This is a genomic window from Streptomyces sp. NPDC060184, from assembly GCF_042728795.1.
Classification (GTDB): domain Bacteria; phylum Actinomycetota; class Actinomycetes; order Streptomycetales; family Streptomycetaceae; genus Streptomyces.
The window spans coordinates 138,972-184,997 of sequence record NZ_JBHWYX010000009.1 but is presented as its reverse complement, the minus strand read 5'-3'; the positions used below and the strand labels follow the sequence as shown (position 1 = coordinate 184,997).

Here is a 46,026-nt window from a genome sequence, read left to right as displayed (position 1 = left end):
CCGTACGCCTGCTGCGGCTGCCCGTACGCCTGCTGCTGCTCCGGCTCAGACGCAGCCTTCGCGTAGGCGTGTTGAGGAGTCGCGTGGGGCGGGTGGGAAAGCGGCTGGGGGTGGGGGGTGGGGGGGTGGTGGGGGGGGGGTGGGGGGTTTGGTGGGGGGGTTTTTTTTTTTTTTCTAGCCCCGGGGGGCCGGGCGTGGCGGCCCCCCCCCCCACCGCCGTCGTCGGGGCGTACGTGCGGAAACGATTAGCCGTGCTGGTAGGCGACGAGCGAGATGCCCACGTAGTGGGCGGCGAACGCGGCGAGGGTCAGTGAGTGGAAGACCTCGTGGAAGCCGAAGAACCGCGGTGAGGGGTTGGGCCGCTTGAGGCCGTAGATCACGCCGCCCGCGCTGTAGAGGATCCCGCCGACGACGACGAGGACCAGGACGGCGACGCCGCCGGCCCGCATGAAGTCCGGCAGGAAGAAGACGGCCGCCCAGCCCATCGCGATGTAGCAGGGCGTGTAGAGCCAGCGGGGCGCGCCGACCCAGAACACCCGGAAGGCTATCCCCGCCAGCGCCGCCGCCCAGACCGCCCAGAGCAGTGGGCGTCCGGTGGAGTCGGGCAGCAGGAGCAGGGTGAGCGGGGTGTACGTGCCCGCGATGATCAGGAAGATGTTCGCGTGGTCCAGCCGCCGGAGCACCGCCTCGCCGCGAGGTCCCCAGGTGCCGCGGTGGTAGACCGCGCTCACGCCGAAGAGCAGGCAGGCGCTGAGGACGTACACCGCGCAGGCGATCCGTCCCTTGGCGCTGTCCGTGAGCGTGATGAGCGCCAGCCCCGCGACCAGCACCGCGGGGAACATTCCGGCGTGCAGCCAGCCGCGCATCCGCGGCTTGACCGGACTTGCGTCCAGGACGGCGGTTTCGGGTGCGGACGCACCGGCAGCAGTCATGTCCGCATGCTACCTACGCCTCCGTAAGTACCGCCTATGGGTGGTGGTGTTCAGGCTCCCGGGCGGTGGTGGCCGTGTTCCGGAGCGTCCAGGGGCCGCCGGATTCGCCCGGCATTTTCCGGCGTCTTCCGGCGATTCCCGGAGCTTTCGGGTCTACGGGGAGTCCCTTCCGTGGGTGTCGAAGCGGACACGGCGAGTGGTGATGCTCACATGTGAGGCCCCCTGGACAGATGGGCGGATGCGGCGGATGATCAAATGAGTGCGGTCGGCACCGGATGAGCGCCAGGGATGACGCAGTCGAAGCGTCCGGGTCGAAGCCCCCACGGGGCATCAACGAAATCCACCCTCGACAAGGAGCGATCGTGGCGCGCGACATCGCAGCTCCCTCCCCTCTTCCCACCCGGCACCAGGAACTCGTCACCTGGGTCGACGAGATCGCGACCCTCACCCGGCCGGACCGTGTGGTCTGGTGCGACGGCTCCGAAGCCGAGTACGAGCGCCTGTGCGAGGAACTCGTCGCCAAGGGCACCTTCACGAAGCTGGACGCGACGCTGCGCCCGAACTCCTACTACGCCGCCTCCGATCCGAGCGACGTCGCCCGCGTCGAGGACCGCACCTTCATCTGCTCCGCGAAGGAAGCGGACGCGGGCCCGACCAACCACTGGAAGGACCCCGCCGAGATGCGGGAGATCTTCTCCGGTGAACAGGGCGTCTTCCGGGGCTCGATGCGGGGCCGCACCCTCTACGTCGTGCCCTTCTGCATGGGCCCGGTCGGCTCCCCGCTCTCCGCGATCGGCGTGGAGCTCACCGACTCCGCGTACGTCGCCGTCTCCATGCGCACCATGACGCGGATGGGGCAGGAGGTCCTCGACGAACTCGGCACCGACGGCTTCTTCGTGAAGGCGGTGCACACCCTCGGCGCCCCGCTCGCCGAAGGCCAGGCCGACGTGGCGTGGCCGTGCAACGCCACCAAGTACATCTCGCACTTCCCCGAGGACCGCGAGATCTGGTCGTACGGCTCCGGCTACGGCGGCAACGCCCTGCTGGGCAAGAAGTGTTACGCGCTGCGCATCGCCTCCGTCATGGCGCGCGACGAGGGCTGGCTCGCCGAGCACATGCTGATCCTCAAACTCACCCCGCCGCGCGGGGAGTCGAGGTACGTCGCCGCCGCGTTCCCGAGCGCCTGCGGCAAGACCAACCTCGCCATGCTGGAGCCCACCATCTCCGGCTGGAGCGTCGAGACCATCGGTGACGACATCGCCTGGATGCGCTTCGGCGAGGACGGCCGGCTCTACGCGATCAACCCCGAGGCCGGGTTCTTCGGTGTCGCGCCCGGCACCGGCGAACACACCAATGCCAATGCCATGAAGACCATGTGGGGCAACTCCGTCTTCACCAACGTCGCGCTCACCGACGACGGCGACGTCTGGTGGGAGGGGATGACCGAGGAACCCCCGGCGCACCTCACCGACTGGAAGGGCAACGACTGGACCCCCGCGTCCGGCGTCCCCGCCGCCCACCCCAACGCCCGCTTCACCGTCCCGGCCGGCCAGTGCCCGATCATCGCCCCCGAGTGGGAGGACCCGAAGGGCGTGCCGATCTCGGCCATCCTCTTCGGAGGGCGCCGCGCCACGGCCGTACCGCTGGTCACCGAGTCCTTCACCTGGCAGCACGGCGTCTTCCTCGGCGCCAACGTCGCCTCCGAGAAGACCGCCGCCGCCGAGGGCAAGGTCGGCGAGCTGCGCCGCGACCCGTTCGCCATGCTGCCGTTCTGCGGCTACAACATGGGCGACTACATGAACCACTGGATCAAGGTGGGCGCGGACAAGCCGGACCAGTCGAAGCTGCCGAAGATCTACTACGTGAACTGGTTCCGCAAGGACGACGTGGGCCGGTTCGTCTGGCCCGGGTTCGGCGAGAACAGCCGGGTGCTCAAGTGGATCGTGGAGCGGCTGGAGGGCACGGCCGAGGGCGTCGAGTCGCCGATCGGCATCCTGCCGGCCAAGGGTTCGCTCGACACCGACGGACTCGGGCTCTCCGAGGCGGAGTTGGACTTCCTGCTCACCGTCGACAAGGAGGTCTGGCGTGAGGAGGCGGCGCTGGTCCCCGAGCACCTCAGCACCTTCGGCGATCACACGCCGAAGGAACTGTGGGACGAATACCGGGCGCTGGTGCGGCGCCTGGGGTGAAGTCCGATGAGGCCCCTGGAGTGAGCGCGTGAACGGCCCCCGGAATCCACGTGGTTCCGGGGGCCGCGCCGTCCGCGGCTCCGGACGGTCCGCCGGTCGCTCCTGCGGCGCATGACACGCCGGTTTTCAGTAATCCCTTGCGCGTGAGGTGTTCACGATAGTTACCTGTCCCTCGCACGCCTCCGGGAGTCGCCCGGGGCGTCAACACGTGTGTGGGGGAAGTACGTTGAGGAATTCGAGACTCCGCATGGGGGCCGCCGCGGCGGTCGCCGCACTCTCGCTGGGCACCGTCGGCCTGACCGCGCTGGCCGCGCCCGCCGCCCTGGCCGCCGGGACCGGTACGGCCGGGGAGCTGGTCGTCAAGCTGCCGGTCAGCTCGTTCGGCTCGCTGGTCGTCGACTCGGTCCACCAGCGCGTCTACGTCAGCGACGACCGCAGGACCAGCGGTACGGGTTCGGTCCAGGTCTACGACTTCGGCGGCGAGAAGGTCACCACCCTGGTGACGGACGACGTGCCGTCGACCATGGCGCTCAGTTCGGACAGCTCGACGCTGCAGGTCAGCCAGACGACGGGCGTGATCACGTTCGACACCACCACCTACGCCCGCACCGGCCGGGTGTACGGCGCCTACGATGTCTACTGCCCCCGGGAGACCGGCTTCGCGGGCGGCCGGACCTGGTACACCGGGACCAACAACGACAGCGACTGCGACAACCGGACGTACACCGTGTACGGGGCGGCCAACGGCACGTCCACCTCGACCGGCTGGAACGACATCGGCCGGCTCCGGCTCTTCAGCACCCCGCAGACCCCGGACCGGCTGATCATGGCCCAGCCCCGGGGGACCACCGTGACCGACCCGCACCTCGCCGTCTTCGACGCGAGCGGCACCGGCCTCGTCCGCACCGCCGAGCGCCGGTTCGCCGACAGCACCGGCCAGGGCGGGATGGACATGCGGGACGTGGCCGAGTCCGCGGACGGCAGCCTGATCGCCGTCGCGGACGCCCGTACCGGCACCCGGCTGCTGAACGCGGACGACCTCTCCGACGCCTCCACCGCCTACCAGCCGCTCCCCGAGGGCGCCGTGGCCAGCGCGGTCGCCTTCAGCGGCGACGGGAAGTACGTGGCGCGGGGCGCCGCCGCCACCGGCGGTACCGCGGACCTGCTGATCCAGCCCGCCGATCCGGCGGACGCCACGCCCCCGCTGGAGTTCGCCTTCGAGGGCGCGCTCGACGGCAGCAAGGTCGCCCCGCGCGGCCTCGCCTGGTCCGAGGACGGCTCCCGCCTCTTCGCCGTCACCAGCAGCACCACCGGCTACGAGTACTGGCTGCACATCGTCCAGCCGCCCGCCGCCCAGTACGACACCCGCTTCACCGGCACGCTCTCCACGAGCGCGGCCCAGCCCGTGGTCGGCGAACCCCTCGGCATCCGGGGCCGGCTGGAGATCGACGGGCCCGCACCGGCGCAGCCCGTCAAGGTGACGGCCGTACGCCACGACGCGGGCGGCGACCGTACGCTCGCCCCCGCCGAGGTCGACGCGGACGGGACGTTCACCGTGCTGGACGTGCCGTCGGTGGTCGGCCCGGCGACGTACACCGTCTCGTTCACCGGCGACCTGACCCACCGCCCGACCGAGAACATCGCCCTGGAGACCGAGGTGGCGAAGGCCCCGACCTCGATCGCCCTGACCGCCCCGGCGGAGGGCGTCAAGGGGGTGGGACTGCGGATCACCGGCACCCTCACCGGTCAGGGCCGCGCGCTGCCCGCCGGGATCACGCTCTCCGTGGTGCGCACCGACAAGCGGGGGACCGGCACGCTGACGTCGGCGGCCGTCGCGGCGGACGGCACCTTCACCATCGACGACATCCCGGGCGCCAACGGTGAGGTGACGTACCAGGTCGGCTACGCGGGCGACGACGTGCACCTTGCCAGCGGTGCGACGGCGACCGTCCGGGTCCGCAAGCCGGTCTGACCGGGGCGGGTGCGGGGCGGGGGGTGGCCGACCAGCGGGCCGGTCGCCCCCCGCGCCGGCCGGTCACCCTCTCGCGGGTCGGCAGCCCTCCCGCGGGCCGGTCACTTCCCGCGCCGGCCGGTCACTTCCCGCGCGGGTCGGAGCGAGCGCGGCGATCCTGAGATCGCACATAACTTTAGACTGATTCCAAGATAGGATGGTTTTCCAGCAGAACCTGGAGGCCACCCATGTACGAGCCGATCCGCACCCCGTCGGTCCACACACCGGCCGAAACCGCCGGATTCCCGCACCGCAGCCGCGAGGAGGAGCTGGACATCCAGCTCGCCGGACACCTCGCCGCCCTGCTCTCCGTCACCGACGAGCTCGGGCTCGACACGGCCGGAGACCGCATCGCCGAACAGGTGTCCCGGCTGCGCGGCGCGCCCCCGGCCCGGCACGCCGGACTGATCGACGCCCCGCCCGGGGCCCTGCACCGCCGCGCCCACGCCCTCGCGGGCCGGGCGCTCGTGGTGGCCGCGTCCCGCGCCGACACCGCGGCGGCGATCCTCGCGGCGGAACGGATGGACGCGCACGCCGAAGCGCTGTCGACGTCCGCCGGAACCCCGCGCCTGGTCCCGACCGCCTGAGGCGCGGGGCCGCCGCGGGCATCGGCTCCGGCCGCCCCGGCGCCCACGGGCCCAGTGCCCTGTGGCGGCCGGCCGAGCGCTCTGTCACGGCAGAGCCCTCTCGCGAGGGGCGACGCCGGCACGGGCGGTCGGGCGCCCCCTCACGGCCGAGGGCGGCGCTCGTTCACGGCTGGCTGTAACCGTCCAGGAAGTGCGCGATCCGGGTCACCGCGTCCCGGAGGTCTTCCGCCGAGGGCAGCGTGACCACCCGGAAGTGGTCGGGTTCCGGCCAGTTGAACCCGGTGCCGTGCACCACCATGATCTTCTCGGCCCGCAGCAGGTCCAGGACCATCTGCCGGTCGTCCTTGATCTTGTAGACCTTCGGATCGAGCCGGGGGAAGAGGTACAGGGCGCCCTTGGGCTTCACGCAGGTCACCCCGGGGATCTGCGTCAGCAGGTCGTACGCCACGTCCCGCTGCTCCAGGATCCGGCCGCCCGGCAGCACCAGATCGTCGATCGACTGCCGTCCGCCGAGCGCCGTCGCCACCGCGTGCTGGGCCGGCATGTTGGCGCAGAGCCGCATGTTGGCGAGGATCGTCAGCCCCTCGATGTACGAGGAGGCATGCTCCTTCGGCCCGCACACCGCCAGCCACCCGGAGCGGTATCCGGCCACCCGGTAGTTCTTCGACAGGCCGTTGAAGGTGAGGACCAGCAGGTCCGGGGCGATCGCCGCGGTCGGGGTGTGGGTGGCGCCGTCGTAGAGGATGCGGTCGTAGATCTCGTCGGAGCAGACCACCAGGGAGTGGCGGCGCGCGATCTCCGTCAGCCCGCGCAGCATCTCGTCGTCGTAGACGGCGCCGGTCGGGTTGTTGGGGTTGATGATCACGATGGCCTTGGTGCGGTCCGTGATCTTCCGCTCGATGTCGGCGAGGTCCGGCATCCAGTCGGCCTGCTCGTCGCAGCGGTAGTGCACCGCCGTACCGCCCGCCAGCGAGACCGAGGCGGTCCAGAGCGGGTAGTCGGGCGCCGGTACGAGGACCTCGTCCCCGTCGTCCAGCAGCGCCTGCATCGACATCTGGATCAGCTCGGAGACGCCGTTGCCGAGGTAGATGTCCTCGACGTCCAGCGGGATGCCCTTGGTCTGGTAGTGCTGCATCACAGCCCGGCGCGCCGACAGCAGGCCCTTCGCGTCGCCGTACCCGTGCGCCCCCGCGACGTTGCGCAGGATGTCTTCGAGGATCTCGGGCGGGCACTCGAAACCGAACGCCGCCGGGTTGCCCGTGTTCAGCTTGAGGATGCGCTGACCGGCCGCTTCCAGCCGCATCGCCTCCTCCAGCACGGGGCCCCTGATCTCGTAGCAGACGTTGGCGAGCTTCGTGGACTGGATGACCTGCATGTCCGCGAGCTTACGGCGGTGTTTCGCGGCGTGCTCGGGAGCCGCTGCCGGGCGGGGTCGTCGCGGACGGCCCGGCCGGCCGTCGAGGCTTCCATCGCCATGCGGCCGGGCGGGTGAGCCGTGGGAACGCCCGGTCGTGCCGGTGGTGCGGCTTTGAATGCGCGTGTGGTGGAGCCGCGGGTGAGATGCGCCACGCGGGTCCCCGGCTCGCACATGCGTACGTACGCATCGGTGGGGATCGGGCGTGCGTACGAGGTGCGGGTGCGGCGGGTGGTGTGGGTAGCGGTGGCGGCGGGGGTGGTGGGGCGGTGGTGGCGCCGGAGCGGTGGCTCAGATGTTGCTCAACCCGTGCACCGGGGTCGGACGCCCCGGGCAGAGTACGGTCATGGGCCTCCTCGTGAAGAACCACCTCGCCGTCCTCGTCCTCCACGACGCCACCGGCATCCTCGACGCGCTCCGCGAGGAACTGGCGGCTGCGCCTCCCGCCGACCGTCCGGGCCTGGAGCGCGCGCTCGCCCTCGTCGGGTCGTACACCGACCGGCCCGAGGCCGAGCTGCGCGTCCGCTGGGTGCGCGAGCGGCTCACGGCGGTGGGGCACACCGGACCCGCCGACTCCACCGCAGCGATCAGGGCGCTGCGCAGGGCCGAGCCGGGCCTCTCGCTCCTCCAGGCCGTGACCTACGCCAGGGAAGCGGCGGCGGCCGGAGCCTGAACCGGGCACGGTCGCCGTGAGCGCTTCCCGGAGGTTGCGTCCCCGGTGTCCGCGGCGTGGGGCGGGTGTCCCTCGTGGGTCTGGTGTCCCTCGGAGGCCGGGTGTCCCTCGCGGGCCCGCTGGGCCCGTCGAGTGTGTCGGGTGCGGCTGGATTCCGCCCCTTGTGGGGGTGGATCCCGTACGTGAGCATGCTCATGCCAAGGCCGGAAGATCTCCGGTCACGCGTGCGCGGGCCCGCCCAACCCGGCGGGCCCGCGCACCAGGTCACCTGAGGGGACCCCCATGAAAAAGCCTCTCGTCGCCGCACTCCTGAGCGCCCTTCTCCTCGGCACCGGCGTGGCGCCCGCGGTCGCCGCCACCGGCCCCGGGGCGACCGCGTCCGTGGCGTCCGTCGGAAAGTCCGCACCCGCCGCCGGTGCCTCTTCCGCGGTCCGGTCCGTCGCCGGAGTGCAGGCGGTCGGTTTCGCCGGCACCGTGGCGCTGAGCAACTGTTCCGGCTCCGTCGTCCGTACCCCCACCGCCCTGGCCACCGATCCCGCGCTGGTCCTCTCCAACGGCCACTGCCTGGAGACGGGCTTCCCGGCCGCCGGGCAGGTCATCGTGAACCGCGCGTCCACCCGCTCCTTCACGCTGCTCAACGCGTCCGGCACCGGCGTCGGCACCCTGCGCGCCAGCAAGATCGCCTACGGCACGATGACCGACACCGACATCTCGCTCTACCAGCTCACCCGCACCTACGCCCAGATAGAGAGCAGCTACGGCATCAAGGCGCTGGAGCTCTCCGCCACCCACCCCGTCCAGGGCACCGCGATCACGGTCGCGTCCGGCTACTGGAAGCGGACCTACTCCTGCGCCGTCGACGGTTTCGTCTACCGCCTCAAGGAAGGCGCGTGGACCTGGAAGGACTCGGTCCGCTACACCTCCGCCTGCCAGACCATCGGCGGCACCTCGGGCTCCCCGGTGATCGACGACGCGACCGGCAAGGTCGTCGCCGTCAACAACACCGGCAACGAGGACGGCGGACAGTGCACGGAGAACAACCCGTGCGAGGTCGACGCCAACGGCACGGTCACCGTGCGCCAGGGCATCAACTACGCCCAGGAGACCTACGGCATCGTGCCCTGCGTCGGCCCCGGCAGCGTGATCGACCTCACCCGCAGCGGCTGCGCCCTGCCCAAGCCGTAACGCCGCGAGGCCTGTTGACGCTCTCCCGGGCCGCCGTCCGCGCGCGGGCCCGGGGGAGCGTGCCCCGGGTCGGCGCACCCCGGGTCAGCGCGTGGCCGAGCGGACCGAGCGGCCCGCCAGCACCTGGGTCCTGCGGCCGTCCTCGACGACGAACCGGCCGTCGATCAGCACGTGCGGGATGCCCACCGGAAGGGTCCGGGGCGCCTCGAAGGTCGAACCTGCCGCCACCGTCGAAGGATCGAAGAGTACGAGGTCGGCGCGGTACCCGTCGCGGACCAGCCCGCGGTCCGAGAGGCGCAGCCGGGCCGCCGGGCGGGAGGTCAGGTGCGCCACGCACTCCTCCAGGGTGAGGACGCCCAACTCCCTCGCGTAGCGCCCGAGATAGTGCGGGAAGGTGCCGTACGCGCGCGGGTGCGGTTTGTCGCCGCGCAGAATGCCGTCGCTGCCGCCGGTGTGCACCCGGTGGCGCATGATCCGGCGGACGTTCTCCTCGTGCCCCACGTGCTGGAGGATCGTGGAGCCGAGGCGGTCCTCGGTGAGCAGCCGTCGCGCGGTGGCCCACGGCTCCTCGGCCCGCTCCCGCGCCGAGGCGGCGACCGTGCGGCCCACGTACCCGGCGAGCGCGGGGGAGGTGACGCCGGAGATCTCGATGGTGTCCCAGTCGATCGGCACCCCGTGGCAGCCGTCCGATCCGGTGACCTCCAGGTCGTGGCGCATCCGCGCGGCGGTGGCGGGGTCCGCGAGCCGCGCCAGGGTCGCCTCCGGGCCGCCCTCGCTCGCCCAGCTCGGCAGCATCGCCACCAGCGTGGTGCACCCGGGGGTGTACGGGTAGGTGTCCAGCGAGATGTCGGCGCCCTCGTCCAGCGCCCGGTCGAGCAGGTCGAGCAGTTCGGGCGCGCGGCCCTCGTTGACCCCGAAGTTCATGGTGGCGTGGGCGAGATGGAGGGCGCACCCGGCCTTCCGGGTGACCCGCACCATCTCCTCGTACGCCTCCAGCGCACCCGCCCCGTACGAGCGGTGGTGCGGGCACCAGTAGCCGCCGTGGTCCGCCACCACGCGGCAGAGTTCGGTGAGTTCGGCGTCGTCCGCGTACATCCCGGGGGTGTAGGTCAGGCCGGACGACATGCCGACCGCGCCCTCCCGCATGCCCTGGGCGACGAGTTCGCGCATCCGGTCCAGTTCGGCCGCGGTGGCGGGGCGGTCCTCCCAGCCCACCGCGTACATCCGGACCGTGCCCTGGGGGACGAGGTAGGCGGCGTTGACGGCGATGCCCTCGCCGCCGAAGTTCCGGTCGAGCCGGTCGAGGTACTCGCCGACCGTGCGCCAGTCGAAGTCGACGTCGTCGCCGTTGCCGTTCCACCCGGCGATGGTCCGGCGGACCTCGGCGAGCGTGCGGTCGTCCACGGGGGCGTACGACAGGCCGTCCTGGCCCAGGACTTCGAGGGTGACGCCCTGGGCGGCCTTCGCGCTGTGGTCGGGGTCGCGGAGCAGCGCGAGGTCGCTGTGGGCGTGCATGTCGATGAAGCCGGGGGCCAGCGCGAGGCCGTCCGCCTCCAGGGCGCGGCGGGCGGTCGGGCGCCGGCCCGGGGAGCCCTCGGGGTGGATCGCGGCGATCCGCCCGCCGTCGACGGCGACGTCCGCCCGGAAGGACGGACCGCCGCCGCCGTCGATGACGCGCGCGTCGCGGATGACGAGATCCATGGCAGCCCTCCCGGGGCTCTGATGTGCGGGTTCGGACGGTGCTGCGGGCTCGGGGCGATCTCAGAAGTAGGTGCGCAGGTACTCCGCCACCGTGCCGTCCTCCCGCACGACGGGGATGAGCTGCCACTTGTCGAAGGAGGTGCACGGGTGCGAGAGCCCCAGGCCGACCCAGTCGCCCACCTCGAGGCCGGTGCCCGGCTCCGTGGCCAGCCAGCCGTGCTGGTCGGAGAGGCCGGTGACGGTGATCCCGGTCGCGGGCCGCACCGAGCCGTCCCGTGCCGAACGGACCACTTGGGCCTCCGGGAGGTGGAGGTCGTACGCGGCGTCCCGCTTGCCCGCGTTGACGAACGCCTGGCCGTCGGTGGGGCGCGAGACGACCTGCGTCCACAGCCGGAACGCGGGCTGCAACTCTCCCTCTTCCGGTACCCGGTTGAAGGGAGTGAGGTTGCGGTACTGACCGTCGTCGTGCGAGACGTACGCCCCCGAGCGCAGCAACGGGCAGACCGGGCGGCTCAGTTGGGGGATCTCGGCGAACACCTCGGCGACCACGTCGAACCAGGCGCTGCCGCCCGCGCTCACCAGGATCTCCTCGTCCCCGGAGAGTCCGCCGAACCGGCCCGCCTCGTCGAACTCGGCGGTGAGCGCGACGAGTCGGCGCAGCCAGTCGCCGACCCGCCCGGTCGTGGCACCCGGCACCTCGCCCTCGTAACCGGCGACCCCGACCAGCCGCAGCGTGGACACGGCGGCGACCGCCTCCGCGACCGCCGCGCCCTCCGCCTCCGTACGTACGCCGGTGCGGGCGCCCTCGCCCGCGCCCAGCTCCACCACCACGTCCACGGCGCGGCGGGCGCCCGCCGCGCGCAGGGCCTGGTCCATCAGCTCGACCCCGCGCACCGAGTCGACGTAACAGACGAAGGTGAACTCCGGGTCCGCGTCCAGCTCGCGCGCCAGCCAGGTCAGCGCGACCGGGTCCACCACCTCGTTGGCGAGGAAGATCCGCCGGATGCCGTGGTCGCGGTAGACCCGGGCCTGGTGCGGGACGGCTGCGGTGATCCCCCAGGCCCCGTGCCGGAGTTGGCGGGCGAAGAGCTGCGGGGACATCGAGGTCTTGCCGTGCGGCGCGAAGGCCAGCTTGTGCCGCTCGGTGTACGCCTCCAGCAGTGCGAGGTTGGCGTCGAGCGACTCGGCGGAGAGCGTCAGCAGCGGGGTGGTGAACCCGCCGGAGAAGAGGGGCCGGGCCTCGGCGGCGAGGGCGCCCACGGTGAGCCCTTCGGCATCAGGCGGCAGGCCCTTGAACCGGGAGTCGATCCGCTCGTCGGCGAGCGCGGCGGCGTGCCGCTCCGCGACCGCCACCGCGTCCTCGGCCGCTCCGGCCGCCGTGGTGCCCGTCTTCCCGCTTCCGGATGTCGCGTCGGCTGCCATGCGGATCCCCTTTTCCCGGATTCCTTGAGCGTTGCATCCTCTGCAACGCTCATTGCGTATGTCGCTCCAGGCTGTCTAACATCCGAGCCGACGCCGGGTCAACGACGAGCCGGCGACGGCAGCCCCGCTGACAGCCACCAGACATCAGCGACCGGCCGGCCAGTGACCAGCGACCAGTGACCAGCGAGGAGCCCAGGTGCCCGGAACCGGAACGGCCGACCCCGCGCACGCCGGGAGCACCGCCCCCGCGACCACCGTCCCGGCGGAGACCCGGACCACCGGGAGCACCGCCCCCGCGACCACAGCGCCCGCCGACGGCCGTGCCCCCGGCGCCGTCGACGTCGTCTGCCTCGGCGAGTCGATGGTGACCTTCCACCCCGCCGGGCCCGGCCGCCTCGCCGACGTGCCCGCCTTCCTGCGCGGAATCGGCGGCGCCGAGTCCAACGTCGCCTGCGCCCTGGCGGGAGCCGGGCACCGGGCGGCCTGGGTCGGCCGGGTCGGCGACGACGGCTTCGGCGACCACCTCGTCTCCACCATCGCCGGACACGGCGTCGACACCTCCGCCGTGCACCGCGACCCCGACCGCCCCACCGGCGTCTACTTCCGCACCGCCGCGGACCGCGCCGACCCGGACCACGAGGTCGCCTACTACCGGGCCGGGTCCGCCGCCTCCGCGATGTCCCCGGCGAACGCCCCGTACGACGCCCTCTTCGCCGGCCGCGTCCTCCACCTCACCGGCATCACCGCCGCGCTCTCCGCCGACTGCCTCGCCCTGCTGCGCACGCTCACCGCCCAGCGCCCCGGCCGGCCCCTGGTCTCCTTCGACATCAACCACCGCCCTCGCCTCTGGCGCGGACACCCCGCGGGACCCGGGGTCCTGCGCGACCTGGCACGCGGCGCCGACGTGGTGTTCGTCGGCGAGGACGAGGCGGCGGAGGCCTGGGGCGTGCACGGATCCGAGGCCCTGCGCGCCGCCCTCCCGGAACCCGCCGTCCTCGTCGTCAAGCACGGTGCGGACGGTGCGACGGTCCTCGCCCGCCCCGGCTCCACCCCGCCCGGACCGGGGACGGACGAGATCACCAGGGTCCCGGCCCCCCGCGTGGACGTGGTCGCCGCCGTGGGAGCGGGCGACGCCTTCGCCGCCGGCTTCCTCTCCGCGACCCTGCGCGGTCTGCCCGTACGCGACCGGATCCGCCACGGCCACCTGCTGGCCGCCGCCGTCCTCACCGTCCCCGGCGACCTCGCCCACCCCCCGGCCCGCGCCCACGCCGACCGGCTCGCCGCGCTGGACGACGCGGCATGGGGGAGACTGCGACTCGGCCCCGGATGGACCGGACGCACCGGTCCGGGGGCCACCGCAACCGGAAGCCCGGGGACGGGACGCCCGGAAGCGGGATCCACCGCAACCGGATGCCCGGGGACCGGACGCCCGGAAGCGGGATCCACCGAGGCCGGAAGCCCGGGGACGGGACGCCCGGATGCAGGATCCACCGAGGCCGGAAGCCCGGAGACGGGGCGTACGGGCGCAGTGGCGGAAGGAGCCACCGGATGAGCCAGACCGTCGACCGCGCGCTGAGCATCCTGCCGCTGCTCGCCGAGGGCCCTGCCGACCTCGGCCGCGTCGCCGACCGGCTCGGCGTCCACAAGTCCACGGCCCTGCGGCTGCTGCGCACCCTGCGCGAGCACGGGCTCGTCTACCGCCAGGAGGACCAGCGCTACCGTCTCGGCGCCCGTCTCTTCGCGCTCGCCCAGGAGGCCGTCGAGAACCTCGACGTCCGCGAGATCGCCCACCCGCACCTCGTGGAGCTCAACGAGAGCTGCGGACACACCGTCCACCTCGCCGTGTACGAGGAGGGCGAGGTCCTCTACATCGACAAGGTCGACAGCCGCTACCCGGTGCGGATGTACTCGCGCATCGGCAAGACCGTCGCCATGTCCGTCGCCGCCGTCGCCAAACTGCTCCTCGCCGACCTCCCCGAGCCGGAGCGCCGGGCCGTCGCCGAACGGCTCGACTACCCCTCGTACACGCCCCGTTCGACGCCCAACGCGGCGGCCTTCCTCCGTGAACTCGCCACCGTCCGCGAACAGGGCTGGGCCACCGACCTCGGCGGCCACGAGGAGTCCATCAACTGCGTCGGCGCCCCCGTCCGGGGAGCCGACGGCCGGGTGGTCGCCGCGATGTCGGTCTCCGCGCCGAACGTCGTGGTCACCGCCGAGGAACTGCTCGCCCTGCTGCCGCAGTTGCGCCGCACCGCCGACGCCATCAGCCGCGAGTACTCGGGCACGGCCGTGCCCGCCGTGTCCGCCTCACCTGCCGCACTCGATACGAACACCGCACCGTAGAAGGACGATTCATGACCGAGAAGACCGCTCTCACCCCCAGCACCCACACCACCCCGCCCGCGAAGTTCTCGCACGGGGTGAAGAAGGGGAACATCCTCCAGGTGGCCGGCCAGGTCGGCTTCCTCCCCGCCGTGGAGGGCCAGGCCCCGACCCCGGCCGGACCCACCCTGCGCGAGCAGACCCTGCAGACCTTCGCCAACGTCAAGGCGATCCTGGAGGAGGGCGGCGCGAGCTGGGACGACGTGATGATGATGCGCGTCTACCTCACGGACGTGGACCACTTCGCCGAGATGAACGAGATCTACAACGCGTACTTCGAGGAGCAGGGCCTCAAGGCCCCGGCCGCAGCCCGCACCACGGTCTACGTCGGTCTGCCCAAGGGGCTGCTCATCGAGATCGACGCGCTCGCCGTACTCGGCTGACCCCGCGCACCGCGCCGTACTCGCCCGAGCCCGCGTCCCTCGCCGGACCGCCGCCGCTCCCCCGGAACGCCGAAAAGCGCCACCGGGGGAGCGGTGACGCTTTTCGACGGTGTGGCTCCGGCCCTCACCTCACGGCCGGTTGCCGACGGACGTTCCCGTTACGGCAGCGCGTGGACGCTCGCACCGACCGCGCTCGACCAGGCGTTGCCCGCGGTGGCGTCCCAGTTGGTGGACCAGGTCATCGCGCCGCGCAGCGCCGGGTAGGTCTTGGACGGCTTGAACGAACCGCAGTTGGTGCCCTTCGTCAGGCAGTCGAGCGCGGCGCTCACGATCGACGGGGCGATGTAGCCGCTGCCCGCGGCCCGGGACGAGGCGGGAACCCCGAGGCCGACCTGCGAGGCGTCGAGACCGCCCTCCAGCTGGATGCAGGCGAGCGCGGTGAGGAAGTCCACCGAGCCCTGCGAGTACACCTTGCCGTCGCAGCCGAGCATCGAACCGCTGTTGTAGTACTGCATGTTGACGACCGTCAGGATGTCCTTGACGTTGAGCGCCGTCTTGAAGTACTCGCCCGACGTCGACTGCATGTCGATGGTCTGCGGGGCCATCGTGATGACCAGACCCGAGCCCGCCTTGGTGGAGAGCGCGCGCAACGCCTTCGTCATGTAGGTGGAGTTGAGGCCGTTCTCCAGGTCGATGTCGACGCCGTTGAAGCCGTACGTCTGCATCAGGGAGTAGACCGAGTCGGCGAACGCGGTGGCGGAGGCGTCGCTGTTGACCGCGACCGCGCCCTTCTCGCCGCCGACCGAGATGATGACGTTCTTCCCGGCGGCCTGCTTCGCCTTGATGTCGGCCTTGAACTGGTCGACCGTGTAGCCGTTCAGGCCCGCCGAGTCCAGCGTGAAGGAGACCGCGCCCGGGGTGGACGTGGCGTCCGCGAAGGAGACCGCGATGATGTCGTAGGCGGCCGGCACGTCACTGAGCTTCTGGACGGTCGCGCCGTTGTTGAAGTTCTGCCAGTAGCCGGTCACCGCGTGCTTGGGCACCGTGGTCGACGGGGGCGGGTTGGTGGTGCCCGAGGTGGACGTACGGACGCTGAGCGCCGCCGACTTGGCCGACTCGCCCGCCGCGTTGGTCGCGCTGACCGCGAAGGAGTACGCGGTGTCGGCGGAGAGCCCGGAGATGGTCGCCGAGGTCCCGGTCGAGGTGGTGGCCTTCACGCCGTCCTTGTAGACGGTGTAGCCGGTGGCCCCGGAGATGGAGTTCCAGGAGAGCGACACGGAGGACGAGGTCTTGGAGCCCGAGGTGAGACCCGCCGGAGTGGCCGGGACCGTCGGAGCGGGGTCGGTGCCGCCGCCGCCGTCCGGGCCGGTGACCGCGATGTCGTCCGCGTAGTAGGCGGGCTGGCCGTACCAGCCGTGGGTGTAGACGGTGACCGAGGTGGTGGAGGCGCCGGTCGTGAAGCTCGTGGCGAGCTGCGTCCAGCTGGTGGCGCTCGGCGTCCAGGTGGAGACGTCCGTGGTGCCGGTGCCGCTCACGCCGAGGTAGACGTAACTGCCCTGCACCCAGGAGGAGAGCGCGTACGTCGAGTTGGGCTTCACCGCGACGGTCTGGCTGCACTGCGCGTTGTCCAGCCCGGCCGGGGTGGCCTTGAGCGCGGAGCTGCCGCCGTGCACGGGCGAGGAGACGGTGGCTCCACTGCCGCTCGTACAGGTCCAGTTGGTGAGGCCCGACTCGAAGCCCGCGTTCTTGGCCACGTTGACGTCGGCGGCCTCCGCGCTGCTCACCATGCCGGTGAGGGTCAGCGCGCCCGCTGCGACGACGGCCATGGCGGCGCCGAGCGCGGGGCGGGTGTGGGGCCTTCGGTGCCTGCTGCCTGCGGTGCGTTCCACTGCATCCTCCGGGGGAGTCGGGGTGGTGGCGGGGGTGCCGGGGGTCCGTGCGGGTCCGTGCGGGTCCATGCGGTCATGCGGGGGAGTCGCCGCGGGAGGGCGACGAGGGGGGACGGTGGCCACCGCTGGCCGATAAACTGGTCCAGACCAATCAAGTTGTCAAGACCTCTGTTGCCGATTCACTCGTCCTAGCGGTTGTGCGGCAGCCCGGGCGGTGCGTCGTTATGTCCGGTCGGAGCGGATCCGTGCGCTGAGTACGAGGCCCTCCGCACCCCGGTCCGTGCGGTGGCGGCCGGAACCTTTGCGACCGTGTGGACGCGCGTCCCGGTGTCAACGCGGCGCGCCCGCAACCCTGTTGGCCGGGTGCGGCGGATCCGCGCGGCCCGCCGGTCCGGGGCGCACGGAACGCCGCCCGTCGCCCCTGCTGGGAGCGGCGGGACGAACGGCGGGGCCCGGCAGCGGGCCCGGGGACGCCGCCTCGCGGTCCGGCTGTCGGCCGGGCCGCGCCGTGACCCGGATAAAATGGCGTGTGCAAAGAAGGGTTGGCGGTCGTGCCGATGGGCATCATGCGGACGCACGGGGGAGCGGGTGGCGTCAATGAGTTCTCGTACTCATCAATTGCCGTACGGGGGCGCGGCCGACGGCGAGTGAAACGCCAACGGCCGCCCAAGATCAGCGGATTGGTGAATGGCTGGAAAAACGCCGGATAAACCTCCCCGGCGTATCGAATTCAACTACTTTCGCCCCGCGCTGATATGGGACCGACGGTGGTGCCGCCTTCCCGGTATCCGTCGCCATATTGATTCCTGAAGACGGTTTCCCGCCTGGTGGGACGTGACTACAGTGCTGTCGGAGAACCACGGACAGGAGCGATTGCGGTCGGCGGTGCGACGCCGGCCGGAGCCGAACGGGGAACAGCGTGCCGATCGCCATTGCAGTGACCAGCGCTGACCTGGTGCTGCCACCGACAGACCAGCAGACACCGACCGCCGCGCTGCTGCACGCACCGGAGGACCAGGCGCTGGAACTCGCCGTCGGCGACATCCATCTCCTGCTGGAACAGCACGGATACGTGATCGCCGTGTACCCGTCCTCCCTTCCGCCCGCCCACGAGCGACGGCTGTACGCCATCCGCTCGGTGCTGGAGAGCGACCGGATCGCCCTGCTCAAGGTCGATCTGCCGCCGCTCGGAATCGCCGTACTCGTCCGGCAGTTGAGGCAACTATCCATCTGCGACTTCAGCCCCGGCGTGGTCGCCTCCGCCGTCCGGCTGCTGGCCCACTACATCCACGCCGGGGCCCTGCTGAACTCCGTGGCCAAGCTCGACCGCTTTCCGGTCAGCCTCAAGGAGCACGCCAAGTCATGGGTACCCGGAGCCCAGTTCGCCGCACTGGCCGGTGCCGACGCGCGACTGGTGAAAGTGCGCCCCACGATGGAGCCGCTGCCGGGACCGGATTTCGCCACCCATCTGCTGATCGCCAAGGGCCAGGCCCCGCAGGAATGGGTACGGGAGCGACTGGCCGTGGACTGGAAGGTCCAGGCCATTCACGAGGCGGCGCTCCCCGCCGACTCGGTCCGCTGGTGGGGCACCTCGAAACTGGTGGAATTCGCCTCCTACCTCCCGGACATCTCCGTGCTGTACCAGCTGGTGGCCTCGGTACGGCGGGAGAATTGCCACTGGTGCGGCATGGAACTCATCGGAGACCGCTGCGGGTTCTGCTCCTCCCCCCTCACGCAGCCCGAGAGCCGCACCCACGGCACGGTCGTGCTCGCCCGTGAGAGGTAGCGACCCGCCGCCGCGCCCTTGGCCCCTCGCCGGGCACACCGCACCGTACGCACCCCTCCCTGTCCGTCGCCCCACGCATCCGATCCGAACGAGGTTGTCCGGTCCATGAACTCCCGCCAGCGCCGTGGCGTCATACTCCTGCTCCTGTCGGTCCTGTGCGCCTTCGGCGCCTTCGCAGGGGTGCTCTCCGTGATCAGTGACGTCAACTCGAAGGTCGGGCCCGAGGTCACCGCGTACCAGCTCAAGACCAACGTCGCCCCGTACACGGCGCTGAACAGCGGTCAGTTCGAGAAGATCTCGATGCCGGAGCGGTGGCTCTCCGCCAACGCCGTGACCGATCTGCGCGAGGTCCAGGGCAAGATCGCCGTCACCCAGCTCCGCGCAGGTTCCCTGCTGCAGACCGACATGATGGTCGCCAAGCCCGAACTGAGGGCCGGCGAGCAGGAGATCGCCATCATGATCGACGCGGCGACCGGTGTCGCCGGAAAGATCACCCCGGGTGCCACGGTGAACGTCTACGCCACCTTCGCCGGTGAACGCGAGGGCGACCCGGCGCAGTCGAAGGTCATCGTCGCCAACGCCAAGGTGCTCGACGTCGGCAAGCTCACCGCGCTCGAACCCGACCGCAACAGCACCTCCTTCCAGATGACGCAGGCGGTCCCGATCACCTTCGCCCTCAACACGCTGGACACCCAGCGCATCGCGTACGCCGAGTCCTTCGCGGAGCACGTACGGCTGGCGCTCGTCGCCCCCGGCAGCGACGGAACCATTCGTCCGGGCGACCGCACGTACCAGCTCGACAAGGACAAGTGAGGACGGATGACCATCAGAATCCTCCCGGCCGTCGGAGACATCGACGCGGCCAGATCCGTCACCACCCTGCTCAGCCAGCTGCCCGACGCCGAACCGGCCACCCCGGTCGGCGACTCCACCCAGCTCATCGACACCCTCGCCCGGCTGGCGGGCGAAGCCTTCGACGAACTGCCGGAGGTCGTCCTCGTCCACGAACGCATCGGCCCGGTACCCGCCCTGGAGCTGATCAGGGAGGTCTCGCTCCGCTTCCCGGCGGTCGGGGTCGTCCTGATCACCACCGACGCGAGCCCCGCGCTCTTCGCCGCCGCCATGGACTCCGGCGCCCGCGGCATCGTCACGCTGCCCCTCGGCTACGAGGAACTGGTCAACCGCATCCAGGCGGCGGCCCAGTGGTCGTCCGGCGTGCGGCGCCACCTCAGCTCCGGCAACGAGGTCTTCACCGGCCCCGGCGGCATGGTCGTCACCCTCACCGGAGCCAAGGGCGGTGTCGGCTGCACCCTCGCCGCCGTCCAACTCGCCCTGGCCGCACAGGCGTCCGGGCAGACCGTCGCCCTCGTCGACATGGACCTGCAGACCGGCGACATCGCCTCCTACCTGGACGTGCAGTTCCGCAGGTCGATCGTGGACCTCGCCCTTGTCTCCGAGATATCGCCGCGCGTCCTCACCGACGCCGTCTTCTCCCACTCCACCGGCCTCGCCCTGCTGCTCGCACCGGGCGACGGGGAACGGGGCGAGGAGGTCAGCGACCGGTCGGCCCGCCAGATCGTCAGCGCCCTGCGCTCCCGGTACGAGGTCGTCGTCGTGGACGGCGGCAGCCAGATGAACGGCGCCAACGCGGCGGCGGTCGAGATGGCGGACGTGGCCGTGCTGGTGACGACCCCCGACGTCATCGCGGTACGCGGCGCCAAACGCATCGTCCGGATGTGGGACCGGCTGCAGATCCGCAAGGCCGAGGAGACCCTCACCGTCGTCAACCGCTACACCCGGAGCACGGAGATCCAGCCACCACTCATCCAGAAGATCACCGGCACCCGCGTCGCTGGCGTGGCCGTGCCCGCCGGCTTCAAGGAGCTGCAAGGCGTCGTCGATGCCGGGCGGCTCCACGAACTCGACGCCAAGAGCACGGTCAAGCAGGCGCTCTGGGGACTCGCCGGGGAGATCGGGATCGTCAAGCCCCGGCCGGGGGAGAAGAAGAACGGCAAGGTGCGCAACGACCGGGGCTCGATCGGAGGCCCGCGCGGACGGCGCGGCACCGACGCGGGCCGGGGACGGACCGAGGGGACACGTTGAGCGATGACCACCACGCTGACGCACGACACCGACATAGGGAGGAGGCGCCCCGGCGCCTCCTCCCGGAACGGCCGCACCGGCGGGCCCACGGGTGACGGGGGCGGGCGCCGGTTCCGCACCGGCGGGCCCACGGGTGCGGGGGGCGGGCTCCGGTTCCGCACCGGCGGGCCCACGGGTGCGGGGGGCGGGCGCCTGTTCCGTGTCGCGGGCGGGCCCCGGCGCGACCGGGGGCAGACCGCGATCGAGTTCCTGGGCATGACGCCGTTCATCATCCTGATCATGCTCGTGCTCTGGGAGCTCGCCCTCGTCGGCTACACCTTCATGCTCGCCGGGAACGCGGCCGACAAGGGCGCGCGGGCCGGGGCCGGTGCCGAATTCGGTTCGAGCTTCGCCTGCCGGCAGAAGGCCCGCGAGAACCTGCCCGACGCCTGGGAGGGCAACGCCGTGGTCAGGTGCAGCAGTGGCTCCTCCCTCTACCGGACGAAGGTCACGCTCAAGGTTCCCGTCCTGGTGCCCGGCCTCTTCGACCTGAACGTGCGCATCGACGGCGACGCGGCCTCGCCGCAGGAGGGCTGAGCGATGACCACCACCGTCCCCGCCCCGGTCTCCGCCTCCGGTCCCGCTCCGGCGCCCGCCTCCGGTCCCGCCTCGGCGCCCGCTTCCGGTCCCGCTCCGGCGACCGCGCCCGCCGTCGCCGGAGAGAGGCGGCGCGACCGGGGCCAGGTCGCCATCGAGTACCTCGGCTTCCTGCCCCTGCTGCTGCTGGTCGGCATGCTCGCCGTCCAGCTGGGCCTCGCGGCGTACGCGGCCAACCAGGCGGGCACCGCCGCCCGGGTCGCGGCCCGCAGCGCCAGCCAGGACTACCCGCGCGGGAACGCCGAGCAGGACGGCCGCGACGCCATCAGCGACTGGCTCACCGGCGCCGACGAATTCGACATCGACATGTCCGGCGGGGCCGACGAGGTCACCGCCACCGTACGGATCAAGGTCCCGAGCGTGGTCCCCGGCGTCGACTGGTCCTGGGCCCGCCGCAGCGCCACCTTCCCCCGGGGCTGACCGGGCCCACTCACGTACCCCCCCCACCCCGTCTCCCGTACGTCGTCCCCGTCCCCCTACCCCGCCCGCGGCACCGACCGGACAGCCAGAGAGAGAGTCACGCACATGAGCCTGCGGGCACGCATCACCGCTCCCGAGGAGAACGGCGGGGCGCGCGAGGACGGCCACATGGTCGCCCTCTACCGTGCCAAGCTCCTGGAGGAGATCGACCTCGCGGAGATGTCCTCGCTGGCCGCCGCCGACCGGCGGGTCCGGCTGGAGCGCGTACTCGGCCACATCATCAGCCGGGAAGGCCCCGTCCTCTCGACGCTGGAGCGCTCCCAGCTCATCCGCCGCGTCGTGGACGAGGCCCTCGGCCTCGGCATCCTGGAGCCGCTGCTCGAAGACGCGTCCATCACCGAGATCATGGTCAACGGCCCCGACCAGGTCTTCGTCGAACGCAGCGGCAAGGTCGAGCAACTGCCCATGCGCTTCGGTTCGCACGAGCAGCTGATGCAGACCATCGAGCGCATCGTCTCCACCGTCAACCGCCGCGTGGACGAGTCCAACCCGATGGTCGACGCCCGGCTCCCCAGCGGCGAGCGCGTCAACGTGATCATCCCGCCGCTCTCGCTCACCGGCGCGACCCTCACCATCCGCCGCTTCCCCCGCTCCTTCACCCTCCACGAGATGATCGGCTTCGGCTCGCTCGACGAACAGATGCTGGTGCTGCTCGCCGGGTTCGTCCAGGCCAAGCTGAACATCATCGTCTCCGGGGCCACCGGCACCGGGAAGACCACCCTGCTCAACGCGCTCTCCGGACTGATCCCGAACAACGAGCGCATCGTCACCATCGAGGACTCCGCCGAACTCCAGCTCCAGCAGAACCACGTGATCCGGCTGGAGTCCCGCCCCGCCAACGTGGAGGGCAAGGGCCAGATCACCATCCGCGACCTGGTCCGCAACTCCCTGCGCATGCGCCCCGACCGGATCGTGGTCGGTGAGGTCCGAGGCGGGGAGTCGCTCGACATGCTCCAGGCGATGTCCACCGGCCACGACGGCTCGCTCGCCACCGTCCACGCCAACAACGCCGAGGACGCGCTGATGCGCCTCCAGACCCTCGCCTCGATGTCCGAGATCAAGATCCCGTTCGAGGCGCTGCACGACCAGATCAACAGCGCCGTCGACATCATCGTCCAGCTGACCCGGCACGCCGACGGCACCCGCAAGATCACCGAGATCGCCGCCCTCGACTCCCACGGCCGCGACCCGTACCGCATCGTGAGCGTCGCCCGCTTCAACGCGCAGCCGATGGCCGCGGACGGCAGGATCTACGGCCAGTTCCAGTACCTCCCGCTGCCCCGCCGCATCGCCGACCGCCTCTACATGGCCAGCCAGCCCATCCCGCAGGCCTTCGGCGTCGCCCTGCACTCCGACCAACTCGCCACCCGAGAGGCCATGTAGGTATCCCCGCCATGAACTATCTCCCTCTGATCACGGTCGGTGTGACGCTGCTCTGCGGCGTACTCGGCGTCTGGGGCCTGTACGCCTACACCGGCGGCAAGGCGGACCGGGACGCGCTCGTGGAGCGGCTGTCGTACGCCGGGCACGCCGCCAGGAGCAACCGGCACTTCGCCGGCCTGGACCGGCGGCTGCGGACCACCAAGCTCGGCCGGAGGCTCGAACTCAAACTCGGAGCGACGGGGTTGGAGATCACCCCGGGCGAGTTCGTCGTGTACGCGATCGCCGCGATGGCGATCCTCTGGGCGGTCGCCTCCTCCATGCTGGCTTCCTTCTTCGGGCCGGTGGCGGCGCTGATCGGGCTGTGGGCCACGAACGCGTTCCTCAACTGGCAGCGCGTCAAGCGGACCGAACGCTTCATCAACCAACTCCCGGAACTCTCCCGCATCCTGGCGAACGCCACTCAGGCCGGCCTGGCTCTGCGTACCTCGCTCGCCATGGCCGCGGAGGAGTTGGAGAACCCCGCGGGGGAGGAGCTGGCCAGGGTCGCCCGACGCCTCGCCGTCGGTGAATCACTGGACGACGCCCTCAGCGAACTGACCGACCGCTTGCCCTCCCGTGAACTGGCCGTCCTCATCTCGACGTTGGTGCTCTCCAACCGGGCCGGCGGTACGGTCGTCAGCTCACTGCGCAACCTCACCGAGACGCTGGAAGAGCGCAAGGAGACCCGGCGCGAGGTCAAGACCCAGCTCTCCCAGGTCACCGTCACCGCCTACGCCGTACCCATCTTCGGCCTCGGAGCGATGCTCCTGATGAACGCCGTGATGCCGGGGGCGCTGGACCGTATGACGGGTGCCTTCCTCGGCCAGGTCGCCGTGGTGGTCTCCATCGCCCTGTACACGATCGGATTCGTCGTGATCCGTCGTATGTCCCGTATCGACGTCTGAGGGAGGAACGGACATGGATCTGCTGCTCGCCGCAGGCATGGGACTCGCCGTCTACGGCATCCTCTACGGCTACCGGATGTACCGGGCCGACGCCAAGCTGCCCACCGACCTCGCCATCGCCCTCGAAGTGGGCGCCACCCGCACCAACGCCGTGGGCTCCGGAATCGACCGGCTCGGCATGCGCTGGGCCCCCGCCGTGCTGCGGATGATGGGCGAGAAGGCCGTCAACAAGAAGCGCCGCCAGATCGACATGGCGGGCAACCCCGGCGGCCTCACCATCGACCGCTACGCGGCCCGGCGCGCGGTCTACGGCGCGCTCGGCCTCCTCGGCGCCTTCGCCATGCTGCTGCGCGGCCAGGTGTTCTTCGCCCTGCTCATGGTGGGCTTCGGCCTGTTCTGGGTGGAGGCGGGCATCTGGTCGGCGGTCCGGGCCCGGCGAGAGCACATCGAGCGCACACTCCCGGACTTCCTCGACGTCCTCGCGGTGGTGGTGTCCGCAGGGCTCGGGTTCCGCCAGGCACTGGGCCGGGTGGCGGAGAAGTACGAGGGGCCCTGGGCTGACGAACTCCGCATCACCCTGAGGCAGATGGACATGGGTGTCAGCAGGCGCCAAGCCTTCGACGAGCTGCGCAAGCGCAACGACTCCGAACAGGTCGCCATGTTCGTCACCGCTCTCCAGCAGGGTGAGGAGCTGGGTGCCCCGATCGTCGACACGCTGATCCAGATCGCCAACGACATGCGGCGCACCGACGCGCAGAACGCCCGCCGGAAGGCGGCCCGGGCCGTGCCCAAGGCGACCTTCGCCGTGACGACGTTCCTCCTGCCGGGGACGCTCGTTCTGCTGACGGTCGGGTTCCTTTACGGAGCAAACGTCGACTTCGGCTTCGTGACCGGCGGATGAGATGAGAGCCCGTGGCTGGGTGGGGGAGACGAGGTGGACCAGTGCCGCATGAACAAGGGGAACGTTGGCGCACCTGGACCGCCGGGCTCTCCCACTCCACGGACGAGCCCCGGGCGCACCCCGCACTGGCCATTCAGGTCAACGCCCTGCAGGCCATGTGCCGACAGGTCTTCGGCTTCCGCCTTGCGATGATCGCGATCGCCACGCCGTTTGCCATCGGACACACAGCTGCCGGGGCGGCCATGTGGCTGATCGGTGGGGCCATCCTCGTCACCTTCATGGGGTCGTACGTCCTCTTCCGGGACTGGGAGCGCTTCGGCCCGCAGCTGCTTCGTCACCGGTGGATTCTCGGAGTGGATGTCTCTCTCGGGGCACTGCTGCTGGTCACGGCCACCCCGGAGTCGACGCTCGCTTATGTCACGGTGTGCACACCGCTCCTGGCCGGACTGGTCTACGGGTGGCGGGGCTCCGCGGTCTTCGCGGCGCTGCAGATCGTGATCGTCCTCGGCGTGTACAACACGGTCCCCCGTCTGCGGGGTGAGGGCGACGCGAGCGTTCTTCTCCTTCCCGGGTTCTGCGTGATCGCCGGCGCGGTCGGTGTCACCCTGCGAAATCTGCTGCTCCGGTTCGGGACCGCCAGCCAGGCCCTCACCGAGGCCAGGGCGAAGCTCGCCGTCAGCGAAGCGGTCGAGAGCGAGCGCACCCGCCTTGCGCGAGAGATGCACGATTCCGTGGCGAAGACTCTGCACGGTCTGGCCCTGGCGGCGGAAGGTCTTGCCGGCTCGGCCGGCAGGATGGACCCGCTCACCATCAGGAGCCAGGCGGAGCTCGTCGCCCGCTCCGCAAGGCGCGCGGCTGCCGAGTCCCGCGAGCTCCTCACCGATCTGCGGCGTCAATCGGACTTGGACGACGGTATCGATGTGATTGCCGAACTTCAGGCGCGTACAGCTGACTTCGCGGAACGAGGTGCCGTGACCGCCACCTTCCGTCCTCTGAATGACCTTCCGGTGCCGCCGATTCCCCCCGCGGTCGCCCGGCAGCTCCTCACTGTCGTCTCGGAAGCGATGGAGAACGCCCAGCGGCACGCGGACCCGACCTGTCTCGTCGTCCTGGCGGGTGTGAAGGGTGACGTCCTGCGTCTGAGCGTGTACGACGACGGACGTGGGCTGCCGGACGGCACCACCCTCGAAACCCTGCGGAAGGCAGGGCACTTCGGCCTCGTGGGCATGGTGGAGCGCGCGGCCTCGATCGGTGCTCGCCTTCGCATCGGCAGAGGCAGGGAGGCCCGGGGCACCGAAGTGCGCCTGGAGCTGCCACTTGTCGCTCTCGACACCACCGCGGGGCCGGAGAGACCGCAACCGCATTCCTCCCGGCCCGCACCCCGTCCCATGCATGCATCCGAGAGTCCCTGACAGGAGGTCGCAGAATGCCGGACGACATGTCACGTGCGCAGGGCTCCCACACTCCGAAGAGGAGAGGCGAGACGGACCACACCGCACCCGTCCGCTCGGGTCCGAACACGTCGCAACACCCCGCTGGTCATCGCTCCGCAACAACCGAGGTCGAGTCACCCTTCCCCCCGCTCCCTGCCGCACCCCCACCCGCGGTGTTGAGAGTGGTGGTGGCCGACGACAACCCGGTGGTCCGGGCCGGCCTCGGAGCCCTGCTCTCAGGGCGTCCCGACATCGAGGTGGTGGCCGAGGCGACGGATGGGAGGCAGGCGTACGAGATGGTGTTGTCCGAGCGTCCGGACGTCCTTCTGCTGGATGTGCGGATGCCGGGCGTGGACGGCATCTCGGCCCTTCCGTATCTGGTGCCGATCGCCCCGGTGCTGATGCTCACGTACAGCCGCGAGAGCGAGATCGTGCGGGAGGCGCTCCGGTTGGGTGCCGGCGGCTATCTGGTGCACGGCGAGTTCACGGCCGACCAGCTCGTGGCAGCGGTGCGGGACACGAAGGACGGGAGAGCCAGCTTCACCGCCACAGCGGCCAACGCCCTCCTGGCCCATGTGCGTCAGGGCGCTTCGTCGCAGCGCCCCCCTCTGCCCGATGGCCTTGGGGCTGTGCCGGCTTCCGGGCCATTGCCGAAGGCGGAGGGGGAGAGAAAGGGCCCGCCGGGCGCAGGGCGGGAGTTGCCCGTGATGCTGCCCCAGTCGAAGCGAACAGAAGGGGTTTCGCAACTGCAACCGCCTGTGGGACAGTTCTCGGGGGATGAGAAGTTGCCGAAACCGGGCAACCGGTCTGAGCACGGCCTGAGTTCGAGGGAGGTGGAGATCATGGAGCTCATTGCTTCCGGTATGAGTAATCAGCAAATCGCCGCCGTCTGCTTCATCAGCGAGAAGACGGTGAAGAATCACATCAACCGCATCTTCACCAAGCTGCGCAGCCGGAGTCGCAGCGAGGCCATAGCTCGTTGGCTCGGTACGGCCCCGTCCGCAAGCAGTGGTCCGCAGTGGGAGCCGCGCTCATGAGGAGTGGTCGGAGAGCACCCCGGGCGGTTGGGCTTCCCCGGTTGCGAGCGGGGAGCAACATGCCTGCAGACAGAATCGTTTGGGCCCGAAAATGGGTCCTGGGGCCCTCCGGGGAGCAGGTGCTCACGCCGTATGTTGCTTCTGTCGCCGATGGGACCGGCCAGGAGGAAGCCGGTACTGGAGGCGGCAGTGAGGCAGTGTGCGGGTCGGCCGGCAAGCGGCCGACCGGACCAGGAGGGGACCACCACCATGTCGAACATCACCCTGAAGACCGCTGTCCGCGTCAACGGCTGGGCCGGCACGGCGGTTTCCGCCATCCGGAAGCGGTACGCGGCGAAGGACCGGGGGCAGACGGCGTTCGAGTACCTGGGCATCATCCTGGTCGTCGTGGCGATCATCGGTGCGATCATCGCCACGGGCATCGGCTCGGCGATCAGCACGAGGATCACCAACCTGGTGGACTCGATCGTCACTCAGTAATGCGTCGTGATGCTCGCCCCGATGCAGGGCAGGCTTTCCCCATCTACATCATGATGGTGGGGGGCCTGCTCTTCCTCGCGTTGGCCTTCTTCGCCGTGGGTAAGGCGTCCGCTCTTCGTAACGAGGCGCAAGGTGCAGCGGACGCTTCTGCTCTCGCCGCCGCGCAGTCTGCCCGGGAACAGTTCGAAGCTCCGTTCCTTCAAGCTCTGTGGACCGATTCGCTCGGGATCTTCCTCAGTCAGTCCCCTGTCGCTGCCGGGTGTCTCTCCGCTCCTAGGTTCGCTTCGGACAACGACGCAACGCTCACCAGCTGCGAACCCCATGAGGGTGGGCTCCGCGACTCCATCACGACCAAGGTGAAGGGCAACGGGGCGGTGGACTCGTCCGTCCTGCCAGGATCCGCTGGGACCCGAGCGACGACGAAGGCCACCGCCATCGTCGAGTTTCGGTGCGACTGGAGATCGGTGGATCTCAACGAAGACGGGGTCCAAGACATCTACTTCTTCACTTGCGACGGAAAGATGGCCGAGATTAGGCCAAGCAGCCCTCCTCCGTGGTCCAGCGTGAGCAAAATTCTCTTCGACGTGCACTTGGTCGACAGATGACAGCGAACGACGAGTAGAGGATTCGACCCATGAGCATTCGGCGCGCGATCACATCCCGAAGGGCGGTGGCGGCTGTCTCGGCTGCAGCGGCTCTCGTCCTCGTCCTCTCCGGCTGTGGCGGTGATGAGGGCGACGGGGGTACGGAGGAGGGCGCGCCCCCGGTCTCGGCCTCCGCCACTCCCTCCTCGGAAGACAAGGGGGGGCAGCAGGACACTGCTGCCGGTGAGAACGTGGACCCGGATGTGAAGCTCGCCGAGGTCCGTGGACGCGGAACGACCCTGGTCATCAATCAGGTGGTGCGCGACTCCGGTGGCTTCCTGACAGTTCAGGGAGAGATCAAGAATGTGAGCGACAGGGTCCAGAACTCCAGCGGGTGGGCGGGCATCGAGTCCTCGGTCAGCGGGAGCAACCCGAACTCTGTCGCCGGCGCGACACTGGTGGACAAGACGGGGAAAAAGCGCTACTACGTTCTGCGCGACACGGAGAGCCGCTGTCTGTGCACCACCGGGATCGCTCCGCTGGTGGTGGGGGCGTCCATCCCCATCTTCATGCAGTTCCCCGCCCCGCCCGCCACGACCACCGAGGTCGACTTCACCCTGCCGACCTTCGCCACCACGTCCCTCAAGATCTCCGGGTGAGTGCGCGGATGGCTGACACACGACTGACCCCGGCACGGCGACGGCACCTGGCCGTCCCCGTCGCCTCGGTGATGCTGATCGCCGGTGTGACCCTGTTCGGCGGCACGCCCGCCCTGGCCGACGACGGGCCCTCCGTTCCTCCCGGCACCGAGGCCACCTCCGAAGCGCCTGTCCCTCTCGACGCCAACGACCCCGACCTCCGGATGCCCGAGGGCGGCACGCTCGCCCCGGGCAAGGTTCTCGACATCGTGCAGGTCGTCGAGGACATGGGAGGTGAGGAGCGGCGGGAGGACTCGAACCAGTCCATCAAGTTCGCGCTCCAGGCCGAGGTGCTCTTCGGCAAGGACAGCGCGAAGCTCAGCCCGCAGGCGAACGCGCGGATCGCGGCCATCGCGGCCGAGATCAAGAACCAGAACGCCACCCAGATCCGGGTCTTCGGTTTCACCGACAACCTCGGCTCCGCGGCCCACGGCGACGTGCTCTCCAAGCAGCGCGCGGAGGCCGTTCACGCGGTGCTCTCCCAGCAGCTCGGTGCGGAGGTCACCTTCGAGATCCGCGGGTACGGCGAGGAGTACCCGATCGCGGACAACGGCACCGAGGAGGGCCGGAGGAAGAACCGGCGCGTGGAGGTCTCCTTCCCGCGCGGAGCCACCTCCTGAGGTGCTGATCGGCTGAACCGCCGGGCCCGGGTCGCGAGCACCTCGTGACCCGGGCTCCAGCCGTCCCGGCCCGGTCCGCCGTCCCGCCCAGCTCGGCCGTCCCGGCCCGGTCCGTCGCCCCGTCCGGTCCGTAGCCCCGCCCGGTCCGTCCTCACCGATCGCCCCGGGCCCGCCAGTCGTGGCCGCCCGTCCGGCCGCCACCGTGGTGCCGCCGGTCGTACGCGGACGAGTAGGCGGACGGCGGAACGGGTGCGGTGGCCCGCTCCTCCAGCAGCCGGTCCACCGCGATCGCCGCGGCGGCGCCGGTGACGAGCGAGGCGGCGGGCATCAGAAGGCCCTCGATGTCCGCCAGGTCCCAGCCCCAGGAGACGGCGTAGCCGTGGCCGAGCCCGGCCAGCGGGACGGCCAGGCAGCCGAGCGGGTACAGCATCCGGGACGCCCGAAGTCTTTCGGGGAGCAGCCGGGCTGCCGCCAGTACGGCCAGGGCGGTGACGGCGAGGCTCGGAACGTGCCGCAGCCCCAGCCGCCAGCCGAAGCTCTCCAGGCGTTCCGGGGTGCCCAGCGTCACCTCCAGCGCCCGGCCGACCATGAAGCCGGCGGCGACGAGGACGAGCGCGCCCGCCACCCAGCTGCGGACCAGGGGGAGAAACAGTGGGGTGCGTGGCGCGGCACCTGCGTTGCCCCGCTCTCGGCCCGAGCTGTCACTGCTCACGGTCCACCCCTTCCCGGCGTACGCCATGGCCCCTTCGTGAGAGTAGGCGGCGAGCCGTCCCTCGGCACGGGTCCACGGCCCCCATCCGGGGCCCAAGCCGACGGCGCACGAACCCTGTTGACGTCGCGTGTACGCAACGACCAGGGACCGCCCACCCGAAGCCGTCCCCACGAGGGCTTTCCCGTCGCGTGGATCAATGGGCCCCCGCTGAGCCCAGGGGCCCAAGACTCAGCCCCGTAAGGGAGTTAGCGTCGGATCCGTAGATCACGAGACAGCGATCCGGTGCTCCCCCCACGGTGCCGGCCGCACGCCGACGGGAACCTGCCGTGAAAGTGCTGGAAAGTGTGCGCAGCCTGGTCTTCCTGGGGACCCTCCCGCAAGCCAGGGCCTTCGCCGCCGCCTGTGCGGAACGCACCTCCGTGGTGCTCCTGCGATCCCTGGACCTCGCCGGACGGGCCGACGACCTGGCGGCGTGCCGGGCCGCCGTGGACGTGCTCTGGAGTCCCCACCCGCGGCCCGTCGCGGTCCCGGGGCTGCTCCGGCACCTGCACGCGCTGCCCGAACTGCACGGTCCCGGAGCCGTCGCCGGGCTTGACGTGCTGGCGAGGACCGGGGCCCGCGCGCTGTACTCCGCGCTGGTCCTGGCCGCCAGCCCCGAGGGCCGTGGTGGACCAGGAGGTGCGGTGGAACCGTCTTTCTTCGCACGGGACTTCGCGCGGGAGTTGTACTTTCATGGGGCGAAGCGGCTCCCGGCCGAGGAGGACGGCGCACAGAACCGCGACGTGTCGCTGATCATGTCCTTGCGTGCGGGGGAGCTGCCGGGGGCGCTGGCGTCGTTACGGGCGAAGGCGGCGGAGGAGGGGCGCTACCGGCTGGCCCTGGCCGTCACCGGGTGCACGTCCCACGCACCTGGTCCGGCGGTCCACGTACCCCGCCCGGCGGGTCGGAAGAGGGGTGGCCTGCCGCGCTCCGCGTGATCCCGCGCACCACTGGATCGTGTGGTGGAGGGGCGCCGTCCGTGCGGCGTTCAACGCCCGGCCGTCCGTGACATGCGGACGAAACGCGCGGCGTGCAGGGTGGAGGGCGGCGGACGGGATGAACAGGGCGCGGCGCCGCGGAAGCGGGTGTGCCGAGCAGAGGGCGGACGGTGGGCGCATGCGAAGTCGGCCCGGGAAAAGGGCGGTCGGTTTTCTCGCCGTCGTGCTCTGTCTGCTGGTGGGTGCCTGCGCACCGGGCGGTGGCGGAGGGGTCGACCGGGCGACCTCGCGTCCGGGGGGCGCGAGCGGGAGCCCCGCGGTCCCGGCTCTCCCGCCTGCCCTCGGAACCGTCGTGCGTGCCGGATCGCTTGTCTCCACACCGGACGAAATGGTGCTGCGCAGCGGCGAGTTGAAGGGGTACGAGATAGCGCCCCTGGGGTACGAGGAGGTGCGCGGTACCGAGCGGTCCGACGCCCCCGCCTGTGCCCCGCTCGTCGACCTGGTCAACCTCGATCCTCAACCGGCGCCCACCGCAGCCGTGTTGCGGACCGCCGTCGACGTGTCCCGTGCCGGACGGGACGATCAGACCGTGGTGACCGTGCTGTTGGCCGCGTACGCCGACGACGGCGCCGCCGCGTCGCTCCTGCGCCGGGTGCGGCGGGCCGTCGCCGTCTGCGCCGACGGGTTTCGTACCCGGGGCAGTGACGGGCCGGCCGGGTACACCGCCGTATCCGCGCTGCCCGCCCCGCGCGCCGGTCAGGACGCGGTGGCGTTCCGGATGATGTGCGGCAGAGGCGGGCAGTCGAGCCCGCTGGTGTTCACCGTCGTGCGGAGCGCGACCGCCGTGGTCGTCTTCAGTGCGGCCAACTACCTGGACGGCAGGGTCCCCGCCATCCCGCCCGCTCTCGTCACCGCACAGGCCGAGAAGCTCCCGCCGGCCCCGTGAGGGGCCGAATTCCTTCTCCGTACGGGAGTTCCGTACGGGAGTTCCGTTAAGGGAGGTCAGCCACCGTCCGGCCCCGCCCGGTCCACCGTCACCCGGACCCCGGGCCGCAGTCCCCAGCCCGCCATCGCACCGGCCTGCGACTCCACCGCGTGGCGGGCGCGCAACCGGGGCAGGCCGAGGCGGCCCGGCTTCATCGTGCGGACGGCGACGACGTTCAGCTTCCGGTCCAGGTAGGCCACGTCGATGGCGAACCGCATCCGGAAGGTGTGAACGCTCGAACAGGGCGTCAGCAGCAGCGCACCCTCGATGCCGTCCTGCCCGAGCAGCCCCCGGGTGCGCGCCCGGTACGAGGCCGCCACCCGCAGCGGGACCACCCGTGCCTCGCCGCCCGTACCCACGGTCAGTGTTCCGTCGCCATCACGCCATCTGCCCATGGGGCCGACCGTAGCGCCCGCCGGAAGGACGCGTGCCCTGTCGGGCAAGATCGAGCGGGCGAGGACCGAGTGGGCAACGAGGAGTGGGCAACGAGGAGTGGCAAGGGCTGAGTGGGCAAGGACTGAGTGGGCGCGGACTGGGCGGCCCGTCAGTGGGCCCTCGGGCCCAAGACCCGTGCGGGGGAGTGCGATTAGGGTCGGTCCGTGGACGCCACCTGGATCGCCGTCGTGACCCTCGCCGCCGTCTGGGGCACCGCCGCCGGACTGCTGATCCCGCGTGCGGCGTACCGGTTCTCGGTGGAGCCGGAGGAGAAGTGGCGGGACTCCTGTCCCGCCGGGCACCCGTTCCCCGCGACCGGCCCCAGCCGCGGCTGGCTGGGCCCTGCCCGCTGCCCGGCCTGCACGACGACCACACGGGCCACGTCGACCACGACGGGAGCGACGTCCACGACGTCCACGACGTCCACGACGTCCACGACGTCCACGACGTCCACGACGTCCACGACGTCCACGACGTCCACGGCAGGCACGACGAGCGCGACGGCACCGGCGAGCTCCACGGGCAGCACCCCCACCCCCACCCCGTATGCGCCGCAGCTCGCCCTCCCCGTGGTGACCGCACTGGCCTGCGCCCTGCTGGCTGCCGCGACCGGGGCGCGTCCCGAGCTCGCCGTCTGGCTGCTGCTCGCTCCCGTCGCCGTGCTCCTCGCCGCTGTCGACCACCGGGTCCACCGCCTGCCCGACCAGCTGACCCTGCCGCTGGCCGGAGCCGCCGTCGTCCTCCTGGGCGCGGCGGCCCTGCTGCCGGAGCACGTCGGTTCCTGGACCGGGGCGCTGCTCGGCGGGGCCGCGCTGGGCTGCTTCTACCTGCTCCTCTACCTGATCAACCCGAACGGGATGGGCTTCGGCGACGTGAAGCTCGCCCTCTCCCTCGGCGTGGTGCTCGGCTGGTACGGCTGGCCCGTGCTGGTCGCGGGCGGGTTCGCCGGGTTCCTCTTCGGCGCCACGTACGGCTTCGGGCTTCTGGTGCTGCGGCGCGCGAACCGTCGTACGGGCATCCCGTTCGGCCCCTTCATGATCGCGGGCGCGCTGACCGGCGTCCTCCTGGGTGCCCTGTGACGCCCGGCCACGGGCAGGTCGGGGCGACGGTACAGCCGGCTGCCGAAGCCGACGGCCGAACCCCAAGGCGCAGGATCTCAAAACCGTTCGCGGTCGCCGCGCTCTCCTGCGACCCTGCGGACATGCCGAAGCAGCCCGAAACCCCCGCCTCCTCCCCGCTCCTCACCGGGGCGTCCGCCGACCGGTTCGCCGCGCTGGTGGCCGAGGCGGAGGCGGCGCCGACGGACGGCTGGGACTTCTCCTGGCTGGACGGGCGGGCGACCGAGCAGCGGCCCTCCTGGGGGTACGCCCGCGCGATGGCCGACCGGCTCGGCCGGGCCACCGCCGCGCTCGACATCCAGACCGGCGGCGGCGAGGTACTGGCCTCGGCTCCCGTCCTGCCACCGCTCATGGTGGCCACCGAGTCCTGGCCGCCGAACGTGGCCCGCGCCACCGGCCTGCTCCACCCGCGCGGGGCGGTGGTGGTCGTGGACTCCGACGAGCCGCCGCTGCCTTTCGGGAACGGCGCGTTCGACCTGGTGACCAGCAGACACCCGGTCACCACGTGGTGGCAGGAGATCGCCCGGGTGCTGGCCCCCGGGGGCACGTACTTCTCCCAGCAGGTCGGTCCCGCGAGCGTCTTCGAGCTCGTCGAGCACTTCCTCGGCCCACTGCCGCCCTCGGCGTACGCCGCGCGCGACCCCGAGCGGGCCCGCGCCGAGGCCGAGGCGGCGGGGCTCGTGGTGACCGACCTCCGGTCGGAGTCGCTGGACACCGCGTTCTTCGACATCGGGGCCGTCGTCTACTTCCTCCGCAAGGTCATCTGGATGGTGCCGGGTTTCACCGTCGACGCCTACCGGCCACAACTGGAGTCGCTGCACCGGCGGATCGAGGCCGAGGGCCCTTTCACCGCCCGCACCACGCGCTTCCTGATCGAGGCGCGCAGGCCGACAAGCGCCCCGTGGAACGGCTTTCGGTGAGGAAATCGTTAACCTCCCTCCCCTTGTGCCGTCTTGTACCGCAGAGTGCGATCCTGGACGAGTTGTACGGAGAGAGGGAGCGTGTCGTGGGGAGCGAGCAGTCCGGGGGGACAGCCGGCCGACACCGCTCGGGCAGGTCCGACTGGCTCCGGGGCGCCCGGATCATCGGCGTCCACGGTGTCTTCTACCGCCCGGACGGCCGGGCAGGCGGCGCCGAAGCGGTCGAGTTCGTCCTCGCGGACGAGCGGTCCGTCCTGATGACCTGCGCTTCGGACCGGACGCTCCGGGTGACGGCCGGCACTTGGCCGAGGCTGCCCGAATGGTGCGTGCCCGCCGGGCTGTGGGTGCACGGCCCGCTGAACAGCGTGCCGCCCGCACCGTACGGGGGAGGCTGGACGGTCACCGGGGCCCGGGAGAGCCGGGACGAGAGCGACGAGGTGCGCGAGGCCGTCATCCACTGTGAGAACGGCGACTTCGTGGTCACCGCCGGGGACGCGCTCGTCATCCGCTTCCACTCGGCCTGAAACCGGCCTCGAACCAACCGGTAGCGGTCTCGAACCCGATCCGGACGTCGAACCAACCGATACCCGGCCCCGACCCGTACCGGCCCCGACCCGTCCCGGCCCCCGCCCCGGTACGCCCCGGTGCCCGCCCCGTTACGCCCCCTTGCCCGTCCCAGGCGCCCCACACGCCCCGGAATGCCGGATTCCCTGCCCGGAACGGAGTTCGGTGAATCCGGAGAGTAGTTGTGGAGTGGCGCGGCGGGCGAAAACGCTCACGAAGGGTTAGGGTGGAGCTCCCCCCCTCGGGCCGGTCCGTATCCCCCCCACGGACCGGCCCGATTTTTTTGGGAGGTCCGGGGCCCAGGGTGCCCGGGCGGTGTCCCCGCCGACTCCCCTCCCGCACTACGCCTCCCCGCATGACGCCCTCCGCACTACGCCTCCCACCCCCTGCCGGGGCCTCCGGCGCGGGCCCGGTACTCCCCGGAGTCGCCGCGCGACACGGTGGTACGAGAGGCGGGCGAGTGCTCACATTTCTCTGTTTTTCGCGGAGTTGTGACAGACCGGGTTGGGCCCGTGCCGCCTTCCCGCAGTAATGTGACGGCTTCGGGGAATGCCGGCGCGCGGCGCGGCACTCGTCCGCGCGGGGCCGTGCGGACATGGCGGCGAACCCCCACGGGGAGGTCCCCGTACCCCTGTGACAGGGGCGGGCGGGCCGATGACCCGTACGGAACCGAGAGGGTGAACTCAGTGAACTTGCGCGACCTGGTGTACGGGCTCTACGCACGCCGGGTGGAAGGCCGGCTGGACCACTCACAGGTGCCGAAGCACATCGGGGTCATCCTCGACGGCAACCGCCGCTGGGCGAAGGCGTCCGGTGGTTCGGCGGTGCAGGGGCACCAGGCCGGCGCGGACAAGATCTCCGAGCTGCTCGGCTGGTGCAACGAGACCGATGTCGAGGTCGTCACCCTCTGGCTGCTGTCGACGGACAACTTCGACCGCCCCGAGGCCGAGCTGAAGCCCCTCCTCGGCATCATCGAGAACACCGTGAGCAACCTGGCCTCGGACGGCCGCTGGCGGGTCCACCACGTGGGCACCATGGACCTGCTCCCCGCCCAGACCCAGCTCGTCCTCAAGGAGGCGGAGCAGGCCACCGCCGACATCGACGGGATAATCGTGAACGTCGCCGTCGGCTACGGGGGCCGCCAGGAGATCGCCGACGCCGTGCGTTCGCTGCTCCTGGACCACGCCGACAAGGGCACCAGCTTCGAGGAGCTGGCGGAGGTCGTCTCCACCGACCTCATCTCCGAGCACCTCTACACCCGCGGTCAGCCCGACCCCGACCTGGTGATCCGTACCAGCGGTGAGCAGCGGCTCTCCGGATTCATGCTGTGGCAGAGCGCTCACTCCGAGTACTACTTCTGCGAGGTCTTCTGGCCGGCCTTCCGCAAGGTCGACTTCCTCCGCGCGCTCCGCGACTACGCGGCCCGCCACCGGCGCTACGGCGCCTGAGCGACCCGGCCCCCGGAGCCGCCCGCAAGCGGGACCACCGGCAGAGCGCCCACTCCTTATATACGTACGCGATATACGTACGCGCCATATACGTACGCGCCACCGCCACGAGGGCGTCCCCGCCGACCGGGGGCGCCCTCGTGGCGGTCCTCCGCCCGTCGGCCGGTGGTTGCCACGTGTCCACCTGGGCGTCCCGGGACGGTGGCACAACCCGTGGCATGGCTTCGGGCGTTCGAGGGAATATCCCTGACAGGTCGACGTCCGGTCAGCAACCAGGCGGACGTCGCATCACGTGGGCGGCCCACCGGACCGTCCACCCGGGAGGCCCTTTGCACACGAAGGACCGTACGCACCGTACGTCCGACGCGGAGGGCCGGTGTTCGGCCCGCGCATTCGGGTCCGAACCCGGTCCGTCCTCTTCCTCCGGGAAGTTCCGCGACGTCCGTCGCACTCCCCGACCTCGTCCGAGGGGGTACGTCCTTCCGTGGTGACCAGCTCAAAGCGCCGCATGCCCGACAGGCGCACCTATGTTCTCGACACCAGCGTCCTGCTGGCCGACCCCAACGCCATGACGCGCTTCGACGAGCACGAAGTCGTGCTGCCGATCGTCGTCGTCACGGAGCTGGAGGCCAAAAGGCACCACCCGGAGCTCGGTTACTTCGCCCGGCAGGCCCTGCGCCTGCTCGACGACTTCCGCGTCCGGTACGGCAGGCTCGACGCCCCGATCCCCCTCGGGGACCTGGGCGGCACGCTCCGTGTCGAACTCAACCACTCCGACCCCGGCGTGCTGCCCGCCGGCTACCGGCTGGGGGACAACGACTCACGGATTCTCGCGGTGGCGCGCAACCTCCAGGCCGAGGGGTACGACGTCACGGTCGTCTCCAAGGACCTGCCGCTGCGCATCAAGGCGTCCTCGGTCGGGCTGCTCGCCGAGGAGTACCGCGCCGAGCTGGCCATCACCGACTCGGGCCATACCGGGATGGCCGAACTGCCGCTCTCCGGGGAGCAGGTGGACCTGCTGTACTCCGAGGAGACGCTGTACGTCCCCGAGGCGGCCGAACTCCCGGTGCACACCGGGCTCGTCCTCCAGTCCGAGCGGGGCAAGGCGCTCGGCCGGGTCACGGCGCAGGGCAACGTCCGCCTGGTGCGCGGGGACCGGGAGGCGTTCGGCATCCACGGCCGCAGCGCCGAGCAGCGGATCGCGCTCGATCTGCTGCTCGACCCGGAGGTCGGCATCGTGTCGCTCGGCGGCAGGGCCGGTACGGGCAAGTCGGCGCTGGCGCTCTGCGCCGGCCTCGAAGCCGTCCTGGAGCGCCGCCAGCACCAGAAGGTGATGGTCTTCCGGCCGCTGTACGCGGTCGGCGGGCAGGAGCTGGGCTATCTCCCGGGCAGCGAGGCCGAGAAGATGAGCCCCTGGGCGCAGGCCGTCTTCGACACGCTCTCGGCGGTGGCCGGGCGCGAGGTGATCGAGGAGGTGCTGGGGCGCGGGATGCTGGAGGTCCTGCCGCTCACGCACATCCGGGGCCGCTCGCTGCACGACGCGTTCGTGATCGTCGACGAGGCGCAGTCCCTCGAACGCAACGTCCTGCTGACCGTTCTGTCCCGTATCGGGGCAAATTCCCGTGTGGTGCTCACCCATGACGTGGCCCAGCGGGACAACCTCAGAGTCGGCCGGTACGACGGCGTGGTCGCCGTGGTGGAGAAGCTGAAGGGTCATCCGCTCTTCGCCCACGTGACACTCACCCGCTCCGAGCGTTCACAGATCGCCGCACTGGTGACCGAAATGCTCGAAGAGGGATAGATCAACGACAGATTCGGTGAACTGTCCCGCATGTCCCTGAGGGTCGCCCGGCGAGCGAAGCAGCTTAGCCGGGCGTCTTCATGTCGCGCCGTCATTTCCGTCAAACGGGTGGCGTAAACGGCGTGTGAGCTTTCCCACGCAACAGAGAATTGCTTCCCGGCGTCCTCGTCCGGCAGAGTCTTGCTTCCGTCAGGCCCCGCATACGGAAACCGGGCACCTTCCGAGGCGCTCAGCACCACACAACTCAACAACCGATCTCCGTATGCCGCCCGCGAGCACTACGCGGCACTTCCGCGAGGAAGTCGCCCACCGGGCCCGTGCCTCCCGTGACCCAAGCAGTAGGGAGGCCAGTGTCAGAGGGCACGATCGCGCCCGCGAGGTCACCTAAGCGGGCGATGCTGGAAGGACACCGTGTGAGCCGGATCTCGGTCCGGGGGTTCGCAGTGGCATCAGCCACCGCGGTCACCACCGTTGGCGCCGTCGTAGGCGTTGCTTCGGGCAGCACTCCCGCTGTCGACGACAACAACTTCGAGGCGACCGCAGCCGACACCACGCTGCTCGCAGACATCCCCGTGGGCCACCAGGCCCAGGTCCAGACCGCTTCGCTGACGCAGCAGGCCGATGCCCAGGCATCCGCCGCCGACGCCGCCGCGAAGAAGTCGGCCGAGGAGTCGGCCCGCCTGCAGGCCGCCAAGGACGCCAAGACCAAGAAGCAGGCGGCCGAGGACCAGGCGCAGCGCGAGAAGGAAGCCAAGGAGGCCCAGGAGGCCAAGGACGCCGAGGAGCGCGCCAGCCGCTCGGCCGTCCGCGACGCCACCTCGTTCGCCGCCCAGGGCTCGTACAGCGTCGCCGAGGTCCAGGCGATCGCCCGGCAGATGATCCCCGCCGACCAGTTCCAGTGCTTCAGCAACATCGTGAACCACGAGTCGACGTGGAACTACCGCGCGGTCAACGCCTCCTCCGGCGCGTACGGCCTGGTCCAGGCGCTCCCGGGCTCCAAGATGGCGTCCGCGGGCGCCGACTGGCAGACCAACCCGGCCACCCAGATCAAGTGGGGCCTCAGCTACATGAACGCCAGCTATGGCAGCCCCTGCGGTGCCTGGTCGTTCTGGCAGGCCAACAGCTGGTACTAGGCCGCTGGTACCGGGCCGCGCCGGCAGCCCGCCGCGCAACCTCCCGATGCCCCGCACCGTCCTACGGTGCGGGGCATCGTGCGTGGTGCGACACGTTGCCCATGTACGGTCGCATTCCGGCTGTTCGGGGGTAGACGGTCGGTGCACACCCACGGGGGAGAGGGCCCACGCATGTCGAAACTGCCCGGTTGGCTCGGACGAGTCGGGGCCGAACTGACGGACCTGGCCGCCCGCCTGGACGAGCGGCGGCAGCGAGCCGAGGCCGAGGAGGCCGAGTCCGGGCACGGCCACGCGCACGCCTCCGCGCATTCCGGGCATCACGCCGCCTCCGCCCGGGCCGCGCGGAGCGCCCCGGACGCGACCGCCCAGGTTCCCGCACCGCCCGCCTACGCGCCCCAGGTCGCCGCCCGGCCCGATCCGGTGGCCGCCATCCCCTGGGGCATGCGGGTCGCCGCCGAGGCCGGCTGGCGGCTGCTCGTGCTCGCGGGGACCCTCTGGGTGCTGATGCGCGTCATCAGCGCCGTCCAGCTCGTCGTGCTCGCCTTCGTGGCCGCCCTGCTGGTCACGGCGTTGCTGCAGCCGACCGTGGTGCGCCTGCGGCGGTACGGGCTGCCGCGCGGCCTGGCCACCGCGGTCACCGCCGTCCTGGGCTTCGTCATCATGGGGCTGGTCGGGTGGTTCGTCGTCTGGCAGGTGATGGACAACCTCGACACGCTCTCCGACAAGGTCCGCGACGGGATCGACGAGCTGAAGCGCTGGCTGCTCGACAGCCCGTTCCACGTCACCGAGTCGCAGATCAACGACATCGCCAAGAACCTCAGCGACACCATCGGCACCAACACCGAGGAGATCACCTCCGCCGGCCTCCAGGGCGTCACGGTGATGGTCGAGTTCCTCACCGGGATGCTGCTGGCGATGTTCTCGACGCTCTTCCTGCTCTACGACGGCAAGCGGATCTGGCAGTGGACCCTCAAGCTGGTCCCCGCCCAGGCGCGCCCGGGGGTGGCCGGGGCCGGACCGCGCGCCTGGCGCACCCTCACCGCCTATGTGCGGGGCACCGTGATCGTCGCGCTGATCGACGCCATCTTCATCGGTCTCGGGATCTACTTCCTCGATGTGCCGATGGCGGTGCCGCTCGCCGTGTTCATCTTCCTCTTCGCCTTCGTCCCGCTGGTCGGCGCCGTGGTCTCCGGGGCGCTGGCGGTGGTCGTGGCGCTCGTCACCGAGGGGGTGTTCACCGCCCTCATGGTGCTGATCGTGGTGCTGGCGGTGCAGCAGATCGAGGGGCACATCCTCCAGCCGTTCATCCTCGGCCGGGCGGTGCGGGTCCACCCGCTCGCCGTGGTCCTCTCCGTCGCCGCCGGCGGGATGGTCGCGGGCATCGGCGGCGCGGTCGTCGCCGTGCCGCTGGTCGCCGTCACCAACACGGTGGTCGGCTACCTGCGGTCGTACAGCCGCCAGGAGGCCCAGCGGCACGCCCCGCAACCGCACGGCGCCTCCGCGCTCCACGTCGCCCCCACCCCCGCCCCCGGCACCCCGCCCGAGGACAGGTACGACGAGTCGTACCCGGGCGGCGGCGAGGACGGTCCGGGCGGTACGCGGACGGACGGTAAGCAGGCGGACGGTACGCGGACGGACGGTACGCAGGCGGGCGGTTCAGGGCCGGGCGCCACGGAGCCGGGCAGTACGCCGCCGGGTGCCGGCGGTCCGGCCGACGGGACCACCGCTTCGGAGGACGGGGACACGCCTCCCGGAGCGGACGACGTACCCGGAGCGGACAACGTAATCGGAGCGGACGACGTACCCGGAAGCGGAGAGGACCGCCCCCGGGCGTGACGGGGACGTCAGCGGGCGGCCCTCGCGACGGCCTCCGGGGTGAGGGGCGTGAAGAAGTTGACGAGGGTGCCGTCGGGGTCGCGGAGGAGCAGCGACCGGTTGCCCCAGGGCATCGTGGTGGGCTCGTTGACGAAGTCGGTGACGAAGCCGGTGAGGTTCCCGTACACGCGGTCCACGTCCTCGACCAGGAACTCGACGATCACGCTGTGGTTCGCGGCGGGGCGGGCGGAGCCCGGCGCGAACAGCGGCACGGTGCGGGTGCTGCCGATGGCGAGCGTGGCGCCGGAGGTCCTGATCTCGGCGAAGTCCTCGGTGGACCAGGTCGCCGTCACCCCGGTGGCCTTCTCGTAGAACGCGACGAGACGCGAGAGGTCGCCGGTGATGATCCGGATCGATGCGAGGTCCATGGTGTTCTCCCTGGGACGGTGGAAGCTCTGCCCTTCGCACGATAGAAGCGATACCGGACAGAACCGGTCCGGTATCGGAGCGGAACATCCACGAGATGCACGAGATGCACGAGATGCATCAGGACGCACAGGGCTCACGGGGCTCGCGTTAGGCTCCGGGCATGTCCCGCCCCGCCGGTCGAGTGCTCACCCTCCTGGAGCTGCTGCAGTCGGGCGGCGTCCGGACGACCGCCGAGCTGGCCGGCCGGCTCGGGGTCGACGCCCGCACCGTGCGGCGGTACGTGGACCATCTGATCGACCTCGACGTGCCCGTCGAAACGGTGCGCGGTCGCTACGGCGGATACCGGCTCGGCCCCGGCTACCGCATGCCCCCGCTCATGTTCGGCGACGACGAGGCGCTCGCCGTGCTGCTCGGCCTGATCGCCGGGCGCAGGACGGGGCTGACGACGGCGGGCGGGACGGCGGCCGGGACGGCGGGCGAGACGGCTGCCGCCAAGATCCGCCGGGTGCTGCCCGAGCGCGTCGCCCGCAGGCTCGCCACGGTGCTGGAGGCCCTGGCCTTCACCGATCCGCCCGGCGAGCCGGCCGCTCCGGACGCCGGGGTCCTGCTCACCGTCGCCGACGCGGTACGCCACCGTCGGCCGCTCTCGATCAGGTACACCGGGCGCGACGGACGGTGCGGCGAGCGCGGCCTGCATCCGTACGGGATCGTCGCCCACGCGGGCCGCTGGTACGTCACCGGCACGGACCCCGGGGTCGGCGAGGACCGGACCTTCCGGCTCGACCGCGTCGCCGACGCGAGGACCCTGCCCGGTTCGTTCGAGGCACCCGAGGGGCCCGAGCCCGCGGAGCGACTTCTGGCCGGGTTCGCCGCCGCCGAGTACCGGCACCGGGTGACCCTGCGGATCCACGGTACGGCCGAGCAGATCCGCGCCCGTCTCCCCGCAGCCGTCGCGAGCCTGGACGAACTCCCCACGGATCCGCGCGGGGACGGCACCGCCGGGAACATGGACGGGACCGACTGCACCATGGACGGGGGCACGGACGGGACCGACGGGGACACGGACGGGACTGCGGGCACCGGCACAGCCCCGGCTCCGGCCCCGGAGGCCGAGCGCTGGCACCGGGTCGAGCTGCGGGCGGAGCGGCTCGACTGGCTGCCCCCGCTACTCGCCTCGCTGGACCGGCCGTTCACCGTCGAGCGCCCGGACGAACTGCGCGCTCTCGTCGTCGCGTTCGCCGACCGCTTCGCCGCCCGCGCCCGCCGCACCTGATCCGGGCGAGCGCGCGCACCGTACGACAAGAACCGCGCGCACCCCACGACAGGAACCGGGCGCACCGTGCGAGCGCGGAAGCGTGCCCGGAGAGCGAACAGCGCGCACGCGAAGAAGGACCCCGCGGACGGTCGGTCGTCCACGGGGTCCTTCTCGTACAAGGTACCGCTGTCCTATTCGGCGAGCACGGCCTCGGCTTCGAGGGTGACGCCGACGGCCTGGAGCACCGAAGCGATCTTCACGGCTTCCTGGATCGTCTCGCGGTCCACGCCGGCCTGGCGGAGCACCTGCTCGTGGGAGTCCAGGCACTGGCCGCAGCCGTTGATCGCGGAGACGGCGAGCGACCAGAGCTCGAAGTCGACCTTCTCCACGCCCGGCTTGCCGATGACGTTCATCCGCAGACCCGCGCGGAGGTTGCCGTACTCCGGGTCCGACAGCAGGTGCCGGGTCCGGTAGAAGACGTTGTTCATCGCCATGATGGCGGCGGCCGACTTCGCGGCGGTGTACGCCTCCGCGGAGAGGTTGGCCTTGGCCTCCGGCTCCAGTTCGCGCAGGACCTTCGGCGAACGCGAGGCGATCGCGCAGGCGAGCACGGTGCCCCAGAGCTGCTGCTGCGGCAGCTCGCTGTTGCCGATCACCGAACCGAGGTTCAGCTTCAGGTCCTTCGCGAAGTCCGGTATGGCGGACTTGAGTTCGTCGAGTGCCATGGTGGTATCAGCTCACTCGCCGGAGAGGAGGGCGACCGGGTCGAGGGTGTTCTCGCCCTTGGTCCAGTTGCACGGGCACAGCTCGTCGGTCTGCAGGGCGTCGAGGACCCGCAGGACCTCCTTGGGGTTACGGCCCACGGAACCGGCGGTCACCATCGTGAACTGGATCTCGTTGTTCTGGTCGACGATGAAGACGGCGCGCTGTGCGAAGCCGTCCTCGCCCTCGATGCCGAGGTCGCGCATGAGCTCGTGCTTCGAGTCGGCCATCATCGGGAAGGGCAGGTCGGTCAGGTCCGGGTGGTCCTTGCGCCAGGCGTGGTGCACGAACTCGGAGTCGCCGGAGAAGCCGAGGATCTGGGCGTCACGGTCGGCGAACTCGTCGTTCAGCTTGCCGAAGGCGGCGATCTCGGTCGGGCACACGAAGGTGAAGTCCTTGGGCCACGCGAAGACGATCTTCCACTGACCCTCGTAGGTCTTGTGGTTGATCTGAGCGAACTCCTTGCCGCTCTCCAGCGACACGCAGGCGGTCAGGTCGAACTCGGGGAACTTGTCACCGACAGTGAGCACACGATCTCCTAGCAGGTCAGGAATTCCCCTTTTGGGGGCCTTCCTGGAGGGTTGGACTGGCTCCACCTTGGCACAGAGAGCATTGATCGCGGAAATAGCTACACTCGGTGCCGATGATCGGAGGTACCTATCAGTGGCTCAGGCAATCCAGGGCAATAGGACCAAACAGCCCAGCCTCTCGCAGCTGCGCGCCTTCGTGGCCGTGGCGGAGCACCTGCACTTCCGGGACGCGGCGGCGGCGATCGGGATGAGCCAGCCCGCGCTCTCCGGGGCCGTCTCCTCGCTGGAGGAGGCACTCGGTGTCCAGCTCATCGAGCGGACGACGCGCAAGGTGCTGCTCTCGACGGCGGGCGAACGCCTCGCGCTCCGCGCCGGTGCCGTGATGGACGCGGTCGGGGCGCTCGTCGAGGAGGCCGAAGCGGTACGGGCGCCGTTCACCGGCACCCTGCGGCTCGGGGTGATCCCGACCGTCGCCCCGTACCTGCTGCCGGCCGTGCTGCGCCTGGTCCACGACCGGTACCCCGAACTCGACCTCCAGGTCCACGAGGAGCAGACCACCTCGCTGCTGGAGGGGCTTTCCGCCGGACGGCTCGACCTGCTGCTGCTCGCCGTGCCGCTCGGTCACCCCGGGGTGACCGAGCTGCCGCTCTTCGACGAGGACTTCGTGCTGGTCACCGAGCGGAACCACCGGCTCGGCGGGCGCGCCGACCTCCCCCGCGAGGAGCTGCGCGGCCTGCCGCTGCTGCTGCTCGACGAGGGCCACTGCCTGCGCGACCAGGCGCTGGACATCTGCCGGGAGGCCGGGCGTACGGACGGGGCGCCGGTGACGACGACCGCCGCCGGGCTCTCCACCCTCGTGCAGCTCGTCGCCGGCGGCCTCGGGGTGACCCTGCTGCCGCGCACCGCCGTGACCGTGGAGACCGCCCGTAACCCGGCGCTCGCCACCGCCCGCTTCGCCGACCCCGCCCCCTCGCGGCGGGTCGCGCTGGCCATGCGGACCGGGACCGCCCGGCACGAGGAGTTCGGCCAGTTCGCCGCCGCGCTGCGCGAGGCGATGGCCGTGCTGCCGGTACGGATCACGGCCGCCGGGGAGGAGTGAACCCGGGCGGTCGCCGGTACGGCCGACGGCCGAAGGGGAGCGGGCACCCGTGCGGTCGCGGGTACGGCCGACGGCCGCCGGGGAGGAGTGGACCCCCGCGCGCCGCGGCCGCCCCCACCGCCCGCCCCCCCCCCCCACCGCCCCCCCCCCCCAACGCCCCCGCCCACCCCACCCCCCCCCCCACGCCCCC

General features: G+C 71.2%; 41 protein-coding genes and 2 pseudogenes. 33 read left to right on the top strand and 10 right to left on the bottom strand.

The window, feature by feature from the left end:
- Positions 1-245: 245 nt before the first annotated feature.
- Entirely contained in the window at positions 246-932 is a 687-nt protein-coding gene (locus ACFWEE_RS08885) for a hemolysin III family protein (RefSeq protein ID WP_386887699.1), read from the bottom strand.
- Positions 933-1,294: 362 nt separating this feature from the next.
- Here ACFWEE_RS08885 and ACFWEE_RS08880 point away from each other — a divergent pair, with 362 nt between their 5' ends.
- The 3 genes from ACFWEE_RS08880 (at position 1,295) to ACFWEE_RS08870 (ending at position 5,719) form a co-directional block, all read left to right on the top strand.
- Positions 1,295-3,121 carry a phosphoenolpyruvate carboxykinase (GTP) gene (locus tag ACFWEE_RS08880; protein WP_386887697.1) on the top strand — a complete coding sequence of 609 codons (1,827 nt, stop codon included), beginning with the start codon at positions 1,295-1,297 and terminating at the stop codon, positions 3,119-3,121.
- Positions 3,122-3,368: 247 nt separating this feature from the next.
- On the top strand, positions 3,369-5,093 hold the full coding sequence (locus tag ACFWEE_RS08875) for an Ig-like domain repeat protein (RefSeq protein ID WP_386887695.1): 1,725 nt from the start codon (positions 3,369-3,371) through the stop codon (positions 5,091-5,093).
- Between the two features lie 227 nt (positions 5,094-5,320).
- On the top strand, positions 5,321-5,719 hold the full coding sequence (locus ACFWEE_RS08870; RefSeq protein WP_386887693.1) for a hypothetical protein: 399 nt from the start codon (positions 5,321-5,323) through the stop codon (positions 5,717-5,719).
- A gap of 163 nt (positions 5,720-5,882) precedes the next feature.
- Here the strand turns inward: ACFWEE_RS08870 and ACFWEE_RS08865 are convergent, their stop codons facing one another.
- Complete coding sequence (locus ACFWEE_RS08865) at positions 5,883-7,094, bottom strand: pyridoxal phosphate-dependent aminotransferase (RefSeq protein WP_386887691.1); 1,212 nt, start codon at positions 7,092-7,094, stop codon at positions 5,883-5,885.
- A gap of 385 nt (positions 7,095-7,479) precedes the next feature.
- On the opposite strand from ACFWEE_RS08865, the gene ACFWEE_RS08860 reads away from it, so the two are divergent.
- Both ACFWEE_RS08860 and ACFWEE_RS08855 read left to right on the top strand, forming a co-directional pair.
- The gene (locus ACFWEE_RS08860) at positions 7,480-7,806 is read left to right on the top strand and encodes a hypothetical protein (RefSeq protein WP_386887689.1); all 327 of its coding nucleotides are present in this window, start codon (positions 7,480-7,482) and stop codon (positions 7,804-7,806) included.
- Between the two features lie 282 nt (positions 7,807-8,088).
- A complete protein-coding gene (locus tag ACFWEE_RS08855; protein WP_386887687.1) occupies positions 8,089-8,991 on the top strand; it encodes a serine protease in 903 nt (300 codons plus the stop codon).
- Between the two features lie 84 nt (positions 8,992-9,075).
- On the opposite strand, the gene ACFWEE_RS08850 is transcribed toward ACFWEE_RS08855, so the two are convergent.
- On the bottom strand, positions 9,076-10,692 hold the full coding sequence (locus ACFWEE_RS08850; protein ID WP_386887685.1) for an amidohydrolase family protein: 1,617 nt from the start codon (positions 10,690-10,692) through the stop codon (positions 9,076-9,078).
- 60 nt (positions 10,693-10,752) lie between these two features.
- Positions 10,753-12,114 (bottom strand): alanine racemase, encoded by a 1,362-nt coding sequence (locus ACFWEE_RS08845; RefSeq protein ID WP_386887683.1) that lies wholly within the window; start codon positions 12,112-12,114, stop codon positions 10,753-10,755.
- Between the two features lie 361 nt (positions 12,115-12,475).
- Here ACFWEE_RS08845 and ACFWEE_RS08840 point away from each other — a divergent pair.
- The 3 genes and pseudogenes from ACFWEE_RS08840 to ACFWEE_RS08830 form a co-directional block, all read left to right on the top strand.
- Positions 12,476-13,447 (top strand): annotated as a pseudogene (locus ACFWEE_RS08840) (sugar kinase); the annotation flags it as partial.
- Between the two features lie 215 nt (positions 13,448-13,662).
- Positions 13,663-14,457 carry an IclR family transcriptional regulator gene (locus ACFWEE_RS08835; RefSeq protein WP_386887681.1) on the top strand — a complete coding sequence of 265 codons (795 nt, stop codon included), beginning with the start codon at positions 13,663-13,665 and terminating at the stop codon, positions 14,455-14,457.
- A gap of 11 nt (positions 14,458-14,468) precedes the next feature.
- Entirely contained in the window at positions 14,469-14,879 is a 411-nt protein-coding gene (locus ACFWEE_RS08830; protein WP_386887679.1) for a RidA family protein, read from the top strand.
- Between the two features lie 158 nt (positions 14,880-15,037).
- Here the strand turns inward: ACFWEE_RS08830 and ACFWEE_RS08825 are convergent, their stop codons facing one another.
- On the bottom strand, positions 15,038-16,768 hold the full coding sequence (locus tag ACFWEE_RS08825) for a chitinase (RefSeq protein WP_386887677.1): 1,731 nt from the start codon (positions 16,766-16,768) through the stop codon (positions 15,038-15,040).
- 919 nt (positions 16,769-17,687) lie between these two features.
- Between ACFWEE_RS08825 and ACFWEE_RS08820 the strand changes: the two genes are divergently transcribed.
- The 14 genes from ACFWEE_RS08820 to ACFWEE_RS08755 all read left to right on the top strand — a co-directional run bounded on the left by ACFWEE_RS08820 (position 17,688) and on the right by ACFWEE_RS08755 (position 29,853).
- Positions 17,688-18,554 carry a hypothetical protein gene (locus ACFWEE_RS08820; protein ID WP_386887675.1) on the top strand — a complete coding sequence of 289 codons (867 nt, stop codon included), beginning with the start codon at positions 17,688-17,690 and terminating at the stop codon, positions 18,552-18,554.
- A 105-nt stretch (positions 18,555-18,659) separates the two neighbouring features.
- Entirely contained in the window at positions 18,660-19,367 is a 708-nt protein-coding gene (gene cpaB / locus ACFWEE_RS08815; protein WP_386887673.1) for a Flp pilus assembly protein CpaB, read from the top strand.
- 6 nt (positions 19,368-19,373) lie between these two features.
- Positions 19,374-20,657 carry a CpaE family protein gene (locus ACFWEE_RS08810; RefSeq protein WP_386887672.1) on the top strand — a complete coding sequence of 428 codons (1,284 nt, stop codon included), beginning with the start codon at positions 19,374-19,376 and terminating at the stop codon, positions 20,655-20,657.
- A 3-nt stretch (positions 20,658-20,660) separates the two neighbouring features.
- Positions 20,661-21,233 carry a TadE family protein gene (locus tag ACFWEE_RS08805; protein WP_386887670.1) on the top strand — a complete coding sequence of 191 codons (573 nt, stop codon included), beginning with the start codon at positions 20,661-20,663 and terminating at the stop codon, positions 21,231-21,233.
- Positions 21,234-21,236: 3 nt separating this feature from the next.
- Positions 21,237-21,713, top strand: a complete 477-nt coding sequence (locus ACFWEE_RS08800) for a TadE/TadG family type IV pilus assembly protein (RefSeq protein WP_386887668.1) — start codon at positions 21,237-21,239, stop codon at positions 21,711-21,713.
- Positions 21,714-21,818: 105 nt separating this feature from the next.
- Positions 21,819-23,156, top strand: coding sequence for a CpaF family protein (locus ACFWEE_RS08795; protein ID WP_386887666.1), 1,338 nt, complete (start codon positions 21,819-21,821; stop codon positions 23,154-23,156).
- A gap of 11 nt (positions 23,157-23,167) precedes the next feature.
- A complete protein-coding gene (locus ACFWEE_RS08790; RefSeq protein WP_386887664.1) occupies positions 23,168-24,100 on the top strand; it encodes a type II secretion system F family protein in 933 nt (310 codons plus the stop codon).
- A gap of 13 nt (positions 24,101-24,113) precedes the next feature.
- Entirely contained in the window at positions 24,114-25,001 is an 888-nt protein-coding gene (locus ACFWEE_RS08785; RefSeq protein ID WP_386887662.1) for a DUF5936 domain-containing protein, read from the top strand.
- Positions 25,002-25,042: 41 nt separating this feature from the next.
- The gene (locus tag ACFWEE_RS08780; protein ID WP_386887660.1) at positions 25,043-26,413 is read left to right on the top strand and encodes a sensor histidine kinase; all 1,371 of its coding nucleotides are present in this window, start codon (positions 25,043-25,045) and stop codon (positions 26,411-26,413) included.
- Positions 26,414-26,427: 14 nt separating this feature from the next.
- Positions 26,428-27,471 (top strand): response regulator, encoded by a 1,044-nt coding sequence (locus ACFWEE_RS08775; protein ID WP_386887658.1) that lies wholly within the window; start codon positions 26,428-26,430, stop codon positions 27,469-27,471.
- A 249-nt stretch (positions 27,472-27,720) separates the two neighbouring features.
- A complete protein-coding gene (locus ACFWEE_RS08770) occupies positions 27,721-27,951 on the top strand; it encodes a hypothetical protein (RefSeq protein WP_386887656.1) in 231 nt (76 codons plus the stop codon).
- A complete protein-coding gene (locus tag ACFWEE_RS08765) occupies positions 27,951-28,556 on the top strand; it encodes a pilus assembly protein TadG-related protein (protein WP_386887654.1) in 606 nt (201 codons plus the stop codon). The genes ACFWEE_RS08770 and ACFWEE_RS08765 overlap by 1 nt, the downstream gene beginning before the upstream one ends.
- Before the next feature lie 29 nt (positions 28,557-28,585).
- Positions 28,586-29,194 (top strand): hypothetical protein, encoded by a 609-nt coding sequence (locus ACFWEE_RS08760; RefSeq protein ID WP_386887652.1) that lies wholly within the window; start codon positions 28,586-28,588, stop codon positions 29,192-29,194.
- Between the two features lie 8 nt (positions 29,195-29,202).
- Positions 29,203-29,853, top strand: coding sequence for an OmpA family protein (locus tag ACFWEE_RS08755; RefSeq protein ID WP_386887650.1), 651 nt, complete (start codon positions 29,203-29,205; stop codon positions 29,851-29,853).
- 151 nt (positions 29,854-30,004) lie between these two features.
- Here the strand turns inward: ACFWEE_RS08755 and ACFWEE_RS08750 are convergent, their stop codons facing one another.
- Complete coding sequence (locus tag ACFWEE_RS08750; protein ID WP_386887648.1) at positions 30,005-30,565, bottom strand: hypothetical protein; 561 nt, start codon at positions 30,563-30,565, stop codon at positions 30,005-30,007.
- Positions 30,566-30,891: 326 nt separating this feature from the next.
- On the opposite strand from ACFWEE_RS08750, the gene ACFWEE_RS08745 reads away from it, so the two are divergent.
- The gene (locus ACFWEE_RS08745; protein ID WP_386887646.1) at positions 30,892-31,542 is read left to right on the top strand and encodes a hypothetical protein; all 651 of its coding nucleotides are present in this window, start codon (positions 30,892-30,894) and stop codon (positions 31,540-31,542) included.
- A 388-nt stretch (positions 31,543-31,930) separates the two neighbouring features.
- Complete coding sequence (locus tag ACFWEE_RS08740) at positions 31,931-32,488, top strand: hypothetical protein (RefSeq protein WP_386887645.1); 558 nt, start codon at positions 31,931-31,933, stop codon at positions 32,486-32,488.
- Positions 32,489-32,544: 56 nt separating this feature from the next.
- Here the strand turns inward: ACFWEE_RS08740 and ACFWEE_RS08735 are convergent, their stop codons facing one another.
- Positions 32,545-32,922, bottom strand: a complete 378-nt coding sequence (locus tag ACFWEE_RS08735; RefSeq protein ID WP_386887644.1) for a DUF192 domain-containing protein — start codon at positions 32,920-32,922, stop codon at positions 32,545-32,547.
- Positions 32,923-33,126: 204 nt separating this feature from the next.
- On the opposite strand from ACFWEE_RS08735, the gene ACFWEE_RS08730 reads away from it, so the two are divergent.
- From ACFWEE_RS08730 to ACFWEE_RS08700, 7 genes and pseudogenes are all read left to right on the top strand, one after another.
- Positions 33,127-34,041: a prepilin peptidase gene (locus ACFWEE_RS08730; RefSeq protein ID WP_386887642.1), complete on the top strand. Its 915-nt coding sequence runs from the start codon at positions 33,127-33,129 to the stop codon at positions 34,039-34,041.
- Positions 34,042-34,163: 122 nt separating this feature from the next.
- Positions 34,164-35,000 carry a methyltransferase domain-containing protein gene (locus ACFWEE_RS08725; protein WP_386887640.1) on the top strand — a complete coding sequence of 279 codons (837 nt, stop codon included), beginning with the start codon at positions 34,164-34,166 and terminating at the stop codon, positions 34,998-35,000.
- 86 nt (positions 35,001-35,086) lie between these two features.
- Complete coding sequence (locus tag ACFWEE_RS08720) at positions 35,087-35,524, top strand: hypothetical protein (RefSeq protein ID WP_386887639.1); 438 nt, start codon at positions 35,087-35,089, stop codon at positions 35,522-35,524.
- Between the two features lie 726 nt (positions 35,525-36,250).
- The gene (locus tag ACFWEE_RS08715; RefSeq protein ID WP_386887709.1) at positions 36,251-37,012 is read left to right on the top strand and encodes an isoprenyl transferase; all 762 of its coding nucleotides are present in this window, start codon (positions 36,251-36,253) and stop codon (positions 37,010-37,012) included.
- Between the two features lie 484 nt (positions 37,013-37,496).
- Positions 37,497-38,813 carry a PhoH family protein gene (locus tag ACFWEE_RS08710; RefSeq protein WP_386887637.1) on the top strand — a complete coding sequence of 439 codons (1,317 nt, stop codon included), beginning with the start codon at positions 37,497-37,499 and terminating at the stop codon, positions 38,811-38,813.
- A gap of 413 nt (positions 38,814-39,226) precedes the next feature.
- Complete coding sequence (locus ACFWEE_RS08705; protein ID WP_386887635.1) at positions 39,227-39,946, top strand: lytic transglycosylase domain-containing protein; 720 nt, start codon at positions 39,227-39,229, stop codon at positions 39,944-39,946.
- A 171-nt stretch (positions 39,947-40,117) separates the two neighbouring features.
- Positions 40,118-41,542: pseudogene (locus ACFWEE_RS08700) on the top strand (AI-2E family transporter); the annotation flags it as partial.
- Positions 41,543-41,790: 248 nt separating this feature from the next.
- Here ACFWEE_RS08700 and ACFWEE_RS08695 read toward each other — a convergent pair.
- Positions 41,791-42,189 (bottom strand): VOC family protein, encoded by a 399-nt coding sequence (locus tag ACFWEE_RS08695; RefSeq protein ID WP_386887633.1) that lies wholly within the window; start codon positions 42,187-42,189, stop codon positions 41,791-41,793.
- 161 nt (positions 42,190-42,350) lie between these two features.
- Here ACFWEE_RS08695 and ACFWEE_RS08690 point away from each other — a divergent pair, with 161 nt between their 5' ends.
- Positions 42,351-43,463 carry a helix-turn-helix transcriptional regulator gene (locus ACFWEE_RS08690; RefSeq protein ID WP_386887631.1) on the top strand — a complete coding sequence of 371 codons (1,113 nt, stop codon included), beginning with the start codon at positions 42,351-42,353 and terminating at the stop codon, positions 43,461-43,463.
- Between the two features lie 173 nt (positions 43,464-43,636).
- Here the strand turns inward: ACFWEE_RS08690 and ACFWEE_RS08685 are convergent, their stop codons facing one another.
- Positions 43,637-44,170 carry an alkyl hydroperoxide reductase gene (locus tag ACFWEE_RS08685; protein ID WP_327177727.1) on the bottom strand — a complete coding sequence of 178 codons (534 nt, stop codon included), beginning with the start codon at positions 44,168-44,170 and terminating at the stop codon, positions 43,637-43,639.
- 12 nt (positions 44,171-44,182) lie between these two features.
- Positions 44,183-44,737 (bottom strand): peroxiredoxin, encoded by a 555-nt coding sequence (locus tag ACFWEE_RS08680; RefSeq protein WP_327177728.1) that lies wholly within the window; start codon positions 44,735-44,737, stop codon positions 44,183-44,185.
- A gap of 133 nt (positions 44,738-44,870) precedes the next feature.
- On the opposite strand from ACFWEE_RS08680, the gene ACFWEE_RS08675 reads away from it, so the two are divergent.
- Positions 44,871-45,836, top strand: coding sequence for a LysR substrate-binding domain-containing protein (locus tag ACFWEE_RS08675; protein WP_386887629.1), 966 nt, complete (start codon positions 44,871-44,873; stop codon positions 45,834-45,836).
- Positions 45,837-46,026 lie beyond the last annotated feature (190 nt).

Bases quoted from the DNA above. Each gene is read 5' to 3' on its own strand.
- ACFWEE_RS08885 (WP_386887699.1), bottom strand. From the start codon at position 932: ATGACTGCTGCCGGTGCGTCCGCACCCGAAACCGCCGTCCTGGACGCA.
- ACFWEE_RS08875 (WP_386887695.1), top strand. From the start codon at position 3,369: ATGGGGGCCGCCGCGGCGGTCGCCGCACTCTCGCTGGGCACCGTCGGC.
- ACFWEE_RS08870 (WP_386887693.1), top strand. From the start codon at position 5,321: ATGTACGAGCCGATCCGCACCCCGTCGGTCCACACACCGGCCGAAACC.
- ACFWEE_RS08865 (WP_386887691.1), bottom strand. From the start codon at position 7,094: ATGCAGGTCATCCAGTCCACGAAGCTCGCCAACGTCTGCTACGAGATC.
- ACFWEE_RS08860 (WP_386887689.1), top strand. From the start codon at position 7,480: ATGGGCCTCCTCGTGAAGAACCACCTCGCCGTCCTCGTCCTCCACGAC.
- ACFWEE_RS08855 (WP_386887687.1), top strand. From the start codon at position 8,089: ATGAAAAAGCCTCTCGTCGCCGCACTCCTGAGCGCCCTTCTCCTCGGC.
- ACFWEE_RS08850 (WP_386887685.1), bottom strand. From the start codon at position 10,692: ATGGATCTCGTCATCCGCGACGCGCGCGTCATCGACGGCGGCGGCGGT.
- ACFWEE_RS08845 (WP_386887683.1), bottom strand. From the start codon at position 12,114: ATGGCAGCCGACGCGACATCCGGAAGCGGGAAGACGGGCACCACGGCG.
- ACFWEE_RS08835 (WP_386887681.1), top strand. From the start codon at position 13,663: ATGAGCCAGACCGTCGACCGCGCGCTGAGCATCCTGCCGCTGCTCGCC.
- ACFWEE_RS08830 (WP_386887679.1), top strand. From the start codon at position 14,469: ATGACCGAGAAGACCGCTCTCACCCCCAGCACCCACACCACCCCGCCC.
- cpaB (WP_386887673.1), top strand. From the start codon at position 18,660: ATGAACTCCCGCCAGCGCCGTGGCGTCATACTCCTGCTCCTGTCGGTC.
- ACFWEE_RS08810 (WP_386887672.1), top strand. From the start codon at position 19,374: ATGACCATCAGAATCCTCCCGGCCGTCGGAGACATCGACGCGGCCAGA.
- ACFWEE_RS08805 (WP_386887670.1), top strand. From the start codon at position 20,661: ATGACCACCACGCTGACGCACGACACCGACATAGGGAGGAGGCGCCCC.
- ACFWEE_RS08800 (WP_386887668.1), top strand. From the start codon at position 21,237: ATGACCACCACCGTCCCCGCCCCGGTCTCCGCCTCCGGTCCCGCTCCG.
- ACFWEE_RS08795 (WP_386887666.1), top strand. From the start codon at position 21,819: ATGAGCCTGCGGGCACGCATCACCGCTCCCGAGGAGAACGGCGGGGCG.
- ACFWEE_RS08790 (WP_386887664.1), top strand. From the start codon at position 23,168: ATGAACTATCTCCCTCTGATCACGGTCGGTGTGACGCTGCTCTGCGGC.
- ACFWEE_RS08785 (WP_386887662.1), top strand. From the start codon at position 24,114: ATGGATCTGCTGCTCGCCGCAGGCATGGGACTCGCCGTCTACGGCATC.
- ACFWEE_RS08775 (WP_386887658.1), top strand. From the start codon at position 26,428: ATGCCGGACGACATGTCACGTGCGCAGGGCTCCCACACTCCGAAGAGG.
- ACFWEE_RS08770 (WP_386887656.1), top strand. From the start codon at position 27,721: ATGTCGAACATCACCCTGAAGACCGCTGTCCGCGTCAACGGCTGGGCC.
- ACFWEE_RS08765 (WP_386887654.1), top strand. From the start codon at position 27,951: ATGCGTCGTGATGCTCGCCCCGATGCAGGGCAGGCTTTCCCCATCTAC.
- ACFWEE_RS08760 (WP_386887652.1), top strand. From the start codon at position 28,586: ATGAGCATTCGGCGCGCGATCACATCCCGAAGGGCGGTGGCGGCTGTC.
- ACFWEE_RS08755 (WP_386887650.1), top strand. From the start codon at position 29,203: ATGGCTGACACACGACTGACCCCGGCACGGCGACGGCACCTGGCCGTC.
- ACFWEE_RS08740 (WP_386887645.1), top strand. From the start codon at position 31,931: ATGGTGCTGCGCAGCGGCGAGTTGAAGGGGTACGAGATAGCGCCCCTG.
- ACFWEE_RS08735 (WP_386887644.1), bottom strand. From the start codon at position 32,922: ATGGGCAGATGGCGTGATGGCGACGGAACACTGACCGTGGGTACGGGC.
- ACFWEE_RS08725 (WP_386887640.1), top strand. From the start codon at position 34,164: ATGCCGAAGCAGCCCGAAACCCCCGCCTCCTCCCCGCTCCTCACCGGG.
- ACFWEE_RS08695 (WP_386887633.1), bottom strand. From the start codon at position 42,189: ATGGACCTCGCATCGATCCGGATCATCACCGGCGACCTCTCGCGTCTC.
- ACFWEE_RS08690 (WP_386887631.1), top strand. From the start codon at position 42,351: ATGTCCCGCCCCGCCGGTCGAGTGCTCACCCTCCTGGAGCTGCTGCAG.
- ACFWEE_RS08685 (WP_327177727.1), bottom strand. From the start codon at position 44,170: ATGGCACTCGACGAACTCAAGTCCGCCATACCGGACTTCGCGAAGGAC.